This is a genomic window from Mariniphaga sp. (genome assembly GCF_041687215.1).
GTDB lineage: Bacteria > Bacteroidota > Bacteroidia > Bacteroidales > Prolixibacteraceae > Mariniphaga.
Genome location: NZ_JAWLCI010000038.1, coordinates 1 through 46836, shown reverse-complemented (window position 1 = coordinate 46836; position 46836 = coordinate 1). Strand labels below are relative to the sequence as shown.

The following is a 46836-nucleotide window of genomic DNA, read 5'->3' as shown; positions in this document are numbered from 1 at the left end:
AATTTTTACAAATACTTTCACATTCAAAGATATAAAACTAACGGTGGAAGTTCAAGTTTTATGTGACGAATAATTCCTGCCGGTAAATACTGGAATCCTTATTTAGTAAGAAATGTTGGAGGATTTCGATGTAAACTTTTAATTGAACTTTTCGTTATTTAAAGTTGAAATGGTTAAAATTACATCATGATTTTTTAATGAAATTTTTCAGTGTTAACGGATAAAAATGAATATGAAAAGATTACTGATTTCTGCCTTGCTTTTGATTGGTATTTTTCAAATGAATGCAAATGCGCAGCAAAAATTTGAAAAGGAAAGTCGCCTCAAACCGGATGATTTTCCAAAGAAAGCACTGCAGTTTATAGAAGCAGTTGAAATGGAAACCAACTGGAAATGGTATTTCGAAGAGAACCTGCAGGGAAATTCTGTTGAGGCAAAAACGAAGCATCAGGGGAAAAGGTACAGCGTTGAGTTTGATACGTCCGGCAAAATTCAGGATGTGGAGGTTGAAAAAAGCTGGCAAGAAATGGATGAACCATTGCGAAGTAACATTTTGCAGGCTTTGGATTCCATATTTAACAGTCATAAAATAGATAAAATACAGATTCAATATTCTGCCGAGAATCCTGTTTTACTTGCAATACTCAATAACAAAACTGACTTTTCCAATTTCAAAGTTCAATATGAAATCGTGGTAAAAGGGAAAAAAACCGGTCGGCCAAAACTTTATGAGTTAACCTTTACCGAAAACGGAGAATTGCTTGAATCCTCAGAAATTATTTTCAGAAACACAGATAACCTTGAATACTAAAATGAGATATTTTATTACCCTGCTTTTGCTTGTCTTGTTTATTGGGAAAACGACTGCCCAGGATACATACCTTTTGGGAACACTTCCATCCCTAAATCTGAACAAAGGAATTAACAGCAACTGGAGTTTAAATTTGAAAGCCGAATCAAGACTACGTTTAATGCAGGGAGAATTTGGTGGAAATTCCACGTCGGACATGCATTTGCAACTCGCAGATTTTGCACTGACCACCTCCCGGAAAACCGGCCTGAACAACGCACTTGCGGGCGGTTACCTTATTCGGTTGAGGGGAGAACAAACTTTTCACCGCTTCATTCAGCAATTCACTATTGTAAAACGGTATGAATCCTTTCGTATGGCACACAGGTTTTCATCCGATCAAACATTTAACAGCGATAATCCCTGGGAACTCAGACTTCGCTACAGAATTACTGCCGAAATTCCCTTAAACGGCCAGTCGGTCGATCCGGGCGAATTTTACCTGAAGTTGAATAACGAATACCTGAATAGCTGGCAGGAGGGTGAACCTGATATGGAAATCCGCGTGGTTCCTTTGGCCGGTTTTGAGTTTACCGATAACAACAAATTGGAGTTTGGGCTCGATTACAGACTATCGTCATTTATCGACGGAAGTTCCCGTAACAGCTTCTGGTTTAATATTGGCTGGTATTTAAAGGTTTAATCCTACTTCTTTTTTTTAAAATTATCTATCGTTTTTTAATTTGGAAGATTTATGTTGTATTTATTCAATGAATCTCTTGAATAATTGAATTAGAGAATTATCTTTGTGGCAATTCATAAAAAAATTACTATGAAAGGTCGCGAATTTAAAGATGCCATGTACGACGGTCTTGCAAAATTAATGAAAGCCCTTGCCAATCCTGCACGACTCGAAATAATAGAGATGCTTTCGCAGGGCGAAAAAAGCGTGGAAGGGGTTGTGGAAGCTACCAACCTGACAGTGGCCAACGCCTCGCAACATTTGCAGGTACTCAAAAACAACAACATCGCAAAATCGCGAAAAGAGGGTCATTACGTTTATTATTCCCTTGTGAATAATGAATTTCTTGCACTTTACCAACATATTACAAAATATGCAGTAAGCGAAATTGCCGAACTGGAAAAAACGCTCAACCGGCAGCGGGAAGACAACAAAGCGCTCAACTCAGTAAGCCTTGATGAACTGGAGACGATGATTCACAACAAAAATGTGTTGTTGATGGATGTACGGCCTTCGGCTGAATACGAATTCGACCATATTACCGGAGCGGTTTCCGTGCCAATGAAAGAGCTGTTGTGCTGCCTGAAAGATTTTTCGAAAGAGCAGGAAATTATTGCCTATTGCCGGGGACCATTCTGTGTTTTGGCCGATGAAGCGGTGCGTGTACTTTCCGAAAACGGGTTTAAAGTCAGGAGATTAGACGAAGGCTATCCTGAATGGAAAATGAGGCAACTGGAAAAGGAAATCCACTGAAATATTGGTAGCAAACAATTTCAAATATAGAATTCAGCTTTAATATAAAATAAATTAACGATGAAAAAATACCTGGCAATAATCATAATAACAGTGTTTTTCACACCAAATAAAGGCGAAGCTCAGAATAAAATAGATATCGGTTTTTGGACCCAGGCCTGGTACCAGCATGTTGAAAATGGCAAAGGAGAAAACAACCTGAACGATTTTATGCTTCGCAGGGGCTACCTTTCAGTTAAAGGGCAACCCACTGATTACCTTAGTTTTTTCACCCACATTGCTGTTGACCGGTTTGGACAGGATGGCCTGGACAATCCATCGATGGGACTCGGCACAGGTCTGACTTTCCGCGATTTGTGGATAACACTGGACCTGCATGAAAGTTTCAAAGTTCAGGCAGGGCGAATGTATGTTCCGCTTACCCGAAACTACGGCACAACTTCCACCAAGTCGCTTTTAACCACCGACCTCTCATTTATGCAGGGCGGAATTCGTGGCACAATTTTTTACACCAGCAAAGTAGGAAGGGACGACGGAGTTACGATTTGGGGCAATCCTTTCGATGGCCTGTTTCAATACCGGTTCATGGTTTCTGAAGGAGTGGAAAGCAGCATCAACCCGGAGGATAATTTGCGTGTGGTTGCCCGAGGGGTTTTAAATCTGCTGGAACCCGAAACAGGCTGGTTCAACCAGGGTACCTACCTTGGCCAGAAAAAAGTGCTGAGTATTGGTGCTGCTTTCGATGCGCAAAACAACCTGACCTTGAATAACGAGCCGGGGCAAGACAATTTTATCTGGACTGTAGATGCATTTTTTGACCATCCGGTTGCCAATGGCGCAGTAACCGCAGAAAGCGCTTACATCAACATTAAAAACAGTACCCAGGCGAACAGTTTCGCCCAGTTTGTTCCTTCCGATGATGCCGGGCTTTTTTACATCCAGGCCGGCTATTATTTCAGTAATCCGGTTGCGGTGGGGAATTTTCAGCCCTATTTCCGGTACGAAACGGTTTCTGTGGAACAAAAGGAGCATACCGATATTTTCAGCGGTGGATTTAACTATTATCTCAAAGGGCACAATGCCAAACTCAGCCTGGATTATACAATGATTGATTATTCAGAATTTGAAAACCAAAATATTTTTACTGTCCAACTCGCTGTTGGAATATAGATATTCATCTTATGGAAAAGCCAATTTATCTTGATTATAACGCCACCACGCCCGTCGCCCCGGAAGTAGCAGAAGAAATGTGGCCATACATCCAAAACCACTTCGGAAATCCTTCCAGCAATTCTGGTATTGGAAGGCACAACAAGGAGGCCATTGAAAAGGCGCGGATGCAGGTGGCAAACCTTATTGGCGCATTTCCCGGAGAAATTATTTTCACCAGTGGCGGCACCGAATCGAATAATCACGCCATTCGCGGTGCTGTTTTTGTCAACTTGGAAAAAGGGAAACATATAATCACATCGCAGGTGGAACATCCGGCAGTTACAGAGGTTTGCAACTATTTGGAGAACCAGGGTTGCGAAATTACCTGGCTCCCGGTTGATGCCTTCGGGAAAGTAAACCCGGCGGATGTTGAAAAAGCAATCCGTCCCGACACGGTGCTGATTACCATTATGCACGCCAACAACGAAGTGGGCACCATTCAGCCTGTAAAGGAAATTGGAGAGATTGCCAAAAAGCATGGCGTGCTTTTTCATACCGATGCGGCACAATCGGTTGGCAAAATTGAAACCGATGTCAATGAAATGGGTGTTGATTTGCTTTCGATTGCCGGACATAAATTGTATGCGCCCAAAGGCATCGGCGCCCTGTATATTCGGAATGGCATGAAACTGGAGAACCTGATTTTTGGTGCCGGCCAGGAACGCGGATTGCGCCCCGGAACCGAAAATGTACCCTACATTGTTGCTTTGGGAAAAGCCTGTGAACTGGCCGGAGAAAATCTGGACACAAACAACAGGCATCTGTTTGAAACGCGGCAGCGCTTGCTCGACGGATTGAAAGAAAAATGCCGGACAACCATTCAACTGAATGCCGACCTGAATAACTGCCTGCCCAACACGCTGAGCATCGCCTTTGAAAAAGTGGACGCGCACACGCTTGCTTCGCTGGTCAGTAAAAAAGTGCTGTTTTCAACCGGTTCGGCCTGCCATGCCAACTCGGTAGAAATTTCGCCGGTGCTGAAAGCGATGCAGGTAAACCCGCTCACCGCAGCCGGAACCGTGCGTATTTCAACAGGGAAATACACAACAAAAGATGAAATCGACCAGGCTGTGGAAATCATTTCGGAAACCGTAAATAAATTAGTATAAATCAAATTAATAACTCAATTTTTATGAAAAAAACAATCTTTTCGCTAACCATTGTTTTGCTGATGCTGTCAGGCAGTATTTCGGCACAGGAACAGTTTAATCCGCAACCACAGAAGCAGAAACATTCACCCACATCCATCGGAATGGTGATTTACTCCAACGATGTGGAAACCACCTGGAACGCTTTCCGGCTGGCTAACCACTCAGTAAATCAGGGCGACACCGTTCAGGTTTTTCTCCTTGCCAAAGGAGTGGAAGTAGATAACCTGGTGAAAGAAAACAAAGATTTGGAAGAACAGGTCGATGCCTTTCTGGAAAAAGGCGGAGAAATTCAGGGTTGTGGCACTTGTTTGCAAAGCCGGAATATGGATGGACCCCAAATCTGTACCTTTTCGTCGATGGCCGATTTGTACGCATTAGTGAGGAAAAACAAAATTGTATTAACATTTTAACAGGAAAAAAAATGAAAGACGAGACGACACCGGAAAAAATGATTGAGATGTTTACCCATAAAATTTCAAGTAAACAACCCATCGAAAAGGTAATTGAAAAAGTTCCCGCAGCGTGCGAAGAAAAAAAGTTTGCATTGCTCAAAACGTATGTTTATCATGATATTGTTGAAAGCAAAGGTTTTCCCATCGACAGAAAAGTATGGATTTATGAAATTTGCCAGGCAAAAACGGCAGCTTCCATGTTAACTGAATTTCCCCATTTTGCCATTTTTATGCCCTGCAAACTGGCCATTTATGAAGATAAAGGGGAAACTATCATTTCAACCATGAACATGGAAATTATGCTGAACGCAGTAAGTTCCAATCCTGAACTTTTTAAAGATACAACCACTCTTTTCAACACGTTAAAATCTTTAATGGATTCAATTTCATAAAAAACAAATTATAAATTTTAAAACAAAAAGAAATGCAGAAAATTTTGATTTTAATAAACGACGGGCCATACGGAACAGAGAAAGCTTACAACGGATTACGTTTGGCCAACCAGTTGAACAAAGCCCACGAAGATGTGGAAGTACGGATTTTTTTAATGGCCGATGCAGCCTCCTGCGCGGTGGCCGGACAAACCACACCAAACGGCTATTACAACATCGAGCGGATGATGAAGTTTTCCATTAACAAAGGCGCCAAAGTAAAAATCTGCGGTTCGTGCGCCGATGCCCGTGGATTGAAAAATGCCCCGCTCATCGAAGGAACTGAAATCAGCACCATGGCCGAATTAACCGAATGGGTTGCAGACAGCGACAAGGTGATTACTTTCTGACAGCATGAGATACAAGGAGATTGAATCTGAAAAGGCATTGGTCGGTTTGCTGGAAAATAACCGGGAAATTGTTTCCTATGCTTTTCAGCATTTGGATTTTGGCAAAGTGGAGCAACTGGCCAAAGACAAAATTTTTTAAATTGCATCTTTTTGGGATGTCATATTCCGGAGTCAATTCATTTGCTCATTGAAAAAGATTGCCTTGAATTTCCTTTGATTGATGTGCCCTTCAATCCGTTTATGAATTCACTTTATAACCGGGAAACACTGTTTAAAGGTTACCAGCCGGGCATTCCGGAAAGCTATGCAGACACACCCGACCAGGTGATTTACCGGCATTACCTGAAGCATGGGAAAGAAGCTGCAGATATCAAGGAGATTTAGGCGCGAAGGCTACACGACCATGCCATGACCGATGCACTGCAGGATTTCCTGGCCGGGTTTAATGAAAAAAAGGTGGTAGCCATTATGGGTGGCCATAATATACAACGGAGTGATTCGGGATTTGCGGAGGTTGCAAAAATCAGCAAAAAGCTGACAGAACGTGGTTATTTGATGGTTTCCGGTGGCGGTCCCGGTGCTATGGAAGCCACACATGTAGGAGCCTGGTTTGCCGGAAAGCCGGAACAGGAAATGCAGGAAGCCATTTCAATTCTGGCTGAAGCTCCCGGTTACCAGCATCCACTTTGGCTCGACAAGGCGCATGAAGTACTTCTAAAACATCCTGAATCGGACTACAAGAGTTTGGGCGTGCCAACCTGGCTGTATGGCCATGAACCGCCAACACCTTTTGCATCGCACATTGCAAAGTATTTTGCCAACAGTGTACGCGAAGACGGCCTGGTAACCATTGCCAAAGGCGGAATTATATTCACCCCGGGAAGCGCCGGAACTGTTCAGGAAATTTTTCAGGATGCCACCCAGAACCATTATTTGACTTTTGGGTATGCCAGTCCCATGGTGTTTTTTAACCGAAAATACTGGATAAAAGAAATTCCTGTTTATCCATTACTGAAAAATCTGTTGGAGGAAAACAAATACAAAAACCTTATTATTTCAGCTGTTGACCATTCCGAAGATGTGGTAAGGGAAATTGAAAGATTCAACTGATTTTAATAGCCTCGTTTATTAAAAAGAATATAACCAAAGTTAAGTGTCAGATAAAGATTGGTATTTGGTTTTTCGTAGTAGCTGAGTGAAAGACTTAAAGGACCCACTCCTGTGTGGTAAACCATGGCCGCCATCCCCTGCAAATAGTAATTGGAGAAATATTTGGTATTTTGGAAAGCAGTTAAATCCTCATTCGGCAATTCCTCTTTAACTGGTACAAAACCATGTCCTTCGAGCCTTAAATGAAGCGAAGGATTAAAATGATAAAGCAATTTGAATCCGCCAGCCAGGTAGTTGTTTGAGTGAAAATTTTCGATAAACAACGACCGGCTGTGTGGTGTGGGATAATACCCCGGCGAAGTTAACTTGGTGGACCGGTAATTTTTAAAGAATTTTTTATTGCTGTAAACACCTTCCAACTGGGTTCCCAGAGTGAAGTTTCTAAACAGGTTGTAATACCTGGTAGATTGTGCCTGCAGAATAAAATAGTCATGATGACGGTTCGTTCTTGCTGTTGCGGTTGAAGTTGTACCAGGCTTGTTTGTTTCCCTTCCGGCAATGTATTTGAACGTAAATGCATTATATTCCCCTTCAGTGGCAAACTGCTTATAATTGAGTGAATTATTTTCAACACAGAGTTGACTTACAAAAGCATTAAAGGTTGTTTCATCCGGAGTATCTTCTTTTTTGAAAACATCGGTTTGGTAATACTCATCTGTTGAATTGGCAAATGCTGTTCCCGCGCACAATTTTGAATGAAGCCCAAGTGGAATACCTGCTTCAAACCGAAAATTATATTCTCCCTGAATAATGTATGGCGGACGCACATCTTCGAAAAAAAGTTCTGAACTCGACGAAAAGAAATCCCACCGGTTTAACGTTGAATATCCTGCAATGTAAAAGGGGAGAGAGGTTGGGAAATCTATCCGGCCTCCTACTTTGAACGAGCTGTAAAATCTTCCGAAATAAATATTTGAGCTTAACGTATAAGCCCGCCCCTGGTAGGTGCGGTAGTCGAAACTGGCAAATCCCTGATTAATAGGTTTTGTGGAAATATTTCCTCCCATGTTAATCCGCATCTTTTTTTCAGGTTCCACTTTCAGGTGCAAATCATAATACCCTGTTTCCGTATTGAAATAGGCAACAGGCCTGATGGATTTCAAGTGTTCATCGGCAATTAATTTGAAATATTCCTTTTTCAATTCGCCTAATGAAACAATATTGTACCGGTGTTTAATCGACTGGATGATAAATTTACGTTGCATGGGGTCAGCAACTCCTTCAACCTGAACATTTTGAAAATACAGTTCCGGTTTTTTTGTTTTGAATTCCTCTCTTTTTTTTGTTATTCTTTCAGGAGCCACTCTTCTGGTAATCCGGGTTTTTATGCTGTCAATAAATTGTTCGGCTGTTGTCCTGCCTTCACTGGCAATTTGATCATATTTCTGAAAATCGAGCAGACTGACATTTTTCAACTTGGTTTCCATAAAAATTCCTTTTTCCGGTGGAATTTCATAATTGGTAGGACGCATCACAAGGTTGGTTATCTGCTCCATCAGATTGTCTGTGCCGGGTAATTTTGCATCATCAGCTACTTTGTGTCCAATTATAAAATCGGGTTTATAAATTTCTTCCATCAGGTCTTGCGGAAAATTATTTACAATACCTCCATCAAACAATAATTTTCCGTCAATAGTTATGGCTTTAAAATAGAGGGGGAAAGTCATGGAAGCCCGGATTGCTTCGCCTAAATCTCCTTTTCGCAAAACTACCGGTTGATTGGTATGTACATCGGTAGCCACGCAAAAAAAAGGGACCATGAGGCTGTCGAAATCGTTTTTACAGGCTGCATTGGTAGCTGCCAACAGTTCCATAAATGCAAAATCCATTTGTTCTTCGGGAATAATGTTTGTTGGAGGAAGTAACGTCAGTTTATCTTCCTGCCGGGCTATCCGAAGCTCCAGCCACGAGGGGTCTGGTTCGGTACGCGTGAAAAAGTACCTGTATTCTTTTTGGATCCGTCCGGTTGACCAGAAATAGAAATCATCTGAACGAAACAATTCTTCCATTTCATCAGGAGAATATCCGGCGGCATATAATCCGCCAACAATGGCACCAATTGAGGTTCCGGCAATAAAATCGATGGGAATATTATTTTCTTCCAAAGTCCGAATGACTTCAATGTGTGCAATACCTTTGGCACCACCTCCGCTTAAAACCAGCCCAACCGACTGGGCTGAAATTTCAGCAGCAAAAAGCAGGATAAAAAATATACTTAACAGACTTTTATTCATGGCTTGAATGATACGTTCTGAGCGGTACCAAATTTACAAAAAATGTAGCCTTTTTATCTCTGTTAAGGAAATTTATCCGAATTTTTTCGGTAGGAAGTCGAAAAACCAAGGCGAACACAGAAATGGTGTTTAACCTGCTTCCACTTTTTTACCCAGGCTTTGAAAACCTTCACCCAAAATTTCACGGGCATCCATTACAGTAATAAATGCATCGGGATCAATTGTTCCAATATATTCCTGTAAAACCGCAACTTCCCGGCGGCTGACTACGGTGTAAATAATATGTTTTTCTTCCCCGGTAAACATTCCTTCACCCCGTAAGTAGGTTCCGCCTCGTTCCAAATCCACCAGAATCTTATTTTTAATATCCTGGTGTTTTTTTGAAACAATCAATAATGCTTTGTTGTAATCAGAGCCTTCGAGTATCATGTCTATTGCACGGCCGGTAATGTATATAACCACCCAGGAATATAGTGGAATGTGCCAGTCTCTGAAAGCAATCAATCCTGTGAACACAATTACCGAATCAACATAAATCATCAGTTTGCCCAGTTGCAGATTGGTGTATTTGGCAATTATCATGGCAATAATGTCAGATCCACCCGAAGTCGCCCTCGATTTAAAAATCAATCCCAGTCCTATACCAATCAAAACTCCTGCAAAAACACTGGAAAGAAGTACATCGTCCACCAGCGGTGTATTTCCATCCGGGCGCAGGTATGTTATTCCATCAATAAAAACCGATGTGAGTACAAAACCGATGATGGTTTTTATGCCAAACCGTGGTCCCAGGATTTTAATTCCGGCTATGGTGAGCGGAATATTTAATACCAGGCCGAACAACCCGATAGGAATTCCGTCGGGCCAGAATGAAAAGACACCTTGTGTAAGGTAGTGTACCACAATGGCAATGCCATAAACTCCGCCCGGCACAATTTTGTGTGGTGTTACAAAATAAACAAAACCGGCTGCCAGAATAAAAGAGCCAAACAGTATCAGTGTATAATCGAAAAACCACTGTTTGCTGAACATTTTTTGTTTAGAAAGAAAGGCCATAAGTTGAAGATTTACAAATTATTGAAATTAGTTTTTGAAAGGTGTTACTGACGATGGAAAACTTTCAGTTGAAGTCCACAATTTTTTGTTGGGCTTCGGGCCCATTTCAAATCGAATGTTGCCACCATTCAGCAATTCATCATGATTAAAATACGATTTGTCCCATGTTTTTCCATCCCATGTGGTTTTTTGAATGTATTCTGATTTATCGGCTCCCGGCGCTTCAATGGTTAGTATTTTGCCGTTGGGCAACTCCAATTGTACTTTTTCAAACAGCGGCGCACCAATCACGTATTCCGGAGTGCCGGGGCAAACCGGGTAAAAACCAAGCGAAGAAAAAACATACCAGGCCGAAGTTTGCCCGTTATCTTCATCCCCGCAGTAACCATCTGGTGTGGGCTGGTAAAGTTTGGTCAGTACCTCGCGTATCCGTTGCTGCGTTTTCCAGGGTTGCCCCGCGTAATTGTACAGGTAAATCATGTGTTGAATGGGCTGGTTGCCGTGGGCGTAGTTTCCCATGTTTACAATCTGCATTTCCCTGATTTCGTGAATGGGAAAGCCGTAATAGGAGTCGTCGAAAATGGGCGGAACAACAAAAATGGAATCGAGCATTGCTGCAAAACTTTCGTGGCCGTCCATGAGTTGCGCCAGGCCTTCCACATCGTGGAATACACTCCACGTGTAATGCCAACTGTTTCCTTCGGTAAATGCATCACCCCATTTGTAAGGATTAAACGGCGACTGGAATTCCCCGTTTTCATTTTTGCCGCGCATCAGTTTGGTTTCCGGGTCGAAAACATTCCGGTAATTTTGTGCCCGTTTTTCAAAAAGCTGAATCTCTTCTTTCGGTTTCCCCAAAGCTTTACCCAGTTCGGCAATGCAAAAATCAGCGTAACCATATTCCAAAGTGCGTGCAGTATTTTCGCGAATGCCCACATCGTAAGGAATATAGCCCAGCTTGTTGTAATATTCGGCGCCATACCTTCCCACCGAACTTACCGGGCCATGGCCTTCTGTATTTTTCAAAATGGCTTTGTAAAGCGTTTCAATGTTGTAACCGCGGATTCCTTTCAGGTACGAATCGGCAATCAGCGAAGCCGAGTTGGAGCCAATCATGCAGTCGCGGTGACCGGGGCTTGCCCACTCGGGCAACCAGCCACTTTCATTGTAAGCATTTACCAAACCTTCCATAATTTGGCTGTTCAGTTCGGGGTACCACAGTGTAAAAAACGGGAATACAGCACGGAAGGTGTCCCAGAAACCATTGTCGGTAAACATGTAGCCGGGCAGCACTTCTCCGTTGTACGGACTGTAATGCACAATTTCACCTGCGGCATCAATTTCATAAAATTTTCGGGGGAAAAGCAAACAGCGGTACAATGTGCTGTAAAAAGTTCGGGCATTGTCGATATTCGAAGTTTGAATTTTTATTTTTTCCAGTTCGCTGTTCCATTGGTCTTTACCTTCGGTAACCAACTGCGTAAAAGTTTTGTCAGCAATTTCCTGTTTCAGGTTTAGTTCGGCCTGTTCGAGGCTGATAAACGACGAGGCAATTTTCAGTGAAACTTTCTCTTTCCGTTTGGTTTTAAATTGAAGCACAGCGCCGGTGTGCAGGTCTTTCAATTCTGATTCTCCGGCAAAAAGGGTTTTGTTGTCGGTGGTATAAAATGTTTCAAACGGTTTATTGAATTGCACCACAAACCAGTTTTTGAAGTTTCCGGGAACACCGCCGCTGTTTTTCGTGGTGTAACCAACCACTTTGTTTTCTTCAGGAATTATTTTAATGTATGAACCTCCGTCGAACGCATCGATAACAATGTTCGAGCTGTCGTTTTCTGGAAAAACGAATTCGAAAAAGGCAGCCCGTTCGGTGGCTGTGAATGCAGCTTCCACATCGTAATCGGCCAGGTAAACCTCATATAAATAGGGTTTTACCGTTTCGGCCTTATGCGAAAACCAGCTTTCTCGTTCGTCTTCATTAAAAACCGGTTTCCCGGTAGTTGCAAAAACCGAAAATTGTCCGTAATCGTTAATCCACGGACTTGGCTGGTGCGTTTGTTTGAATCCGCGAAGTTTGTACGCATCGTACTGGTACATCCAGCCGTCGCCCATTTTGTTGGTTTGCGGCGCCCAGAAGTTCATTCCCCAGGGGCGCGCAATGGCAGGATATGTGTTCCCGTTACTCAAACTGAACTCTGAATCAGACCCCATCAACGGATTAACCAGCTCAACCGGGTCAGTTAAAAATTCACCTTTTTCTGTTGGTGTACATGCTAAAAACAAAAACAGGATGGCTGCTAAAAAAGAAAAGTACTTCATTTATTTTGTATTCAAATTTCTGATAAACTCGTTTAATTGCGGGTCAAAAATAATATAATCCGGGATTTAATTTTCTGAGCGATTTCATAAAAAAACAACCTGAATCAGGCACCTTTTTATTCATTTAAGTCTTTCCCCAGGATTAATCTTTCCTGATTCAACTATTTTCATTGGCTTGCATTGAACATTCAGCCTTTCAATCTGTATTTTTGTTGAAAATTCAGATATGGAATTAAAAAAACGATGGAATAACTTTCCGTTTAAACCTGAAAAAATACCTTTTTTTTACGGGTGGGTAATTTTAATTGCTTCAACTATAGGAGTTTTAGCCAGTGCTCCTGGCCAAACCATGGGCGTTTCTACTTTTACCGACTATTTGATTGAGCATATCCATCTCAACCGGAATCAGATAAGCAGTGCCTATATGATTGGCACCATCGGCAGTTCCTTTTTGTTAACCTGGGCCGGGAAACAATACGACAAATTTGGTGCCCGCTGGACCACAATTGCTGCATCACTTCTGCTTGCCTTTGTTTTGCTGCTGTTAAGTCAGGCCGATCATGTAGTGCACCTGTTTGTTAAAGACAGGGAACTGGTTGTTTATAACGGTTTTGCCATAGCTGTTATGGTTTTTCTCTTTTTTCTGCTTCGCTTTTCGGGACAGGGCGTGCTAACCATGGTTTCGCGCAATATGCTGATGAAATGGTTTATTGCCAGGCGTGGTTTTGTTAACGGAATTGCATCGGTTTTAATCACCCTCGGTTTTTCTATAGCACCGCTTACTTTCGACTGGTTAATCCAGGGAACATCCTGGCGGTACGCATGGATTATCATGGCTTTGGGCATTGGAATAGTTTTTATGCTGATTGCCTTTCTCTTTTTTCGCGACAATCCGGAAGACCTTGGGATGTTGCCCGATGGCGAGAAACACGGGTACCGCGAGCGCAATGTAACCATCAGGCCGTTTAAACAATTCACACTTTCCGCAGCTCGCAAAACATTGCCTTTTTGGCTGTATTCCCTCCCTTTGGCTTTTTACGCTCTGTACATAACCGGTTTTTCCTTTAACCTTATTTCAATTTTCGACCAGGCAGGCCTCGATCGCGAAAAAGCCCTGGCTATTTTTATCCCCATTTCATTTGCATCGGTTGGCATTTCCTTTTTCGGAGGTTGGATTAGCGACCGCATTAAACTGAAGTATTTGTTGTACGTTTTTCTTGCAGGTGAATTTATTGCACTTTATTCCCTTGCAAAAATGAACGACGGAATTTATTATTACGGATTTATTATAGGGCACGGTATGGCCAACGGATTGTACAACGTGCTGATGACTGTAACCTGGCCCCGGTTTTACGGAAGGAAAAATCTGGGACGAATTTCAGGCTTCGTTATGTCGCTTATTGTTTTTTTTAGTGCCATTGGTCCGGTACTTTTCAGTTTTTCATTGACCCGGCTTGGCAGTTACAGTTTTGCCAGTTATTTTTTGGCGTTCTTCATTTTTCTTTTGCTCATTTTAAGTTATAAGGGAAATAATCCTCAGGATAAATTCGATTTTGCAGAGCATGATGAGTAAGATTTCTTACTTTTGTCTGATTATCTTGTATCTAATTGTCTTGTGTCTTGATACTAAATTTTTAAATCATGAAAAAATTAGCATTGGTTTACCTTTTTTTGGCTGCCCTTTTTTTGGGAGCCTGCCAGCCCAAATTTGAAACCGGGGAATGGGTTTCCATTTTCGATGGCGAAACCCTGAAAGGCTGGAAAAAATCAGCCGAAAATCCTGAAAGTTTAACCGTTGAAGACGGTGCCATTAAATGTTCCGGTGAACGGGCTCATCTTTTTTATGAAGGTGATTTTAAAAACTTTGAGTTCGAAACCGAAGTGAAAACTTTGGAAAAATCCAATTCCGGAATTTTTATTCATACTGGTTACCAGGCTGAAGGCTGGCCGCAAAAAGGGTATGAGATTCAGGTGAATAATTCGTTCCGGGGAAATGAAAATAATCCTGAGCGCAGAAAAACCGGCAGCGTTTATAACATCCGCAATGTGTATTTTCCGTTGGCTGAAGATAACGAGTGGTTTAAAATGCGAATTAAAGTGGTGGAAAACCACATCGAAATTTTTGTGAACGATATGAAAGTGAATGAATACATTGAGCCTGAAAATCCCTGGCGACCGGAAGGTGGTGAAGGTTTAAAACTAAGCAGCGGAACTTTTGCCTTGCAGTCACACGACCCCGGAAGCACAACATTTTATCGCAACGTCAGGGTAAAAGTTTTGCCTGATAGTGAAAGAAAAGCACCCGAAGTGGATAAGGAATGGGATACGTTGGTAACCAAACTCATGCGGGCCGGTTTCCCCCTTGTTGATTACCATGTGCACCTGAAAGGCGGACTGACAATTGAAGAGCTGGTGCAGAATTCTCAAAAACTTGGAATAAACTATGGCGTGGCGCCCAATTGCGGACTGCATTTTCCGGTTACCGACGATGAGTCACTGAATGAATACATTGAGTCGGTAAAAGGTAGTCCCACCTTTAAAGGAATGCAGGCCGAAGGTCGCGAGTGGATTACGTTGTTTTCTCCTGAAGCCGTTGCCAAATTCGATTATGTTTTTACCGATGCCATGACTTTTACCGATTCAAAAGGTCGGCGCAACCGCATCTGGATTCCCGAAGAGGTTTGGGTGGACGACAAACAGCAGTTTATGGACCAGATGGTGGAAAAAATTGAGGCCATCATGTCGCAGGAACCGGTTGATATTTATGTGAATCCGACGGTTTTGCCAGCTCAGCTTATGGGTGAATACACAGAACTTTGGACCAAAGAGCGCATGGAACGCGTTATAAAAGTTTTGGCTGATAATAACATAGCACTCGAAATAAATGCCCGTTACAAAACGCCTTCTGCCGAAATGATTAAAATGGCCAAAGAAGCCGGAGTGAAATTCAGTTTTGGTACGAACAATACGGGTCGTGATTTAGGCCGTTTGGAATATTGCATTCAAATGATTGAAGAGTGTAAACTCACCCCAAACGATATGTTCGAAATTAAGCCCGACCATCTGAAACCGGTTAACGTAAAAGGTTTACCCGAAAAGATTACAGGCTGATTCTGATGAAAAATTCCCTCTTTTTAAAAGAGCAAAACATACACAGCGACTGGTTTTCGTTTTTAACCGATGAAAACCGGTCGCTTGTTTTTAGAATTGAAGCAGAGGTTGAAGATTCAGGCTTTACACCACTGGCTGATAAAGTTTTACGGTTTTTGTCGTTTCCGCTTTCTTCGGCAAAAATTATAATTCTTGGCCAGGATCCTTATCCCCAACCGGACGCTGCAACAGGCCGTGCTTTTGAAGTGGGCACCCTGAAATCGTGGAACCAGCCCTTTAAAAACATTTCGCTGAAAAATATTTTACGTGCATTGTACAAAGCCTACACCGGAGAAGTAATCAAATTCAGCCAGTTAAAAGAAAAACTGGATAACGAATTTCCGGTTTTGCTGCCCGGAAAACTTTTTTCGCATTGGGAGAAACAGGGGGTTTTGCTGCTGAATACTTCTTTTACCTGCGAACCGGGAAAACCGGGCAGTCACCAAAAATTATGGGAAGAATTTACCTCGCGACTCCTGGTTTTTATTCAAAATAAAACCCCGCAGGCTACCTGGTTTTTGTGGGGAAACCATGCCCGTGAAGCCACCAAAAATCTTTATCTGAAAAAAAGATTTGAAACTATGCATCCTATGATGTGCCATGAGGCGCCGGACAGGGATTCCGATTTTCTGTTCGGAAAAATCAATTGCTTCGAACCATTCATTGGGGAAATCGACTGGACAGGATTCGGACTGAAAAAAGGAATGAAGAACGATTCTTTACTTTTCTAAACCGAATAATCCAAAAATTAATCCTGTCTCCGAGAGCGACTAAGATTATGTAAAACTTTTTTCAAAAGTTTAACTTCCCCGAATCAACTTCGGGGCAGGCTATCTAAGTCGGGATTAACCTGCATTTCATTCATTACAAACAAAATTTATGAATAATGCAGGCTAATAAAAATCGATTTGTTTGCCGTAATCTTTAAAAATATTTTTCTTTTCGGCAGCAATTTCAATGAGGTCAATTGCTTCTTCGTCAGAAAATGAGGCCCTGTTAATGCAAAGGTCAAATAAATCATTTTCAGGTGCTTCTTGCCGAATTGCCTTGCGAAAAGCTTTTCTTTCTTTTTCAACTTTTTGAATAAATTCAATGGCCTCCTGCCGGTTCAGATGATTGTTGTCGATAATGGTTTTTATGCGGTATTCCAATGGACCCAGAAAACGAAGGTGTAACGCATTTTCAATGTCGTGTGCAATAATGTGGGCAGCACGACCTACAATAATGCAAAAACCTTCTTCTGCAAAAGTTCGGATTACCTCATTTACAGTTTTTATGACCGTTTTTTCGCTTTTGAATTTTTTTGTTCCAAAAGCATTTAATATGTCATTGAAAGTGTAATTGTTTGAGTACTTGAAAATTCGTTTTACTTTCTCAGGTTCCATGTCGAGCTCTTTTGCACTCTGAAAAAACACCTCTTTACTCAACACTTTCCAGTCGGGTCCCAAATGGCGATGATTTAGTCTTTCTGCAATTTTATGCGCAAGTTTTACTCCGTTGCAACCTACTTCTCGCGAAATTGTAATAAGTGGTCCCGGTAATTTATTCGGATTGGAATAAACTTTTTGGTTACCCATCCGCTTTGTTAAATATTCAAGTAATGCGTTACCCATGGTTTTTGCTTTTGTTACTAAGTTACATGAATAAAATGAAATTCGATATGTTTTAAAAAATAAGAATTTGAGTCTGGGTGAAAGAATTTTTTATAACTTTTGTATGTTGTTTTAAATCAATATATTGTGAAGAAAGATATTTCATATAAAAATATTTTGTTTTGATATTTTTCTTGTATGAAAGCATTTCTTAAATTGATTTTTTTTCATTACGGAACTGACCAAACATATTTTATATTAATCATTTGTTTGGAATAATTTTTATGAATAAAATTTTGTTTACTTATTTTTTATTAAAATTTAAACAAAATACATTTTTGTATGTTTTGTTTTCGTGAAAAAAATAAAAATTAGACTGAAAATATTAATTTAAAAAAGATGAAAGAAGATATTATACTTAAGCCGTTAAACGGGAATGGAAAAGTGAAATTGAACGGGAATGGCCATTCACATGAAAAAATGAACGGGTATGAAGAATTGGGCGATCACCATGTTGGAACCTCTGCCGATACTCCTTTGCGCTACGATGCATTTGAAAAATCGGATGATGAAAAAGTAGCCTTAATTGAAGATAAATTTCGTGATATTATGGAAATTATCGGGCTCGATTTAACTGATGACAGTTTGCAGGGAACTCCTCACCGGGTTGCCAAAATGTTTGTAAAAGAAATTTTTTACGGACTGAACCCGGCCAACAAGCCTAAAATTTCGGTGTTCGACAACAAATTTAAATACAACGAAATGTTGCTCGAACGCGATATAAATATGAATTCGTTTTGTGAACACCATTTTCTTCCAATTGTCGGTAAAGCGCATGTGGCATACATTTCAAGCGGCGAAGTAATTGGCCTGAGCAAAATTAATCGTATTGTAGATTATTTTGCCCGCCGTCCGCAGGTTCAGGAAAGGTTGACCGTGCAAATTGCAAACGAACTGAAAAAAGTTCTGAAAACCGACGATGTAGCCGTTTTAATCGATGCCAAACACATGTGTGTTTCGTGCCGCGGAATTGGCGATGATAGCAGTACCACTGTAACTGCAGAATATTGTGGAAGGTTCAAAGACAAATCTGTGCGGGAAGAATTTCTGAAATATATTGGTTTGTAAGATGTCAGATTTTTTTGGCAATCAGGAAAATTTCCTGGTCGCCTCCCCATAATGATAAATTTCTTCTGAACAACCGGTTTAGAAAAAATTCAGGTGAATCATGATTTTTCAGAAATATAGGGTAGTTTTTTTGTACTACCTCGAATTTGGTTTTAGCTAAAACTTTTGATATGGAATTGTAGTTGAAATAGACAAAATGTTCTGTGCCAACGCCTTTTTTGCTGTAAAAACGATGTTTCTCTCTTTTTTTCTGTGCCCTCTTATATTCTGAATTTGGAACAAGAATCAGGATTAATCCATTTTTATTCAGCAATTGATGGCAGCTCGCTAAAGTTTTAAAAGGATTTGGAAAATGCTCCAAAACGTGTTGTATAAAAATCAGGTCGAAACGTTTGCCGCTGTCAATCACCTGTTCAATTGTAAATTTTTCAGCATTTAAACCGCTTTCCTTGCAATAATTCACGGCAAAATTACTTACATCTGTTCCCAAATGATAAATATTCAGGTTCTTAGCAGCTTGTAGTGTATTTCCAATTGAGCTGCCCACTTCAAATAATGATTTAATTTTTGGGTGATGGTTTTGTGCAATTCGAATGAGCCATTCTGATTTTTTTATTTTGTGCTTTTTATTTTTGGCGTAGTTTTTCGACGAGAAGTATTTTTTATCATATTCTTTCTGAAGATTCATTGACTCAGGCGCCCGCCAAATTAAGCCACATTCGGAGCACTTTATAAATTTCAGATTCTGGTCGGCTGAATAAATAAACTGGTTGTCCGGATTGCATCCCAGATATTTTGTGCAGTAAAGCATGTAATATAAATTTGGTTTCTCAGTCAAACTTTTTCAGAAGCGGATTTCAGATCAAACAGGTAGCCGTCCGTCCATATCGGTTCTGTTTTCAGGTTCCAGCGGAAATTTAACCGGTTTATTGTCGCGTGTTGAACGGTAAATGGCTGTGAAAAGTTCAACCGTTCGCCGCCCATCTTCGCCAGATACCAGAGGTTCCCTGTCGGTTTCGAGGGCTTCCAGAAAATCTTCGATTTGCCGCTCCATATAAAATACGGTAGGGTCGATGGAATTAAAAAATTCCGAATCTTTTTGTGTCCATTTCGCCCGTAATTTTTCCTCGCCGGAAACTGTCCATAAATCATTTACCGGCGGTTCCAACACCGTTGACAAGCCTGCCACAAACATGGCGCCTCCATCGGTTTGAACTCCCACTGAAGCACCGTTTTCTCCGTGAACATGCACTTTTCCGTAAATTCCGGGTTTTTGCGAATTGCTGACAATTATATTTCCTATACCACCATTTTTGAATTTTACAATGGCAACAGCAGTGTCTTCCACTTCAATAAATGGATGATTATAGTTTTTCCAAATGCCGTAAACTTCATCAATTTCACCCATAAACCAAAGCAGTAAATCGAGTTGATGAGGCGCCTGGTTTACCAGTACTCCGCCACCTTCCATTTTCCAGGTTCCGCGCCATGCATCGGCATCGTAATAATTTTTATCGCGCCAGCCCAGCATGTTAATGGTTCCGAAAACCGGTTTGCCAATTTTACCGGCTTCAATGGCTTTTTTTACCCGCATTACCGGGGCATACCAACGCCGCTGACTGATTGTTCCAAGTTTAACACCGGCTGTTTTGCAAGCATTTATTATTTCATCGCAATCGTTGAGGGTTGAGGCCAGCGGTTTTTCAACCAAAATATTTGCGCCGGCTTTTGCAGCTTCAATGGCCGGTTCGTTGTGAAAAGGGTGGGGGGTGCAAACTATGGCCAAATCAATTTTTGCTGTTTTTACCATTTCTGAAATGCTTCCAAAAGCTTTTGTTTTATATTGTCTGGCAAACTCATCTGCGGTTTTTTGGGTGCGGCTCCAAACAGCGTCAAGTTTTGCATTGGGCAGGTTCTCAATTGCTTTGGCATGAAGGTGGGCTACTTTGCCGCATCCCAATATGGCGATGTTGAATTTGTTTTTTTCCATTTTTGTAAACTCCTTTTTAAAACAATGGGTTTTGCGTTATACAAAACCCATCGCTCAAAAATAACCAATTCATCTGGATTGGAAATGCCACCTTTCTGTTTATTAAAGTATTTTTCTTCTTTTCAACTTTTGCTACATTTCCTGGTTGAAATCAGAAAAAGGTATGGCCTTTATTCTGGTTTTTTAAGGGTTTCATTTAGATCATGTTTTTTGATGGCCGAGTTTACAATCAGTTCAATCACATAACGGAAAATTTTTTCCTCAACTTTTTCTGACAAAAAGGGAAGATTAATTTTTTCATTGGCCAACATTGTAAGCCGCTCGGCTATCATTTTAGCTTCCTCTTTTTCAATTCCTTTCTCAGTAGTACGAACCAGATCGTAAAATTCATTGGGCATGTTTTCGTAAAGAAAATTATCAATTTTCAATATAATTTTGATAAGAATTTTTTCTTCTCCGGTTTCACCAATTATCGGAATTTTTATTTTACTGTTTAACTTTTCAGCCAACGCTTTTATCTCATCCTTTGATAATTGGTTACGGAGTTTTGGTTCGGCGTAAAAATCATTTAAAAGGGAATTATATTCGGTGTTATTCAGTTCAGAAATTTTTTTCGCCATGGTTGCTATTTATAACAGTTAAAATACTTTAAGCCTGAAATTGAGATTCAAGTAAATCCCGTGTCATTTCATTGTACACTCCATCAATAGCTAGGTTTGGCATTCGTGTTTGCAGTTCTTTAATGCCGGCTTCGGTTTTTGGACCAAAGGCACCATCAGAGGTTCCAATATCAATATTTAGTTGTTTAAGCGCATCCTGCAGAGCAACAACGGCCTGGCCACGGCTTCCCAGTTGTAAAGTAGGTTCAGGAATTTCAAGTTTTTTTACCGTTGACAAACGCTGGAATGCCAACACAGTGTTTAGCCGGTAGGCCGAAACAGAAACGCGGTTTCCCTGATTCCCTCCCAAACAATAAACCCTTTTTTTATCGGTTGAAACGCCAAGGAAAAAACCCACATGTCCCTTCCACGATTCAGGGCTTTCACGCCAGAAAACTACAATATCGCCGGGTTCTGGTGTGGTAACCCTCGTGCCAACATTGAGCCATGAGCGGGCATTTGCTTTGCCTGAATATTGCAGTCCGGCCTTTTTTGCCACCCAGTTTACAAACGTGCTGCACCATGGAACTTCATCACTGGTTATTCCATGTATGCCTGATTCTTTAGCGTATTTTAAAATTTCGGGATTGTGCTGGTTCCCCAACATTTCCTCATTCCCAAGTTCTTTAAATGCAATTTTTAATAGGTCTTCCATCTTTTTAATTCTTTTAATATGAAATAAGTAAAGGAGAATATCCAAAGTCATTCAAAACGTTGAAATATTCTCCTTGTTTTTAATTTATTTAGCTACCCCAAGTCCTGCAAAAAGGTTTTGGAACGAGTTGGCTTCGATGGCAAAAACACCATCGTTCCCAATCATATTTATTGGCCTCCAAAAGCTTTTGTCGAAAAAGGACAGAACTCCCTGATACGTGTTCATTCCGGCAGGTTCGGTTACACCCCATGGATTTCGGAGTACAATGTACTTTTTGTTGTTTTTGTATGCCCAGCCTAAAACTGTGTAGGCGTGGTTCCCAACAACATTGGTACCTGTGTAATCTTTGCTCGAACCATAAGTCCAGGCTGTCATCGGATGGATGGTTTTGTAGCTCATTGAATTTTCCCGGACAATAGAGTAGAGTTGATCTCCTGTTCTGCTGCTTGTATTATAATAATGAGCCGTTTTATCATTCAATTGAGCAGTGGCTTTCACAGGGTCGCCAAACGCCGTTTTGGTAATGTCGGGTTTATCTGAATTGGTTTTCAGAATCCATTTGGCAAAAGCCTTTTCGTACAAAGCGGGATAAATTTCACCAGCATCTCTCGACCGGCAATAAATTGGCAGGTTGTTTGACGTGCGCACCAGCGTTTTGTCCGTAACTTCCACCAGTTTTGTGGGCGCATCTTTTCCTCCGCCTTTTGAATAAAACTGAATAGCATTCACCCGGTCTGATTCGCCTGTACCTGTTGCACGGTTCCGGTGAACAATCCGATAGGGATCGGCCCAGGCAATGGCTGAAACTGCGGCAATAAAATAACAGTTTCCAACAGCTCCTTGTACCGGATCAGAAAATTCAATTACATCTTTGAAAAAATCGCCCGTGTCTTTCCAAATACCGTTTTCAGGTGTCCAGTCACCCGATGAGGCTGCTTTTCCTAAAAGAATTGCCGCAAGCGGTTTGCTTAACAGTGTTTTTGAAAGCGTATGATCCATTTGCGGGAGATCAAGTTTCAGGTTCAGTACACCACGTGTTAGCACCCCCGAGCGGATTTTTGTGGTGTTTATACTTTTTACTCCAAGCTTTTTGAGCTCGCCCAGATTGGTAATGCCTGATACATCTGGTGTTTCTGATTCGTTGTCGCCTCTGATAGTAATTGCAGACGCAGCAACCGGTTCAGCCATGTTTTTGTCGTTCAGTTTTAATCCGGCATAGATGGGCGAATTAAACTTCATGTCGAACAATTCATTGTAATCCGTTTCCAGTGCGTCTTCCATCACTTCAATGGATTCCTTTTTCGTCCAATCGATTTTTCTGCCAACTAACGCTTCGGTCAGAGCATAGGGGTTGATGGCACCCACATTTAAATTTGTTACTTTGTCCATTTTCTTTTGATTTTAATGATTGTGATTTATTAGAATTTATTCTGCCGGAAATTTATTCAGACAGATTAAAATTGTATTGAAAATCAAAGTATTACAGTTGAAAAAAACAACTAAATAATTAATTCGGAATAACCTGTTTATGTTACTCATAAATAAATTAGTTAAAAATTTTGTGTACTATAAACCCTGGCTTTTTGGAACTGGTTTTAGATGGATGAATAGAATAGTAAAACAATTTACGATACTTTATTGAAAGATAGTGTTTACAGATTAAAAAATTTTTATGCATTGCTCATAATTTAAATGAGCTTCAATTTAAGACAATTTTGTCTTCAAAGCAATATTCCTTTAATTTTTTTTCGATGGAAGTTAGAGAGCGAAAACCTGAAAGTATTTTGGCTTATTTGGAGGTGAGAGGCATAAGTTCTATTCTGCGGAAATAAATTTCAGCCGCTTCAGACTGAATCTGAATTTTGCCTCTTTTGGGTTTTACTTTGGTTGCTTCATTTACTATAATTCCGTTTAGAATGAAGGTGAGTTTGTCCCCGTCAGCAATACATTCCAGGGTATTCCATTCTCCAACCGGATTTTCTATATCCTTTTCTCCCCTGAAATCCAGCGCATCTTTCCAGTCCGGATCCCGGTTAAACCAGTTTATACGGCCTGAGTTAACCGTTACCTCTTTTCCGTCTGGTTTAAAAACATAAGAATTACCTTGTTTTTCATTAGCCACAGTGCAGGTAACACTGAAATTGTCCGTTCCGTCGCCAACCACAATAATGTCGCCTGTTCCGCCCTCAATTATCTGGCATTCGATGGAGTGCATCCAGATTCCACCGGATGCTCCGTCTTCGCCAATCGAATGCAGCAGAATTCCACAGTCGCGGGCATTATTCAGCCGGGGCTCAAAGGTTTTTTCACCCCATTTAAATTCGGTTATCAGATGGTAATTTTCAAATTCTTCGTTGGTGGTAATGCAACCCCATTCTTCACCCGAAATCCGAATCATTCCGTCTTGCACCGTAAAAACCTTTTTTGGATCATGATTTTTCCCGCTGTGTTGTAAAAAGGTGTACCAGCCATCAAGGTTTTGGCCGTTGAAGAGTTGGATTTTTTCTGATTCTTTTTGCTGGATAGAGATGGTGTTGTTTTCCCCGGTCTGATGCCCTGTCAGAAAAAGAATACCGGTAATAAAAATTATAATCTTTAACATGGTTAAAATTTTCTTTCAAATGTATTCATTTTAATTGATAGTAAATTATTGTTTTATCAACAATTTGACGTAAATTGACACAAAAAGGTGTTTTATTATTCTATTTAATAGTCACAATTATGAATTTTATTTTTCAAACACACAGGCAATTATGGTTTGTTGTATTCATGAGTTTGTTCCCCGTAACATTGTTTGCACAAATCCAGGGTTCCGTCAGGGATAGCTTGAATCAACCGGTTTCGTTTGCCAATGTGCTTTTACTCAACCAAAAAGATTCTTCGGTGGTATCCGGGGTAATGGCTACGGAGGAAGGAACTTACAGCTTTACCAGTTTTAAACCCGGAACTTATATGATTGGTGTAAGTTTAATTGGCTACAAATCCGCTTTTTCATCGCCATTTACTATTAAAACATCAAACGATCATTTCCACAACGAGCCCGTTTTTGTTGAAGAAGATTCGCACCAGTTGCAGGATGTAAATGTGGTGGTGAAAAAGCCCATTTACGAATTAAAAATCGACCGGATGGTGGTGAATGTGGAAAACAGCATCACTTCTGCAGGAAGCACTGCACTTGAGGTTTTGGAAAAATCGCCCGGGGTGATTGTGAACCGGCAAAACAACAGCATTTCCATTTCGGGTAAAGGGGGCGCAATGGTAATGATTGACGGAAAACAAAACCGAATGCCGGTTGAAGCTGCTGTTCAGATGTTGGGTTCGATGAATGCAGACAATGTAAAACGGATTGAAATTATTACCACCCCGCCAGCCAAATACGATGCAGAGGGCGATGCCGGGATTATTAACATCGTCCTTAAAAAAAATGAAGCATTTGGCACCAACGGTTCATTTTCACTGGGGGCCGGCTTGGCCACCCGCGAAAAAATGAATGGCAGCCTGAATTTAAACCACCATGTGGAGAAGGTCAATTTTTTCGGTTCGTACAGTGCAGATTTTGACAATATGCGCCAAAGCACCGAAACCATCCGCAGGCTTATTCAATCGGGTTCTGTTATAGAATCAGAAGCCATAAATAACCGTGAAGCACTGTTGCTTTTTCAGAATGTCAGGATGGGATTCGATTATACCATCAGCAGTAAAACCATTTTAAGTTTTTTAGGCGCTGGTTATGTCAGAGACTGGGAAATGGATGCATTAACTGCAATTTTATACATGCAGGATCAGGAAACAACCAACCGCACCAATCTCACCACATTCGAATTAAACAAATGGATTCACGGCATGGGAAACATAAACCTCCAGCACCATTTTCAGGAAGAAGAAATCCTGGATTTTAATTTCGATTATTTGAATTATTACAACGACAACCCGTCCAATTATACAGTTGAAAACCTGGACAATTCTAATCAGCCTGAATCGGGCGAAAACATTGAAGTGGAAAAAATTACGCCCATCAATATTTTTGTGGGTGCTCTGGATTATTCAAACCAGTTAAACCCGAAAATAAAAATTGAAGCTGGGATAAAAGGAACACTTACCAATTTTAAAAATGATGTTGGCGTTCGGTATTTCACTTCCGGAAGCTGGGATTACGATCCCGAATTGACCAATAATTATTCACTGAACGAAAATATAAGTGCCGCATATTCTACAATTAGTTTTACCATGAACGATAAAACAAGCATTGTGGCCGGATTGCGCTACGAATACATGAATTCGGTGCTGGACTCGGAAACTGAAAAAGGAATACTGGACCTGCATTACGGCGAATTTTTCCCCACTTTTTACTTCTCCCAAAAATTAAACGATAACAACACGTTTCAGTTTGCTTACAGCCGTAGGATCGATCGTCCGACATTTAATCAACTGGCCCCGTTTATCATTTTTATCACTCCGGAAACATTTCTTTCGGGCAACGAGAACCTTTTGCCTGCATTCAGCAACATTTTAAAAGCCGATTACCAGTATAAATCGTTGATGTTATCTTTTAGTTTTACCGATACGAAAGACGCCATTGCCGGTTTTCAGCCTCGCCAAAGTGATGATGAAACCAGACAGTACCTGGTTTCCCGGAATCTGGACAATGCTCAAACAATGTCGGTGATGCTCGCTTTGCCGGTAACTGTTACCAAATGGTGGAAGATGCAAAACAATTTCAACTGGGTAAGGCAAAAACTGGTAACCGACTACGACGCGGTTGATGTTGATGTTTCTCTCGCGAATTTCAGGATAAATTCAAGCCAAAGTTTTAGTTTAAGCGAACATATTTCTGCTGAAATATCCGGGTTTTATCAATCGCGTTCCCTTATGGGGATTTACGAAAGTAAACCCTTCGGCAGCCTTGATTTTGGTTTTTTGTGGCGATTGAAAAATGGAAACAGCCGGTTTAACCTGAACGTCAGCGATGTGTTGAAAACCAGGATTTTTCGAATGGAAGCAAATGTGCCGGAATTGAATATCGACAACCGGATGAAGCTGGATTTTGAGTCACGTATTTTGAGGCTAACTTTTACGCATAATTTTGGCACTACGGCCATAAAAGCCAGAACCCGGAATACAGCCTCGGAGGAGGAACGGAGAAGGATAACCAATTAAAAATTAATCATTCGGAAAATCTGTTCCTAACTTTGCCCGTTAGTCAACAGTTTAATAAGAAAATCAGAGTAAAATTAAACTCATGCCAAAAACCGTTACCATGGCCGCAATTCCCTGAATAAGTGTAGCCATTGTGTGGGTTTTGTATCCGGTTTTCACATCCATACCCGAAAACTGGGTAACCACCCAAAAAAAGCTGTCGTTTGCGTGGGAGATGGTCATGGCGCCTGCACCGGTTGCCATCACGGCCAGCACTTTTCCGTTCAGCGAATCGAGCCCGATGGTAGAAAGCAGCGGGGCAATGAGTGCCGAAGTGGCCACCAAAGCCACGGTGGATGAACCCTGCGCTGTTTTAAAAGCCGCAGCAATTATAAACGGAAGAAAAATACCAAGTTGATAATCCGCCAGCATATTTCCGATAGTTTCGCCAATCTGTGTTTCTTTCAGAATGGTGCCAAAAGCACCTCCCGCACCGGTAATGAGCAAAATAGGAGCTGCTGCCGAAATGCCGTCGCCAATCCAGCCGGTGAGCGTTTCTTTGTTAAAAACCGGGAAAAGCAAAAATGCCAGCAAAAAACCGATAAGCAATGCGTTAACCGGTTGTCCTGTAAAATCAAGAAAGGCATAAAAGAACCCGGTACCGAAAGTTTTTGCCGGGTAGGTGGCTATCGAACGCAAAGCAATGAGAAGTATCGGGATTAAAATAGGCAACAATGATTTGGTTGCAGACGGAAGTTTAATGTTTTCGGAAATATTTTGGGTAAATGTTTCGGTGTCTTCGCTGGTGGTGTATTTTTTCCCGGCATACGATGCCCAGAAATACCCGGCAAGCAGGGCAACCAGAGCAACTACAGCACCAAAAAGGATAACCAGCCCAAGTTGGTCATCAAGCCCCAAATTTCCTGCAGCGGCAATGGGACCTGGCGTTGGCGGGACAAATGTGTGTGTGGCATAAAGTCCGGTAGCCAGAGCAATGGAAAGCGCTACCGATGGTTTTTTGGTTTGGTGAACCAGTGATTTTTTCAGCGAGGAAAGAATCACATAAGCCGAATCGCAAAAAACAGGAATGGAGACGATGTACCCAATGAACGACATGGCCAGCGCCGGATACCTTTTACTCACCAACTTTAAAACCAGTTCAGCCAGTTTAATGGCAGCGTTGGATTTTTCCAGAATGGTTCCAATAATGGTTCCCAAAACAATTACAATTCCGATGTAAGCCATGATGTCGCCAAACCCGCGTGCAATGGATGCGGCAATGCTTTCCAGAGGCAGTCCGGCCAATGCTCCGGCCAGGTACGATGCCAGCAGTAGCACCACAAACGGGTGAAGTTTCAGCCGGGTGGTTCCCAGTATGATAAACAGGACAGAAATAAACAGAACCGTTATGAGCCAAAGTCCTTCGGGCATGGAATAGCTTTTAAAAAGTTATGAAATTGGGTTTGTTTTCAATAAAATGAATGGGAACTTCCACAACAAATTCCCGGAGCCATTCGGCACAATATTCCATCCCGGCTTCCTCTGATTTTATATGGCCCAGAAAAATAACCGCCTTGTTTTTATCCTGCTGCACCGCATCGTTGGCATAAAGGTAAGTTTCCCATTCGGGCGCTTCCCCCGCGATTATAACTTCCACATCATCGTTCCGTAACATTTGAATGTGCCGCTGTCCACCAGGTGCACCGGCCATAAATGCCAGTTTGGTGAATTTCAGTTCAGAATTTCCAATTACCCGAATGTTCTCCATATTAAATTTTTGTTTGAGCTCATTCGCATAATCTTTTAAGGTTTTTTCAGGAACCTGGAAAAAAGTTTGTGAGCCATTCACAGCAAATCGATTTAATTCCAGTTTTTGTATCATGCCAACCGAAATCCCGTCGGGCTCAGTTTTATGAATATGATCATGAAACCGGAAAATCACCAGCCCGTTTTTTTCAATAAACTCCTTTTTCTCCAAAAAAACCGGGTCATTTTGAAAGGATTCCGTCTGATCAAGGTGGTTGTAAAAAACCGGTTCATGGGTAATGATAAAATTGCATCCTTTTTCAACTGCTTCTTTTAAAACCTGCATATCGGCAAACATGCAGACGGCAATTCCGGTAAGTTCCGATTTTGGATTTCCGGCTTTAAACGCATCCACCGTTTGGTCGGCCCAGGGGCAGGTCACTTGTTTTTTAATCCGGTTTACAATATCTTCCGCGGTTATTTGGCCAATGGAAATGAACGGGAGCAAAAGGAACAATACAATATAAAATTTCGTTTTCATGATAAGTTGCAGTTGATTCAGCTATAAATGTAAGTGATTTTTTTATTATGAAGAAGATAAAACTTCGCGGGAAAGAACTCAAGCGCCTCGGTTACACCAGCGACCGGGCTATTTCGCTTGCCATTAATCTGGTGAGCCGGCATTTTAAGCGGTCAGATAAGGTTGAACTTCTGGAAACCCTCGAAAAGATAAACCTTCAACCTGAAAACTATTTGAAGGACCCGGTTTGGGGCGAACTGGCGCAACTTTTAACAGAGAAACCCGCCAAAAGCAAAAAGAAACCGGTGCTGAAAAAAGCGGCGCTGGAGTTTAAAATTTATGGCGAAGAGAACATCGATCCCGAAGCCATTCGCCAAATGGAAACGGCCATGAAACTGCCCATTTCTGTGAAAGGCGCCCTGATGGCCGATGCACATGTGGGATACGGTTTGCCCATCGGCGGAGTTTTGGCAACTTACAACGCAGTTATTCCTTACGGTGTGGGAATGGATATTGGCTGTCGCATGTGCCTTTCGGTTTTTCCTTTTTCACCAAAAAAAATTGACGGCGAGCGCGACCGGATTAAAAACATTCTGATGAACGAAACCCGGTTTGGACTTGCCGAGTTTAAAAATGAACAGGACCATGAAATTCTGGAACGCAAAGAATTCAGGGAAATAAAATTTCTGAATTCCCTGCATAAGAAATTTGCCAGTCAGTTGGGAACATCCGGTCACGGAAACCATTTTGTGGATGTGGGTTTTGTGAAAATTCAAAAGTTTTCTGAGTTGGTTGGACTTCAACCCGGTGAATATTTTGCTGTTTTGAGCCACTCGGGTTCACGTAATTTTGGTTCGGAGGTTTGCAAACACTACACCCGAATTGCCAAAGACAAGCTTGAACTTTCTGGCGAAGCGGCTCGGCTGGCCTGGCTGGAGCTCGATTCGGAAGAAGGGCAGGAGTACTGGGCAGCCATGAACCTGGCCGGCGATTATTCACACGCCAACCACCGTATTATTCATCGAAGGCTGGCCAAAGCATTTGGCGAAAAACCACTGGCCATCATCGAAAATCACCACAATTTTGCCTGGGAAGAAACACTGGACACCGGTGAAAAAATCATCATTCACCGCAAAGGCGCCACACCGGCAGGAATTGGCGATGTGGGAATTATTCCCGGAACCATGGCCACGCCGGCGTTTATTGTAACCGGAAAGGGAAACGAAGAAGCGCTGAATTCCGCTTCCCACGGCGCCGGTCGTTTGATGTCGCGAAATGTGGCCAAACAAACTTTCACCGAAAGCCAAATGAAAAAATACCTGGAAAAACAAGCAGTGGAATTATTGGGTGGAGGAGTGGATGAATCGCCGTTTGCTTATAAAGATATTTTTGAAGTGATGAAAAATCAGCAAAATCTGGTGCAGGAATTGGGCGTTTTTTATCCGAAAATTGTACGGATGGAATAGGTATTGTGCTTAAAGTCACATGGTATTGATTAATATCAATATAAAAAGAGACATAAAAGTCGTTTTTTTATTGATAATTTTTTTACATTCGGCCCCCAAAATTTCTTCACTATAAAATTTTACTTATGAGTCATGGAATTGTTGAATCGATGCCCTTATGGATGTCAATACCATTTGTGATAATTCTGCTTTTTATTGCAGTTGGCCCACTACTTTTTAACCATTGGTGGGAAGAAAACAAAAACAAGTTGATCGTTTCACTTGTATTAGGTGTTCCTGTTTCAATTTTATTGTTTTACAGGGGGTTGCATCACGAACTGATACACCAGATTTTATTCGACTACATCCCGTTTATTATTTTACTTGGAGCTCTGTTTATTATTACCGGAGGTATTCATCTGAAAGGAGATATTGAGGCAAAACCAATAACCAATACGACTTTTTTGGCTATTGGAGGGCTTCTGGCCTCATTTATGGGAACTACCGGTGCGGCCATGTTACTTATCCGTCCGATTATCAGAACGAATCAGGAGCGGAAGTTTAAGGTGCATACCATTCTTTTCTTTATTGCCATTGTGGCCAATGCGGGAGGCATGCTCACTCCGCTTGGCGATCCACCGCTGTTTCTGCTCTATTTAAGGGGTGCGCCATTCACATGGTTTTTTGGTTTGTTCTGGCCCTGGTTATTTGTAAATTCAATTTTTCTTCTGCTTTATTATATCATAGACAGTTATTATCACGCCAAAGAACCAATTGCCACAATTGTGAGAGACCGCACAAACATTGAGCCCATCCGCCTTAAGGGAACACTGAATTTTCTTTTCTTGCTGGGCGTGGTTTTATCGGTTGCATTTTTAAACCAGCAATTTATTCCAGCAATTCACGAAAATCATAATCTGGCCTTTATACGTGAGGGAGTTATTTTGCTGATGGCCATTTTGTCTTTGGTTACCAGCAGCAATGAAATGCGTTACATTCATAATAAATTTACCTGGGGCCCCATTGTAGAGGTTGCTTTTCTGTTTTTCGGGATTTTTATCACAATGGTTCCAGCGTTGATTTATATCAGGGAAAATGCCCCTTCGTTCGGAATAAACACACCGCTTTTATTTTATAGTGTTACCGGCGGGTTAAGCGCATTTCTTGATAATGCGCCAACAGCGGTTTCCTTTCATAACCTTGCACTTGGAATGACCAGTCAATTTAGCGGTTTAACTTTGGTTGCAGGAATCCCCGAAATTATACTGAAAGCAATCAGCCTGGGCGCTGTGTTTTTCGGTGCAATGACTTATATCGGAAACGGACCAAATTTTATGGTTAAAGCTATTGCTGAAGAAAATGAAATAGCAATGCCCGGCTTTTTCGGGTATATTTTTAAATTTTCGATAATAATACTGTTACCCGTTTACATTTTAACGCAGTACCTTTTTTTATAAAGAAACTCAAAAGTTGAAGATTATAATTGAATCGCCGGGAAAAAGTTTTTCCGGTGATTTTTTTTATCCTCTCACTCGTTTTTCCGGGAAAATTAAACTGAAAATAATTGCAGCGGCAAATGCAAGCAGGTAGCTGGCCAGCCGTTCTGAAATTCCGGTGGGTTCAACCAGCCAGGTTTTCCAGACAACTGCCGAAAAAGTGCCGGTTATAAGGCTGGCAAATGCACCGGCACGCGAAAATCCTTTCCAGAAAACCAGCAAAACAATGGCCGGTCCAAACGATGCCCCGATGCCGCTCCATGCATACGAAACCAGTCCGTAAACGGTATCCTGCATGGTAATGGCCAGCAGAAAACCTACCAACCCAACAGCCAGTGTCAGCATTTTATTCAGGAATAGCAATCGTTTTTCCCTGATTTTTTTACGGGTTACCTGCAAATACAAATCTTCAGTCATGGACGAGGAAACCACCATGAGTTGGGATGAAGCAGTTGACATCATGGCAGAAACAGCACCCGATAAAAGAATTCCGGCCAGAATAGGGTTAAGCAGTGTCATCACCATGGCAGGCATAATTTTTTCAGAATCGTTGGCCACACTTGCCGCAGCTTCGCCCAGTGCACCGGCTTGCACCAGCTTATACCCGATAATTCCAATCATAAAGGCACCTCCGTAAGCAAGCAAAGTCCATAAAACCGCAACCCAGCGGCTTTGCCGAGTTTCTTTTTCAGAGCGCATGGCCATCATTCGTGAAAGCAGTTGTGGCTGGCCGGTGTAACCAAACGCCCAGCTTAGTCCGTTCAGAATGAGCAATCCGCCGGTGGTTTGTTTTACTGTATCGATGTTGAGCGGAACAGTGTAGTTGGCCGACATTATGGTTTCTGCAATTGAAATGTCATAAGTTGCTGCTATGCCCAAAGCGATAATGGGCAAAACAACACAGGTGACAACCATAAGAATGGCCTGAAAAGCATCGGTGGCAACAACTGTTATGAATCCGCCCAACATGGTATAAAGCGTAACCAGTGCCGAACCGATGACCATTCCCCAAAACGGATCGATGTTGAACGTGTCGTTGAAAATTTTACCTGCGCCGCTGAACTGGGCTGCAATGTACAGCACAAAAAAGAAAATAATTACAAGCGACGAAAGCAGGCTGAAACTTTTTGTGGTTCCTTTAAACGTTCCGGAAAATAATCCGGGAACGGTGAGTGCGCTTGTTTTTTCAGTAATTCTTTGCAGGGGCTGGGCCAAAAATGTCCACAAGAAAAGGATTCCGGCAACACAGCCAAACGCTACCCAAATGGCAGCCATTCCTTCGGCATAAGCATGACCGGTTAGCCCAAGCAGCAACCACGCCGATTCACCCGTAGCCCGTTCCGATAAAGCCAGCGAATAACCTGATATTTTCTTTCCACCAATTACAAAATCAATATTGGTTTTGGAACGCCGGGCCGACCAGGCCACAATTCCAATCAGAACAACCAGATATAAAATGAAAACAACAATCATAACCTGAGCCAGGTGATTTAAAATGCAAAACCTAAACTAATTCCCATCCTGAATCCCGGGAAAAAGAAAGGTAATTTTGATGTATGGTTATCTTCGTTTACTTCGTGTTTTAGCCTGTTTTTCAAATAAATAATATCGCTGAACACATCCTCGATGTGTGGGGTAACTTCGCTGTAATCAAATCCTGCCGGTTTGGGGTCCATGGTGTAAATCAATTTTGTCATATAATAATCCAAACCAATTCCCAGGAAATGAAAATCAACTGTAAACATTTCTCCAAAAATCCATTGGTATCCCAATTGTGCGCCCATTCCCAATGTATTCAGTTTCGTATTCACTGAATAAATCCGACTATCTATTTCATCCTCATAATCAACAAACTGGTTAAACCAGCGCAGGTAGGGTGCAATGTAAAAACCTTCGGCTGACAATTTTTCTGAGATGTAAAATCTGTACTCCAGCGAGGCTGACATTCCACCATTTTCCTGAATAAAGGCATAAGCTTCTGGTGTTATGGTTTCTTCTGTAAAAAAAGGACTTACAACAGGATTTAAATATCCGAACTTCATTTGAAGTGAACGGTTTGAATTAAACATTTTTTCATAAGCCAGATTAAAATCACCTAAAAAGGCGCCACTTAAACCGGCTTTTATTATATTTTCCTGCGCATTGGAAACCCATCCGGTAAAAAGAATTAAAACGATTGCAAAAACTTTTAATCTGGACATAAATTATTGATTTAGAATTTCGATTGAAAAGTAATAAAATATCTTTACCTGGAAAATTACTTATTCAGTTTGATTTTTCCTGGTCTGGTCCTCATGGCAATCGGTACACGAAACAAAATGAATGTCGTGTTCGCTCGAAGGTGAGAAGTAAGTAGTATTCATGGTTTTTACATCCAGTTTACAGTTTTTCGATTCTCCCGGGTGGCACTTGTCGCATGAGGTTCGCTGATAATTGGAATGCGGTTCGTGGCATGCCCGGCAACTGATTCCTTCGTGTACACCGGTGGGAGTGCGGTCGTCGTGGCTGCCGGCCTGGTGCCAAACCGATGGCGCATGGCACTGCACACAAAGCCGGTACCCTGGGTCAGCCGGTGTTTGCACGGTATCGGCTCCGTTCAGAATTATAGGCGTGGGCAGATTGTCCAGATTAAAATGAATTTTTTCATTTCTGATATAAAATCCGATGGAATTATTTTCCAGATTCCTGCTGTAGAAGATATTGTTCGGACTTGAATAATCTGGCCTTTGGGCTGGTTCTCCTTTACTGTGAATCTGATGGCAGGTCAGGCAGGGCATGGTGGGTTTGTCCGCCACATTTTTGTTTTTCATATTCCATGGACCTTGCTGAGAAATGGGCTCCACCAAATCGAGAATGGTACCTTCGTAAAACATGCCGTGGCAGCGCAGGCAGTCGAAGTTGAGTTGTTCAGTGGTGTTGTGTGTTTCATCCAGCAGAATATCGGCATAAGTGGCAGAATGCCCACCGGCCAGCCAATTAGCATATTCGTTTTGGTGGCAGGAAACACATCGCTCCATGGTTTCAAAAATCTGAAACTCTGTTAACCTGATTTCATCGGGGTGTGGCTTATTTTGAATGTGGCGTGTTACCATTCGTGCCTTTTCCGACAGGCTGTGCCATCCGTTTTCAAGGGCTGTTCCGTGGCATTTGAAACAGGAGATATCGTGGTGTGCCGATGCCGTCCATGTGGTGTGTGAAGGACTGATCTCATGGCAACTGGCACAGGTTCTTTCCGGATTGGCAACATTCCACCAGGAATAAGACCCACCCAATACAATTAGCAGAATAAAAAGAATAACAATTATTCGGATACTATTTTTTAAGAGTTTCGTTTTCATAAGCTACGATTTGAATTTGGTACCGTTCCAGTTTTTTACGATGAAATCGCCAACCCAGTAACCGAGAGCCAAAATTGTAAGCGCCGGATTGAAACCTCCGTTTGTAACACACAGGCTTCCGTCGGCAATAAACAGGTTATCAATTTCGTGAACCTGCCCATATTTATTGGTAACCGAGGTTTTGGGATCGTTGCCCATGCGTGCAGTTCCGGCCTGGTGCTGGCCACCGCTTAGTCCTCTTCCTCCAACACTTTGCCAGGTATGGTAAGCACCGGCTTCTTTCAAAATTTCTTCAGCCCTGTCTGACATAAACTGACAACCCGTCGGATCGTAGGGATGCCTTGAACCAGAAAGCCGGGCTACCGGAATTCCCCAGTGATCTTTTACATCCGGGTCAACCGTAACACGCGATTCAAAATTGGGAATTTCCTGAAAGGGCCCATGCAACCGGAGCAGCTTTTTGAACTGACTTCTCTGATATTCTTTATGCTCAGGCCCCCAGCGCTTGGCGCCTGGAGGACGCATTTTTGAAAAAAGGTAGGGCATGGCAGTAAATTCGTTACACAAAACACCACCTCCAATTACTCCCGAGTTATCATGATTAAAATCGGCAATGGCAAGCGTAGCGCCAGGCCCAACATCGTCATAAACATCGTCTTTTATTAACCCGTGGGCGCCGGTGTAAGCATGTCCCTGCAGGTTCCGGCCCACCCAGTCGTTATTGTTACCTGCCCCGTTTGGAAACAGTTTCGATTTTGAATTGATCAGTAACCGGGCTGTCTCTACTGCTGCCGCTGCAACTATCACGACATCGGCAGTTTGTATTCTGCCCTTGTCTTTTTCGTCGAAATATTTAACTCCGGTAGCGCGTCCTTTTTCGTCTAACATAATTTCCGCCACCTGGCAATGAGTTCGTAATTCACAATTTCCGGTTTCAATGGCCGTGGGGATTACCGTATTATGGGTACCACATTTGGCGTTCACCGGACAGGCAAAACCCACGCAACTTCTCATGCGGTAACAGGCAGGTCTTCCTCCGTAGCGCACCGAATTTCGTAACATGGGAATGGGGAACGGATGAAGTCCCAAACGTTTGGCAGCATCAGCCAGAATGTTTGCCGACTGATTGTATGAAAAAGGTGGCATGGGATAGGGTTTTTCGCGGGGCGATTCGAACGGATTGGCGCCGCTTTCTCCTGAAACGCCAATTTCCCATTCTGCTTTCCCATAGTAAGGTTCCAAATCGAAATAGCTGATGGGCCAGTCGTCAAGTGTAGAGCCTTCCAAATGTCCGTAGGTAGATTTCATTTTGAAATCTTTTTCCATAAAACGCCAGGCCATAGCGCCGTAACTAACTGTACCGGAACCTACGCAGGCAGCATTGTTGCTGTAACCACCTTCGCTGGGAAGAACAATACGGGCAGAACCATCGCTGTTAACCACCACCCTTCGGTGTCGTTCATTATCAGGCCCAAATGCATTGCCCAAAACAGTAGTGCGTTGCGAAATGAGTTCGTCATCGTCGTGGTCGTCATAAGTAGCCCAGCCACCGCGTTCAAAAAGTACTACCGAAAGACCGGCTACTGCAAGTTCTTTGGCCACAACACCGCCTCCGGCTCCTGCACCCACTACAATTGCATTTACATGTTTGTTTTTCATAACTCCATTTGTTTGGCGGTGGCACATTTCGATTCGTAGCGGTTTTGTCCCAGTACATGAGGGTAATCGAGCCGCATCATTTTGTAGCTCACGTAGTTTTTATTACCGCCATGTCGCGGGGAACCGTAAAACCCCTGCATGGAATGGTCGAGCAGCATATTGAAAAAACTTCTCTGGTTCACTAAGGTCCAAAATTCTTCGGGAAGATTACCCGATTCCATTTGTTCCAAAAAGTGGGTTTGTTCATCCCAATCCAGCTCATAAAAAGTTTTTCTGAGAATTTTTACCGATGAATTTTCAATGGCAGAAATCCCTTTTCGGTAATCTTCCTGAAAGCGTGTATAGGGCCCAATTAATTGTTTGTCAATAAAATTGACCACATTGGCATCAGTGGCGCCAGGGTCCCGATCGGCAGGGATAATTTGTTCGGCAAAAGCAATTACTATACGGGCTTCTTTTTCGCTGAAAAATCGCCAGGGTGAATCGTATCCGGCACAAGCCGGTATAAACAAAACACTTCCACAGGCGAGGGTAAGCTGGCGAAGGAATTCCCTTCTGCTGGTTTCCATTATTTTCTGGTTTATGGTGATAAAGACAAATTTAAGGATTGGTTTGAAAAAACATTAGTTGATGAGGTAATACGGAATGATTCTAAAAAAGTGAAAAAAAGTAGCCACTCTCTTTTTGAAAGAACGGCTCTCTGATTATATGGGATAGCAGTTATAGAATTTCCGGGTGAAGTGGATTCCGATCCGCTGATTCAAAATATAATGAATTGTTTAGCATATTAAATAAACATGTCCACTGAATTGAGTCTTTTGGATTTTAGTGCAAACATCTGATACATGAATTGCTCAACTCTAAATGCGCGATTCGGAAACTGCGCCACCCATCTTATAAAAAAAACAGCCCAGACTTTTCTACCGCCCAAACCGGTACGAAAATTTTAACAGAAAAATGTTATGTGGTTTTTCGTTGAATAAACCTTCAAAATCGCGTGTGAAATTAAACGCGCCATCGTTTTCAAATCCGTTGCGGGTTTGCGACCATACCAGAAAAAACGTTGACCCTGGCCTGTATTCCCACCGAACCACCATATTTGAAAGAAATTCTTTTACGTTAAAATCTGGTTTGTCGAACGAATAATCTGCAGTATTATCAAGATTTTCATCAATCTGGTAAATTTCATCTTCGGCATCGTAACTGATTTGACTGGCCGAATAAAACTGAAACCGGTCATAAACTTCGCCGGCTTTGCTGTTGGTAATGTGCTTGAACTCTGAATATTTTCCGGTTGCAACAAATGGTTGCCCCCAATATTGGATGGTCAAATCGGGTGTGATGTTGTAATTGATTCGAACCGACATATTGAGGGTATTACGCTCAATACGGCCAAAAATATAGCGTTTGCTATTTGCATAATCTTCCTGTGTTACATATTGCATTTCTTCTTTGGAATTATAAAAACCTGGCGACAAGTCAACTCTTAACGATTTAAGTGGCCGGTAAGCCACTCCGAAACTGTAGTTTTCAATTCTTCTGTAACCTTTTTCATTGCTGAAATTCTGGCTGGTGGTAAAATTGAACGTCAGCTTTTTTTGTTGGTTGGAAGAAAATCCCACAAAAACATTTTTATATCCAGGAGACTTGTATGCAGGGCCACCACGGAGCATGGAATTGGATAACTGGCTTCCGCTTACATTAATGCTTCCGTAGGTTTGCCAGTAATTTTTCAGGCTGGTCCACCAGTTGATATTTCCGCCGGGAGCAGTCACATTCCCTCCAAAATCAAATTGCACCCACTGGTTAAAGTTTAGGTTGATTTCGCGGAAAATAGAAAAAGGTTCGTAAACCCGGTAACCAACCCAAAAAATCTGAAAAATATTGTCCACCTGCTGGGCGTAACCAATGTCGTTAAGCTCCAGTCCGGGCGATTTCCAGGCTACACCGCCCATAAATTTCAGATTTCCACCAAGTTTTCCAACGGTAAGCTTGCCTCCCTGGCCCATAAGTGAAGTACGGGTTGTGTCGTATTTTATGTAACCGGCATCAGGTCTTTGAAAGGTCCTGATATGCGATTCCTGAGTTTTTTTTATTGCCTCCCTGCTGCCGTTCACCTGACTGAAATACCAGCCGGCATCGAGCATCCAGGCTTTGTTATTCCACTTGTGCACAAAGTCGATACCTCCGGTGTAGGCACTGGTGTGCAAAAAATTGAGGTGGTCATCATCAATTTTTCGGTTTACGGCTGTAACCATTCCTCCTAAATAAGTGCTCCCTTCGTTAAAATCTTTTTGCACACGCGAAACAAAATAATTGGTAAACGGGTCCACGGTTTGTTGCCTGTTGTTTCCAATACCTTTTATTTCAGCATGTTCTTCTGCTGTAATGCTTTCCAATACACCCACAGACCATCCATTTTTGGTTTTGCCGGTAATTTTTGCTGCGCCCAAAATGCGCGAGAATTCAGGTGTATTTGCATATTCATCGTCTTCCAAATCGGGTGAATAATGCGGACGCCGTCCAATGCGTCGCGAGTAAAATAATCCGTCATACGCCAGGTCGCCATCTCCAAACATCAGTTTATATTTCAGAATATTTTTTCCTTCAATAAAAAACGGGCGCTTTTCTTCAAAAAATGTTTCGTAGGTTGTAAGGTTTACTTCCGACGGATCGGCTTCCACCTGGCCAAAATCAGGATTCACTGTTAGGTCGAGTGTCAGGTAATTTGTAAGTCCGATTTTGGCATCAAGGCCTGCATTAAATCCGTTGTCTTTTCCGGTTTTTTGAAAAGGATTTTGTGCATCTTTTTCAAACCTTTCGGTTCGGGCAACCACATATGGCATTATATCGATGGTATTTTTAGGCTGAATGTTTTTTAATCCGTTCATATTACCAAACTGTGAAACCATTCCTGAGCCGCCACGTTTCATGGGTTGCCACATCGAAAGTTCCTCTTTTCTGAAAATTTGCCTGAACACCTGCAATCCCCACATTTGCTCTCCGTTTTTATCGAATCGTAACTGGGTTAGGGGAATTCGCATTTCAGCATTCCATCCGTAATCTGTTTTACTTGTTTTCACCCACCAAATGGGGTCCCATGTAAAATCTTCGTTTTCCCCGTCATTGCTCATCACCCAGTCGGCTTTTACACCCACTGCCGAAACTGCAAAAAGAAAAGCTGTGCGCCGGTCGAGATAGGTATCAAATGCAATTCCCAATTGGTCGCCATCCATTAAATCGCGCCGGGTCATCCGCATAGAAATGCTGTCGGGATTTTTATCGAGCGCTTTTATGGCCACGTAAATGTTGTGTTCATCATAAAGAAGGGCAAATTCGGTTTGCTGGTATGGTTGTTTGCCTTCGTGAGGCTGGTATTGTGTAAAATGATCCTCCCATTTGACCGATTTCCACGCTGGCTCATCCAGTTTTCCGTCAACGGTTATGTCGTACCCGTTTACCTGGTTGGCAATGTAAAGTTTTCTCTCCGTCTCCTGTGCATGTAATAATCCACTTAACAGCAGGCACAGGATGAACATTGTTCTGTTCTTCATAAAATATGGCTTTCTTTTAAGACTCAATTATGAAGAAAGCGTTACAGAAAAAATGAAAAAATTAGGTTGCCATGCTTAATTGCCTGATTCAAAAACCGGCTGTGTTCCACCCGTTCCGGTAAACCCGGCTAAGAAGTTTTTCTGCTTCCGGGAAATTGGGTATTTTCATATTTTCAGCATCCCACTCAAGCAATGTTTCAGGTATTCGAACAGCAATTGTTCCCAACAGGATGGCTTCGGTCATCGGTCCGGTTTGGGCAAAATGTGATTCTGTTTTTTCACCACCCAAACAAGCATTCACAAAATGGTGATAATGATTTCTTTCTTTAAAATTGGGGAGTTTGTATCCGGAAAATTTACCTTGCGGTAAAAGTACCAGGTCGTTTCCGTGAGCTACCAGCAGTGCCCCCTCGGTTCCAACCAGCATAGCCGATTCAGGTGGGTAAGGATCGCCGGGGAATAAATCCATAATTTCCTGCGGAGGGAAAAATTCACCGTCGAACCATTCAACCGGAAGTTCTTCTGATTCAGTAAATTTGTTTCCCGGAAACATCCAGGAGATGTGATTTCCCTGTGGCCAATTATCGGCACGACGTTCCGGCGACTCCTGCCATGATTTCTGGACTTCTGCCAAAACAGTTTTTGGTGCTTTTAAATCAAGCCCTTTCCAGACAGCATCAAATAGGTGGCAACCAATATCGCCCGACCAGCCTGTTCCAAAATCGAGCCATCCGCGCCATAACCACGGATGATAAATTTTTGGCACATAATCGCGCATGGGTGCTGTTCCAATCCAGAGATCCCAGTTTAGATAGCCGGGAATGGTTTCGCCATTTCCGGGGCGCGGACCTGCCAGCCTGTAATTTTCAACTGCTCCTGGCCTGTTTGAACAGAGGTAAACATGTTTTATTTTACCAACCGCGCCATCTTTTATCAGTTTAACTGCCCGGCGGTCGTTGGCCGACGAGGCATGCTGGGTACCAAGTTGCGTTACCACTCCTTTTTCAACTGATGCCTTAGTCAATTGACGCACCTCTGCAACATCGTGGCACATGGGTTTCTGGCAGTAAACATGTTTCTTTTTCTGAATGGCATTCCAGGCAATAATAAAGTGATTATGATCGGGAACCGTAACATTAACCGAGTCGATATTTCCGGCTTCTTTTTCGAGCAATTCGCGCCAGTCGGTATATTTTCGCGCATCAGGAACCAGTTCCGAAGCTTTTTCCAGCATGTTGCTGTCCACATCGCAAATGGCTACAATTTTTACATTGGGGTGGCTTAAAAATTCTTTCAAATCAACTAATCCCATCATTCCTCCCACACCAATGCAAGCGTGGTTTAATGTTCCTTTTTTTGCACACGATTCAAGTAAAAATGGAGCGCCTATTGCTGCCGTGGTAGCGGTTTGGATAAATTTACGACGCGTAGTAGAAAAGATCTGGTTTTTCATAATATGCGAAATTTTACTATAATTCAGGTTGAATTGAATAAATCTCAAAGAGCTTATCAAGATTATTGCTTTTTTGCTGATTAACCAAAAAATTCGGGTAAAAAACATGAATTGTTGTAGTTTTGTAGTTTAGTTAGAAATTGAATTATGAAGTTAAGTATTAAAATTTTAATAATGAGCACAGCACTATTTGTTGTTTCGTGCTCAGCTCCAAAAGTTTTGAGCGACTATAAAATAAATGCGGAACAGGCAGAGTTGGATGAAGATTTTGAAAAAGCATTGACCGAATGGAAACAATATTTTGCCCAGTACCCTGAAATGAATGATTTGGACGGTGGCGTTTATGCTCAGGCTGCTCAATCTGCTTACAAAGCCGGTGAAATTAATCAGGCCATTGACTGGTTCGACCAGGCGCGCTACCGCGATTTTGCCAGTGCTGAAATGTATTCAACCCTGGCAGAAATTTTCAGGAAACAGGAAAACCTTTCCAAAGAACTTTCGGCACTGGAGTTTTTAAAAGAAAATTACCAGAAGGAAAATGAAGGTGTGAACAGCCGGTTGTTTGCTATTTACGATGAAATTGATATGGCGGAAAAGGCGTTGAATGCCTGGGAAGAAATGAGTAAGCAAGCAAAAAGTACCGAACCCAACCTGGAAAAGTATTTTGAAATGAACATGCAATTGGGAAACGATGAGGTTTGCGACTCGGTTAGCCTTGTTTTGCTGGAATTAAACCCGGAGAATGTGAACGGACTGGAATGGAATGCGACAAAAATTTACCATAAGGCAGAAGACCGTTACCAGCGCGAAATGGCCAAATACGAGAATAACCGCACACGAAGTCAGTACCGCATATTGTTGAAAGAACTTGACAAAGTTACTGCTGATTTTAGAGTGGCGCTGGGTTATTTCGAAAAATTATGGGAATTGAAACCGGGGTCCCGGAAGGAATATGCCGGTTATATGTCGAACATTCATGTCAGGTTTAACGACGAGCAAAAGGCGAATTATTACAGGGGATTTGTGAAATAAATTTTTTATTTCTTCGCTTTCCGTATATAAAATACAAATCCGTTTTTGCGGCCGGTTTCTTCAATGTCATCGTATTTTTCCATCAGTGGCGCCCGGTGAATTTTGGTCACAAAATGCACATCTCTGTCAATGTCGCCGGCCAGCAGCCAGTTTTCATCGTAAAAATTTGGATTTGAAGGCGGTTGCGTTTCTCCGTAAAAATACGTAGCATACGATTTAAAATGGATGTTTTTCAGGTAAACATCCTGTCCGGCTTTCGATTTAAAAAATTCGATGAGGGCGTTTTGCGAATATTTTTCAATGCGCGGAACCAAAACAAGAATCACGGACAGAGTAAAAATCATGGTAGTTCCCCAAAGAAAAACGGCTCGTTTCAACGGCTCTGTTTTTTTAATTCGGGTAAAAATCAAAATGATTGCGATCAGAAAGAGCAGTCCGGGCAAAAATTCAAAGCCGGTCCAGTTGGCCTCTGCTTTCAGGTTCTCAACGGCAAAAGCATCGTTTATCAGATTGCTTTCAATAATTTTGTATTTGAATTTATCTACAAACGGCAACAACATAACCGGCAAAGCTACCAAAACCGAAATGGCGATGATGATTACCGACATCCATTTGCTCCATTTAAATTGGTTTTGAAAAGCACGGTAAACAAACCCGGCAGCCAGAAATGTGAGCGGAAAATAAGCCAGCGAAGAGTAATGTACAATTTTGGTTTTTACAATGGAAAACAGAATCAGCACCACCCAAAAAAGAATAACCATCCACTTTTTCATAAACGGGTAAAATGATTCATCTGAAGGTTCTTTCCCGAAAGCTTTTAAGGCCAGAATGGAAGATGGGAAAACGCCGAAAAACAGCACTACAAAATGGTACCCGAAAAAACCTCCATGCCCGGCATCCTGAGTCTGAAACAACCGCACCTGGTAAACAATGAATTCAACCACAGTATCGAAATTTCCGGCTAAAATCTGAATAATAAACCACGAACCGCCCACCAGCGCCAGCACTACAAAGTAGGCAATCACATCCATTACCCGAACTTTCACTTTGAATTTCACCCAGAGCAGAAATACACCACCAGTGAGGGCAATAAGTAAAAATCCGACCGGGCCCTTTGTGAGAATGGCGAGACCGGCAAACGTTGCTGCAAGTATGATGTTTTGTATTTTTTGCTTGTTTTCAGGAAAAGCATACAGCATTAAAAAGTAAACTCCCAAAAAAATGAACAGGTTGAACCAGGGATCGATAATGCCCGATTTGAAATAGAAAAAAGGCAAAACCGAACCTGCATAGGCCAGCACCCACAACAAACCAAACAAGTTGTTCCTGATTTTTCGACCGATATTGAAAAGCACCAGCAACGTCACAATTCCGCAAATGGCATTGGGAAAACGGGCTGCAAATTCATTTATTCCGAACAGTTTCATAGAAAGAACCTGCATCCAGATAAACAAAGGTGGTTTTTCCCAAAAGGGCTGAAAATTAATCTGGACCGTAAGATAATCGCCGGTTACAATCATTTCGCGGGCCGATTCGGCAAAGTTAATTTCATCCCAGTCGAATAAATGTTCGCCGCCTAAAAAAGGAATGAACAAAATGGCAGCAATTGCCACAACAAAAAGGCGAATGATTGCCGGATTCAGGCGGTTTATTTTTTTACTCATTTTGAAAAATTTGCTTTGCTTAAAACTGAATTATTGAGCCATGGTTTTTTCCATGTTTCAACCCAATAAAATGAAAGTACCAATAAAAGTACTGATATAATGGACCCTGCAGTGATATCAACCACAAAATGCTGTGAAAGATATACCCGCGAGTAGGCCACTACAACTGCTCCAAAAAAGAGTGCCAGTTTTCCCCAACGGTTTCTGGTAATTAAAGCCAGCATCAGAAATACACTAAATGCAGATGCTGTGTGCCCTGAAGGAAAGCTTTGCAAACTGTGTTGATTTACTCCTTCAATCAAATGAAGTTTATAGGTTTCAAACAACTCAAAATATTTTGCCGGCCTGTACATTTCGGTAAAAACCACTTTTTTAAACAGATTTACCACAATAGCAGCGCTGATACTGCCCAAAAGAAAAGCAAAAAAATACCGGTATTTTATAAATAGCAAAAAAACAGCAAGAATCGCAATTACAGTCCCGTCGCCCAAATGTGTAATGTATTTAAAAAAAACATCGAATAAAGAAGAGTGAACTTGGTTAAGCAAAACATGCAGTTCCGGTTTTGAAAAGCTTAAGAGCAAAACAGCACAGGTCAATAAAAAGACAGAATATGGCAGAAAAAACCAGCGGTTTCTTGAAATCAAATCCTTCATTGGGCTAAAAATTTTTGAAGCGGTAAAAATCATTAAAAAAAATGGAAAGAACAATTTTTAGTTTTTTTTGTAAAAACGAAAAAATATTACAATTTGATTAAACCTTTTTGTTTTTGCATGGTCGAACGAACTTAAACAATGCAGCCTTTGAGTTGCGTTTTTTTTACATAGGTGGAGTCCCGGTTGTTGAACCGGGACTTTTTTGATCGTAATGCCAGCCTCTATTCATCAACGGCACAAAATTTTCGTTTTTATTCTGCCAGCCATTCTTTATCTTCGTGAAAATTTTTATCTGATGGAACGATTTCTTTCCCGTTGCGCAAAATACATTTTCGAAAAGCATAAGAACGAGCTTCATGAGATTTGTTTGGTATTTCCAAACCGAAGGGCAAGTGTTTTTTTTAATGCTTATTTGCAAAAACAACTTTCAACGCCGGTAATCGGGCCTAAAATAATTACCGTAGGCGAACTTATTTCAGGATATTCAAAACTGCACCGGGGAGAGAAACTTCAACTTATTTCTATTCTGCACGATATTTTTCAGAAACATACCCAAACCACCGAAAGTTTCGATGACTTCTATTTTTGGGGCGAGGTGCTTCTGGCCGATTTCAACGATATTGACAACTACCTGGTGAACGCCAAAGATTTGTTTACCAATTTATCTGATTTAAAAGAAATTGAAGGTTTGTTCGATTATATGACACCGGAACAAAAAGCAGCTATTGAAAGGTTTTGGGGAAGTCTGGCAGGAACGGGTCAAAAAACAAATCACGAAAAGTTTATTTCCATCTGGCAAAAACTTTACATGGTTTATGCCGAATTAAAAGAAGTTTTACAGGAAAAGAAAATGGCTTACGGTGGAATGATTTCAAGGCAGGTGATTGAAAAATCCGGAAGTGAAGCGCCAGATTTTGAATTCGAAAAATATTACATCATTGGCCTGAATGCTCTGAATAATTGCGAAAAAGCTTTTTTTAATTTGCTGAAACAGCAGCAAAAAGCTGTGTTTTTGTGGGACTACGACCGTTTTTACCTGGACGACGATAAAAATGAAGCCGGTCGGTTTTTGCGCGAAAATCTGAAACAATTTCCACCACCCAAAGATTTTACCCTGAATACTTTACAGTTTTCAGAAAAGAAAAAAATAAAGCTGGTGGCTGTATCATCCAATTACGGTCAGGCCCAGGCCATTCCGCAGTTTTTAACTGAAATTGAACACGCGTTTAAAAAGGAATTTGACAACACGGCTGTTATTCTGGCTGACGAATCGCTGCTTTATCCTGCACTTGGCGCTATTCCA

Annotated in this window: 40 protein-coding genes and 1 pseudogene; 20 read left to right on the top strand and 21 right to left on the bottom strand. The window is 41.8% G+C overall.

Annotation, left to right across the window (positions count from 1 at the left end):
* The first annotated feature begins 226 nt into the window (after positions 1–226).
* The 11 genes from ACESMA_RS13715 (at position 227) to ACESMA_RS13665 (ending at position 6991) form a co-directional block, all read left to right on the top strand.
* Positions 227–811, top strand: a complete 585-nt coding sequence (locus tag ACESMA_RS13715; RefSeq protein WP_372949407.1) for a hypothetical protein — start codon at positions 227–229, stop codon at positions 809–811.
* Between the two features lies 1 nt (position 812).
* Positions 813–1493: a DUF2490 domain-containing protein gene (locus ACESMA_RS13710; RefSeq protein ID WP_372949406.1), complete on the top strand. Its 681-nt coding sequence runs from the start codon at positions 813–815 to the stop codon at positions 1491–1493.
* 129 nt (positions 1494–1622) lie between these two features.
* Positions 1623–2285, top strand: a complete 663-nt coding sequence (locus ACESMA_RS13705; RefSeq protein ID WP_372949405.1) for a metalloregulator ArsR/SmtB family transcription factor — start codon at positions 1623–1625, stop codon at positions 2283–2285.
* 60 nt (positions 2286–2345) lie between these two features.
* Positions 2346–3455, top strand: coding sequence for a selenite/tellurite reduction operon porin ExtI (extI, locus tag ACESMA_RS13700; RefSeq protein WP_372949404.1), 1110 nt, complete (start codon positions 2346–2348; stop codon positions 3453–3455).
* A gap of 11 nt (positions 3456–3466) precedes the next feature.
* Positions 3467–4606, top strand: a complete 1140-nt coding sequence (locus ACESMA_RS13695; RefSeq protein WP_372949402.1) for a cysteine desulfurase family protein — start codon at positions 3467–3469, stop codon at positions 4604–4606.
* 23 nt (positions 4607–4629) lie between these two features.
* Complete coding sequence (locus ACESMA_RS13690; protein ID WP_372949401.1) at positions 4630–5058, top strand: DsrE family protein; 429 nt, start codon at positions 4630–4632, stop codon at positions 5056–5058.
* A gap of 11 nt (positions 5059–5069) precedes the next feature.
* The gene (locus ACESMA_RS13685) at positions 5070–5492 is read left to right on the top strand and encodes a DUF302 domain-containing protein (protein ID WP_372949400.1); all 423 of its coding nucleotides are present in this window, start codon (positions 5070–5072) and stop codon (positions 5490–5492) included.
* Positions 5493–5524: 32 nt separating this feature from the next.
* Positions 5525–5881, top strand: a complete 357-nt coding sequence (locus tag ACESMA_RS13680; protein ID WP_372949399.1) for a DsrE/DsrF/TusD sulfur relay family protein — start codon at positions 5525–5527, stop codon at positions 5879–5881.
* Between the two features lie 4 nt (positions 5882–5885).
* Entirely contained in the window at positions 5886–6020 is a 135-nt protein-coding gene (locus ACESMA_RS13675; protein WP_372949398.1) for a hypothetical protein, read from the top strand.
* An 11-nt stretch (positions 6021–6031) separates the two neighbouring features.
* Complete coding sequence (locus ACESMA_RS13670; RefSeq protein ID WP_372949397.1) at positions 6032–6265, top strand: hypothetical protein; 234 nt, start codon at positions 6032–6034, stop codon at positions 6263–6265.
* Between the two features lie 24 nt (positions 6266–6289).
* Positions 6290–6991 carry an LOG family protein gene (locus ACESMA_RS13665; RefSeq protein ID WP_372949396.1) on the top strand — a complete coding sequence of 234 codons (702 nt, stop codon included), beginning with the start codon at positions 6290–6292 and terminating at the stop codon, positions 6989–6991.
* Between the two features lie 2 nt (positions 6992–6993).
* On the opposite strand, the gene ACESMA_RS13660 is transcribed toward ACESMA_RS13665, so the two are convergent.
* The 3 genes from ACESMA_RS13660 to ACESMA_RS13650 form a co-directional block, all read right to left on the bottom strand.
* Entirely contained in the window at positions 6994–9285 is a 2292-nt protein-coding gene (locus ACESMA_RS13660; protein ID WP_372949395.1) for a patatin-like phospholipase family protein, read from the bottom strand.
* A 129-nt stretch (positions 9286–9414) separates the two neighbouring features.
* Positions 9415–10317, bottom strand: a complete 903-nt coding sequence (locus ACESMA_RS13655) for a YitT family protein (protein ID WP_372949394.1) — start codon at positions 10315–10317, stop codon at positions 9415–9417.
* A gap of 51 nt (positions 10318–10368) precedes the next feature.
* Positions 10369–12660, bottom strand: coding sequence for a GH92 family glycosyl hydrolase (locus tag ACESMA_RS13650; RefSeq protein WP_372949393.1), 2292 nt, complete (start codon positions 12658–12660; stop codon positions 10369–10371).
* A 226-nt stretch (positions 12661–12886) separates the two neighbouring features.
* On the opposite strand from ACESMA_RS13650, the gene ACESMA_RS13645 reads away from it, so the two are divergent.
* The 3 genes from ACESMA_RS13645 to ACESMA_RS13635 all read left to right on the top strand — a co-directional run bounded on the left by ACESMA_RS13645 (position 12887) and on the right by ACESMA_RS13635 (position 16541).
* The gene (locus ACESMA_RS13645) at positions 12887–14233 is read left to right on the top strand and encodes an MFS transporter (RefSeq protein WP_372949392.1); all 1347 of its coding nucleotides are present in this window, start codon (positions 12887–12889) and stop codon (positions 14231–14233) included.
* A 68-nt stretch (positions 14234–14301) separates the two neighbouring features.
* Positions 14302–15771, top strand: coding sequence for a DUF1080 domain-containing protein (locus tag ACESMA_RS13640; protein WP_372949391.1), 1470 nt, complete (start codon positions 14302–14304; stop codon positions 15769–15771).
* A gap of 5 nt (positions 15772–15776) precedes the next feature.
* Positions 15777–16541 carry a uracil-DNA glycosylase gene (locus tag ACESMA_RS13635; RefSeq protein WP_372949390.1) on the top strand — a complete coding sequence of 255 codons (765 nt, stop codon included), beginning with the start codon at positions 15777–15779 and terminating at the stop codon, positions 16539–16541.
* Between the two features lie 162 nt (positions 16542–16703).
* Here ACESMA_RS13635 and ACESMA_RS13630 read toward each other — a convergent pair whose 3' ends face one another.
* The gene (locus ACESMA_RS13630) at positions 16704–17423 is read right to left on the bottom strand and encodes an AAA family ATPase (protein ID WP_372949389.1); all 720 of its coding nucleotides are present in this window, start codon (positions 17421–17423) and stop codon (positions 16704–16706) included.
* A 378-nt stretch (positions 17424–17801) separates the two neighbouring features.
* Here ACESMA_RS13630 and folE point away from each other — a divergent pair, with 378 nt between their 5' ends.
* Positions 17802–18530, top strand: a complete 729-nt coding sequence (gene folE / locus ACESMA_RS13625) for a GTP cyclohydrolase I FolE (RefSeq protein ID WP_372949388.1) — start codon at positions 17802–17804, stop codon at positions 18528–18530.
* Between the two features lie 4 nt (positions 18531–18534).
* Here the strand turns inward: folE and ACESMA_RS13620 are convergent, their stop codons facing one another.
* From ACESMA_RS13620 to ACESMA_RS13595, 6 genes are all read right to left on the bottom strand, one after another.
* Positions 18535–19341: a class I SAM-dependent methyltransferase gene (locus tag ACESMA_RS13620; RefSeq protein WP_372949387.1), complete on the bottom strand. Its 807-nt coding sequence runs from the start codon at positions 19339–19341 to the stop codon at positions 18535–18537.
* A gap of 51 nt (positions 19342–19392) precedes the next feature.
* Positions 19393–20520 (bottom strand): Gfo/Idh/MocA family protein, encoded by a 1128-nt coding sequence (locus ACESMA_RS13615; RefSeq protein ID WP_372949386.1) that lies wholly within the window; start codon positions 20518–20520, stop codon positions 19393–19395.
* A gap of 170 nt (positions 20521–20690) precedes the next feature.
* Positions 20691–21140 carry a hypothetical protein gene (locus tag ACESMA_RS13610; protein ID WP_372949385.1) on the bottom strand — a complete coding sequence of 150 codons (450 nt, stop codon included), beginning with the start codon at positions 21138–21140 and terminating at the stop codon, positions 20691–20693.
* A 28-nt stretch (positions 21141–21168) separates the two neighbouring features.
* Entirely contained in the window at positions 21169–21834 is a 666-nt protein-coding gene (locus ACESMA_RS13605) for a TIGR02594 family protein (protein ID WP_372949384.1), read from the bottom strand.
* An 84-nt stretch (positions 21835–21918) separates the two neighbouring features.
* Entirely contained in the window at positions 21919–23223 is a 1305-nt protein-coding gene (locus ACESMA_RS13600; protein WP_372949383.1) for a C2 family cysteine protease, read from the bottom strand.
* A gap of 400 nt (positions 23224–23623) precedes the next feature.
* Positions 23624–24436 carry a DUF1080 domain-containing protein gene (locus ACESMA_RS13595; RefSeq protein ID WP_372949382.1) on the bottom strand — a complete coding sequence of 271 codons (813 nt, stop codon included), beginning with the start codon at positions 24434–24436 and terminating at the stop codon, positions 23624–23626.
* Between the two features lie 119 nt (positions 24437–24555).
* On the opposite strand from ACESMA_RS13595, the gene ACESMA_RS13590 reads away from it, so the two are divergent.
* Positions 24556–26991: a TonB-dependent receptor domain-containing protein gene (locus ACESMA_RS13590; protein WP_372949381.1), complete on the top strand. Its 2436-nt coding sequence runs from the start codon at positions 24556–24558 to the stop codon at positions 26989–26991.
* A 63-nt stretch (positions 26992–27054) separates the two neighbouring features.
* Here ACESMA_RS13590 and ACESMA_RS13585 read toward each other — a convergent pair whose 3' ends face one another.
* Positions 27055–28401, bottom strand: a complete 1347-nt coding sequence (locus ACESMA_RS13585; protein ID WP_372949380.1) for a GntP family permease — start codon at positions 28399–28401, stop codon at positions 27055–27057.
* A gap of 10 nt (positions 28402–28411) precedes the next feature.
* Complete coding sequence (locus ACESMA_RS13580) at positions 28412–29257, bottom strand: Nif3-like dinuclear metal center hexameric protein (RefSeq protein WP_372949379.1); 846 nt, start codon at positions 29255–29257, stop codon at positions 28412–28414.
* 47 nt (positions 29258–29304) lie between these two features.
* Here ACESMA_RS13580 and ACESMA_RS13575 point away from each other — a divergent pair, with 47 nt between their 5' ends.
* Together ACESMA_RS13575 and ACESMA_RS13570 are read left to right on the top strand one after the other, a co-directional pair.
* Positions 29305–30702 carry an RtcB family protein gene (locus ACESMA_RS13575; protein ID WP_372949378.1) on the top strand — a complete coding sequence of 466 codons (1398 nt, stop codon included), beginning with the start codon at positions 29305–29307 and terminating at the stop codon, positions 30700–30702.
* A gap of 125 nt (positions 30703–30827) precedes the next feature.
* Positions 30828–32138 (top strand): sodium:proton antiporter, encoded by a 1311-nt coding sequence (locus ACESMA_RS13570; RefSeq protein WP_372949377.1) that lies wholly within the window; start codon positions 30828–30830, stop codon positions 32136–32138.
* 63 nt (positions 32139–32201) lie between these two features.
* Here the strand turns inward: ACESMA_RS13570 and ACESMA_RS13565 are convergent, their stop codons facing one another.
* The 7 genes from ACESMA_RS13565 to ACESMA_RS13535 form a co-directional block, all read right to left on the bottom strand.
* Positions 32202–33650: a sodium/proline symporter gene (locus ACESMA_RS13565; protein WP_372949376.1), complete on the bottom strand. Its 1449-nt coding sequence runs from the start codon at positions 33648–33650 to the stop codon at positions 32202–32204.
* Between the two features lie 17 nt (positions 33651–33667).
* On the bottom strand, positions 33668–34378 hold the full coding sequence (locus tag ACESMA_RS13560) for a DUF3575 domain-containing protein (RefSeq protein WP_372949375.1): 711 nt from the start codon (positions 34376–34378) through the stop codon (positions 33668–33670).
* 60 nt (positions 34379–34438) lie between these two features.
* Positions 34439–35515: a hypothetical protein gene (locus tag ACESMA_RS13555; protein WP_372949374.1), complete on the bottom strand. Its 1077-nt coding sequence runs from the start codon at positions 35513–35515 to the stop codon at positions 34439–34441.
* A 3-nt stretch (positions 35516–35518) separates the two neighbouring features.
* Positions 35519–37174 carry a GMC oxidoreductase gene (locus ACESMA_RS13550; protein WP_372949373.1) on the bottom strand — a complete coding sequence of 552 codons (1656 nt, stop codon included), beginning with the start codon at positions 37172–37174 and terminating at the stop codon, positions 35519–35521.
* The gene (locus ACESMA_RS13545; RefSeq protein ID WP_372949372.1) at positions 37171–37743 is read right to left on the bottom strand and encodes a gluconate 2-dehydrogenase subunit 3 family protein; all 573 of its coding nucleotides are present in this window, start codon (positions 37741–37743) and stop codon (positions 37171–37173) included. The genes ACESMA_RS13550 and ACESMA_RS13545 overlap by 4 nt, the downstream gene beginning before the upstream one ends.
* A 351-nt stretch (positions 37744–38094) precedes the next feature.
* Complete coding sequence (locus ACESMA_RS13540; RefSeq protein ID WP_372949371.1) at positions 38095–40728, bottom strand: DUF5916 domain-containing protein; 2634 nt, start codon at positions 40726–40728, stop codon at positions 38095–38097.
* Between the two features lie 88 nt (positions 40729–40816).
* A complete protein-coding gene (locus tag ACESMA_RS13535) occupies positions 40817–42181 on the bottom strand; it encodes a Gfo/Idh/MocA family protein (protein ID WP_372949370.1) in 1365 nt (454 codons plus the stop codon).
* 174 nt (positions 42182–42355) lie between these two features.
* Here ACESMA_RS13535 and ACESMA_RS13530 point away from each other — a divergent pair, with 174 nt between their 5' ends.
* On the top strand, positions 42356–43213 hold the full coding sequence (locus ACESMA_RS13530; protein WP_372949369.1) for a tetratricopeptide repeat protein: 858 nt from the start codon (positions 42356–42358) through the stop codon (positions 43211–43213).
* Between the two features lie 5 nt (positions 43214–43218).
* Here the strand turns inward: ACESMA_RS13530 and ACESMA_RS13525 are convergent, their stop codons facing one another.
* Together ACESMA_RS13525 and ACESMA_RS13520 are read right to left on the bottom strand one after the other, a co-directional pair.
* Positions 43219–44877 carry an ArnT family glycosyltransferase gene (locus tag ACESMA_RS13525; RefSeq protein WP_372949368.1) on the bottom strand — a complete coding sequence of 553 codons (1659 nt, stop codon included), beginning with the start codon at positions 44875–44877 and terminating at the stop codon, positions 43219–43221.
* Positions 44874–45533: a phosphatase PAP2 family protein gene (locus ACESMA_RS13520; RefSeq protein ID WP_372949367.1), complete on the bottom strand. Its 660-nt coding sequence runs from the start codon at positions 45531–45533 to the stop codon at positions 44874–44876. The genes ACESMA_RS13525 and ACESMA_RS13520 overlap by 4 nt, the downstream gene beginning before the upstream one ends.
* A gap of 295 nt (positions 45534–45828) precedes the next feature.
* On the opposite strand from ACESMA_RS13520, the pseudogene ACESMA_RS13515 reads away from it, so the two are divergent.
* Positions 45829–46836, top strand: a pseudogene (locus ACESMA_RS13515) (hypothetical protein); the annotation flags it as partial.

Bases quoted from the DNA above. Each gene is read 5' to 3' on its own strand.
- ACESMA_RS13635 (WP_372949390.1), top strand. From the start codon at position 15,777: ATGAAAAATTCCCTCTTTTTAAAAGAGCAAAACATACACAGCGACTGG.
- folE (WP_372949388.1), top strand. From the start codon at position 17,802: ATGAAAGAAGATATTATACTTAAGCCGTTAAACGGGAATGGAAAAGTG.
- ACESMA_RS13645 (WP_372949392.1), top strand. From the start codon at position 12,887: ATGGAATTAAAAAAACGATGGAATAACTTTCCGTTTAAACCTGAAAAA.
- ACESMA_RS13610 (WP_372949385.1), bottom strand. From the start codon at position 21,140: ATGGCGAAAAAAATTTCTGAACTGAATAACACCGAATATAATTCCCTT.
- ACESMA_RS13650 (WP_372949393.1), bottom strand. From the start codon at position 12,660: ATGAAGTACTTTTCTTTTTTAGCAGCCATCCTGTTTTTGTTTTTAGCA.
- ACESMA_RS13605 (WP_372949384.1), bottom strand. From the start codon at position 21,834: ATGGAAGACCTATTAAAAATTGCATTTAAAGAACTTGGGAATGAGGAA.
- ACESMA_RS13715 (WP_372949407.1), top strand. From the start codon at position 227: ATGAATATGAAAAGATTACTGATTTCTGCCTTGCTTTTGATTGGTATT.
- ACESMA_RS13640 (WP_372949391.1), top strand. From the start codon at position 14,302: ATGAAAAAATTAGCATTGGTTTACCTTTTTTTGGCTGCCCTTTTTTTG.
- ACESMA_RS13545 (WP_372949372.1), bottom strand. From the start codon at position 37,743: ATGGAAACCAGCAGAAGGGAATTCCTTCGCCAGCTTACCCTCGCCTGT.
- ACESMA_RS13530 (WP_372949369.1), top strand. From the start codon at position 42,356: ATGAGCACAGCACTATTTGTTGTTTCGTGCTCAGCTCCAAAAGTTTTG.
- ACESMA_RS13690 (WP_372949401.1), top strand. From the start codon at position 4,630: ATGAAAAAAACAATCTTTTCGCTAACCATTGTTTTGCTGATGCTGTCA.
- ACESMA_RS13540 (WP_372949371.1), bottom strand. From the start codon at position 40,728: ATGAAGAACAGAACAATGTTCATCCTGTGCCTGCTGTTAAGTGGATTA.
- ACESMA_RS13630 (WP_372949389.1), bottom strand. From the start codon at position 17,423: ATGGGTAACGCATTACTTGAATATTTAACAAAGCGGATGGGTAACCAA.
- ACESMA_RS13550 (WP_372949373.1), bottom strand. From the start codon at position 37,174: ATGAAAAACAAACATGTAAATGCAATTGTAGTGGGTGCAGGAGCCGGA.
- ACESMA_RS13590 (WP_372949381.1), top strand. From the start codon at position 24,556: ATGAATTTTATTTTTCAAACACACAGGCAATTATGGTTTGTTGTATTC.
- extI (WP_372949404.1), top strand. From the start codon at position 2,346: ATGAAAAAATACCTGGCAATAATCATAATAACAGTGTTTTTCACACCA.
- ACESMA_RS13570 (WP_372949377.1), top strand. From the start codon at position 30,828: ATGAGTCATGGAATTGTTGAATCGATGCCCTTATGGATGTCAATACCA.
- ACESMA_RS13560 (WP_372949375.1), bottom strand. From the start codon at position 34,378: ATGTCCAGATTAAAAGTTTTTGCAATCGTTTTAATTCTTTTTACCGGA.
- ACESMA_RS13710 (WP_372949406.1), top strand. From the start codon at position 813: ATGAGATATTTTATTACCCTGCTTTTGCTTGTCTTGTTTATTGGGAAA.
- ACESMA_RS13535 (WP_372949370.1), bottom strand. From the start codon at position 42,181: ATGAAAAACCAGATCTTTTCTACTACGCGTCGTAAATTTATCCAAACC.
- ACESMA_RS13620 (WP_372949387.1), bottom strand. From the start codon at position 19,341: ATGCTTTACTGCACAAAATATCTGGGATGCAATCCGGACAACCAGTTT.
- ACESMA_RS13565 (WP_372949376.1), bottom strand. From the start codon at position 33,650: ATGATTGTTGTTTTCATTTTATATCTGGTTGTTCTGATTGGAATTGTG.
- ACESMA_RS13680 (WP_372949399.1), top strand. From the start codon at position 5,525: ATGCAGAAAATTTTGATTTTAATAAACGACGGGCCATACGGAACAGAG.
- ACESMA_RS13655 (WP_372949394.1), bottom strand. From the start codon at position 10,317: ATGTTCAGCAAACAGTGGTTTTTCGATTATACACTGATACTGTTTGGC.
- ACESMA_RS13520 (WP_372949367.1), bottom strand. From the start codon at position 45,533: ATGAAGGATTTGATTTCAAGAAACCGCTGGTTTTTTCTGCCATATTCT.
- ACESMA_RS13580 (WP_372949379.1), bottom strand. From the start codon at position 29,257: ATGAAAACGAAATTTTATATTGTATTGTTCCTTTTGCTCCCGTTCATT.
- ACESMA_RS13585 (WP_372949380.1), bottom strand. From the start codon at position 28,401: ATGCCCGAAGGACTTTGGCTCATAACGGTTCTGTTTATTTCTGTCCTG.
- ACESMA_RS13695 (WP_372949402.1), top strand. From the start codon at position 3,467: ATGGAAAAGCCAATTTATCTTGATTATAACGCCACCACGCCCGTCGCC.
- ACESMA_RS13595 (WP_372949382.1), bottom strand. From the start codon at position 24,436: ATGTTAAAGATTATAATTTTTATTACCGGTATTCTTTTTCTGACAGGG.
- ACESMA_RS13675 (WP_372949398.1), top strand. From the start codon at position 5,886: ATGAGATACAAGGAGATTGAATCTGAAAAGGCATTGGTCGGTTTGCTG.
- ACESMA_RS13705 (WP_372949405.1), top strand. From the start codon at position 1,623: ATGAAAGGTCGCGAATTTAAAGATGCCATGTACGACGGTCTTGCAAAA.
- ACESMA_RS13660 (WP_372949395.1), bottom strand. From the start codon at position 9,285: ATGAATAAAAGTCTGTTAAGTATATTTTTTATCCTGCTTTTTGCTGCT.
- ACESMA_RS13615 (WP_372949386.1), bottom strand. From the start codon at position 20,520: ATGGAAAAAAACAAATTCAACATCGCCATATTGGGATGCGGCAAAGTA.
- ACESMA_RS13600 (WP_372949383.1), bottom strand. From the start codon at position 23,223: ATGGACAAAGTAACAAATTTAAATGTGGGTGCCATCAACCCCTATGCT.
- ACESMA_RS13665 (WP_372949396.1), top strand. From the start codon at position 6,290: ATGACCGATGCACTGCAGGATTTCCTGGCCGGGTTTAATGAAAAAAAG.
- ACESMA_RS13575 (WP_372949378.1), top strand. From the start codon at position 29,305: ATGAAGAAGATAAAACTTCGCGGGAAAGAACTCAAGCGCCTCGGTTAC.
- ACESMA_RS13525 (WP_372949368.1), bottom strand. From the start codon at position 44,877: ATGAGTAAAAAAATAAACCGCCTGAATCCGGCAATCATTCGCCTTTTT.
- ACESMA_RS13685 (WP_372949400.1), top strand. From the start codon at position 5,070: ATGAAAGACGAGACGACACCGGAAAAAATGATTGAGATGTTTACCCAT.
- ACESMA_RS13555 (WP_372949374.1), bottom strand. From the start codon at position 35,515: ATGAAAACGAAACTCTTAAAAAATAGTATCCGAATAATTGTTATTCTT.